The sequence below is a fragment of the Micromonospora sp. NPDC049359 genome (assembly GCF_044466585.1).
GTDB lineage: Bacteria > Actinomycetota > Actinomycetes > Mycobacteriales > Micromonosporaceae > Micromonospora.
The window spans coordinates 56,634-112,616 of record NZ_JBITMW010000013.1 but is presented as its reverse complement, the minus strand read 5'-3'; the positions used below and the strand labels follow the sequence as shown (position 1 = coordinate 112,616).

Here is a 55,983-nt window from a genome sequence, read left to right as displayed (position 1 = left end):
TCGCGGAGAACATCCTCACCCTCACCGTGCTGCCGACCCCCGTCGTCACGGTGATCACCGGCGAGGGCGGCAGCGGCGGCGCGCTGGCCCTCGGCGTCGCCGACCGGGTGCTGATGCTCCAACACGCCGTCTACTCGGTGATCAGCCCGGAGGGCTGCGCCGCCATCCTCTGGCCGGACCGCTCCGCCGCCCCACAGGCGGCCCGCGCGCTGCGGCTGACCGCGCCCGACCTGTGTCGCCTCGGCGTCGTCGACGAGATCGTCTCCGAGCCCGCGACGGCCGCCCACGACGACCCGGCGGAGACCGCCCGGCGGCTGCGCGCCGCCCTGCTGGCCAATCTGTTGCCGCTGCTGGACGTTCCGCCCGCGATGCTGGTCCGCCTGCGACGGCAGCGCTTCCGTCGGTTCGGCGCCACCCGCGCCGGCAACCAGGCGGGTGCCCGATGACGGCCGGCGCGACGGTGTCCACCGCCGACGGCCCGAACGGCCGGGCGGACGTCGACGGGCGCGTCCGGGCGGACGGATCCCAGGGATCCGACACGGACGGCGAGGAGGTGCTGGCCGGGCTACGCCGACAGGCCCGGCACCTGCTCGCCGAGCTGGCCGGGCCGGTACGCCGGATCCGGCTGCGCAGCGGGGCGACCGTGCTCGAGATCGAGTGGCATCCGGACGAGCCGGTCGGCGGCTCGGGCGTACCTGCGGCCCTGCCGGTGGCCGCCGCCACGCCGCCGCCGACCGCGGCCGCGCCCGGTCCGCCGGCCGCGCTGATCCGCCCCCCGGTTCCGGGCCGCGCCGCGATCCGGGCGCCGATCGTCGGCACGTTCTATCGCGCGCCGGAGCCGGGCGCTGGGCCGTTCGTCGCGGTCGGCGACCTGGTCCGTCCCGGTCAGCCGGTGGCGATCGTCGAGGCCATGAAGTTGATGAACGAGGTGAGCGCCGACCGGGCCGGCCGGGTGGTCGCGATCCTCGTCGAGGACGGTCAGCCGGTGGAGTACGACCAGCCACTGGTCGAGCTGGATCCGGCCTGACGGCGGGGGTGGCGATGTTCGAGACCGTTCTTATCGCCAACCGGGGCGAGATCGCCCTGCGGGTGCTGCGGGCCTGCCGGGAACTCGGCGTCCGCACGGCGGTGGTCTACTCCGCCGCCGACGCGGACTCCGCGGCCGTCCGCCTCGCCGACCAGGCCGTCCGGATCGGACCGGCGTCCAGCCGGCGCAGCTACCTCAACGCCGCCGCGATCGTGGAGGCCGCCCGCCAGGTGGGCGCGCAGGCCATCCACCCCGGATACGGGTTCCTCTCCGAGGACGCCGACTTCGCCGAGATCTGCGCGGACAACGGGCTGACGTTCATCGGGCCGCCGCCGGCGGTGATGGCGGCGCTGGCCGACAAGTCCTCGGCCCGGGCCCTGATGAGCCGGGCCGGACTGCCGCTGCCGGCGGGCAGCGTCGCGCCGGTGGCCACCGCCGCGGCGGCGGCCGAGGTCGCCGACGCCGTCGGCTACCCGGTGATCGTCAAGGCCGCCGCCGGGGGCGGCGGCCGGGGGATGACCGTGGTGCGCCGTCCGGCCGAGCTGGCCCGGGCGTACGCGCGGACGCGGGCCGCCGCCCAGGCCGCCTTCGGCGACGACCGGGTGTACGTCGAGCGCTACCTCACCGAGGCCCGGCACGTCGAGGTGCAGGTGCTCTGCGACGCCCACGGCAACGGCGTGCACCTGGGCACCCGGGACTGCTCGGTGCAGCGCCGACACCAGAAACTCGTCGAGGAGGCCCCCGCCCCCGCGCTGTCCGCCGCGACGCTCGACTCCATCGCCGAGACCGCGCTGCGGGGCGCGCTGGAGGTGGGCTTCGTCGGCGCCGGCACGCTGGAGTTCCTGGTCGACGCCGAGGAACGCTTCCACTTCCTGGAGATCAACTGTCGGATCCAGGTGGAGCACCCCGTCACCGAAATGGTCACCGGGATCGACCTGGTGCACGAGCAACTGCACATCGCGGCCGGCGTGCCGCTGCGGTGGCGGCAGGAGGAGATACACCTGCGCGGCGTCTCCGTGGAGTGCCGCGTGAACACCGAGGACCCGTCACGCGGCTTCGCCCCCACCCCCGGACGGCTCGAGCGGTTCACCCCGCCGGGCGGCCCGTTCACCCGGGTGGACACCCACGCCCGCGCCGGTTACCTGGTCGGCCCCTGGTACGACTCCCTGCTGGCCAAGGTCGTGGTCTGGGCGCCCGACCGGGAGTCGGCGCTCAACCGGCTGGAACGCGCGCTGTACGAGTTCGACATCGCCGGTCCGGGTGTGCACACCACCATCCCGTTCGTCCGGCGGGTGCTCGACGACGCCGGGTTCCGCAAGGGCCGTTACACCACCGGCCTCGTCGACCGCCTGCTCGCCGCGCCCGCGTCGCGGCCGGCGGCCACCCCAACACCCCGCGCCGCGCCCGCCGCGGAGCCCGACGTAACCCACAGGAGGACCCGATGACCGTCACCCATGGTCGCCCGATGACCGCCGAGATCACCGACATCCTGGTGGCGCACTGCGGCCTGAACGCCGAGGCCGCGGCCCGCACGCCCGCCGCGTCGCTGGAGGAACTCGGCATGGACTCGCTCGCCCTGCTGGAACTCTCGGCGGTCGTCGCCGACCGGTGGCAGGTGAGCATCCCCGAGCAGGCCGGGCAACTGAGCATCGCGGCGGTGGCCGACCTGGTCGCCCGCCGTACCGACCCGCCCGGGCACACCGAGAACACCGTGCTCATCGACGCGCCGCTCGCGCTGGTCTGGGACGTCACCAACGACGTGGCGAACTGGACCGAGCTGTTCACCGAGTACGCCGTGGTGGAGATCCTGCACCGCGACGGGCACACCGTACGGTTCCGGCTCACCATGTACCCCGACGAGAACGGGGTGGCGTGGAGCTGGGTCAGCGAACGCACCGCCGACCCGGTGAGCCGTCAGGTGCGGGCGCACCGGGTGGAGACCGGGCCGTTCGAGTACATGAGGATCCACTGGCGCTACACCGAGGAGGCCGGCGGCACCCGGATGACCTGGACGCAGGACTTCGCCATGAAGCCGACCGCGCCCGTCGACAACGCCGCCATGACCGAGCGGATCAACACCAACAGCGTCATCCAACTCGCCGTGATCAAGGACCGGGTGGAGCGGATCGCCCGGGAACGCGCCGGCCGGAGCGGCCCGGCCGGCGGCTCGGTTCCGGCGCAGGCCGGCTCCGTCGACGGCGACGCCTCGGCGCAGGCCGGCTCCGCCCCGGCGCAGGCCGGCTCTGCCGCGGGGGAGGCCGGCGATGAGTGACCTGGGCACCCGGCTGATAGCGGCCTCGGACGTACCGGCGGACCGGCGACGCGGCGGTGAGTTGCGGGTGCTGTTGGGCCCCCGCACCGTCGGCAGCACCTCCGGCTTCCTCGGGGTGGCGACCCTCGCGCCGGGGGAGCGGATCGCCGAGCACTACCACCCCTACAGCGAGGAGTTCCTGTACGTGGCTCGCGGCGCGATCACCGTGGACCTCGACGACCAGCCCACGCAGGTGGCCACCGGCGAGGCGCTGTTCGTACCGGTCAACGTGCGGCACCGGCTGCGCAACACCGGCACGGAGCCGGCCGAGGTGGTCTTCCACCTGGGCCCCCTGGCCCCGCGCCCCGAGCTGGGGCACGTCGACACCGAACTCGTCGAACAGGGGGTGGGTCGTGAGCGCGAGGAGTGAGCCGGGTTTGCGAGCCCCGCAGTCGCGAACAGAGGTGGCGCGGTGACCGGCCGTCGCACCGTGGTGACCGGCGTGGGCGTCGTGGCCCCCGGCGGCGCCAGCCGGGACCGGTTCTGGAAGACCATCACCGAGGGGCGTACGGCCACCCGGCGGATCAGCTTCTTCAACCCGTCGCCGTTCCGCTCGCAGATCGCCGCCGAGTGTGACTTCAACCCGGTCGCCGCCGGGCTCACCGACGCCGAGCGGCGTCGCGCCGACCGCTACGTTCAGTTCGCGCTGGCCTGCTCCACCGAGGCCATCGCCGACGCCGGCCTGGTGCTTACCGACGCCGAGCGGGACCGCGCCGGGGTGGTGCTCGGCACCGCCGTGGGCGGCACGATGGCCCTGGAAGAGGAGTACGTGCGGGTCAGCGAGCACGGCCGGCGGTGGCTGGTCGACGCGGCACTCGGCGGCCCATACCTGTACCAGGCGCTGGTGCCCAGCAGCCTGGCCGCCGACGTGGCCTGCCGGCACGGCCTGCACGGCCCGGCGCAGGTCGTCTCCACCGGCTGCACGTCCGGCATCGACGCCATCGGCTACGCCCACCAGATGATCGTGGACGGCGAGGCGGACATCGTGCTGGCCGGCGCGGCCGACTCGCCGATCTCACCGGTCACCGTCGCCTCGTTCGACGCGATCAAGGCGACCAGTCCCGACAACGACGACCCAGCGCACGCCTCCCGCCCGTTCGACGCCGACCGGCACGGATTCGTGCTGGCCGAGGGCGCGGCCGTGCTGGTGCTCGAGGAGGCCGAGCACGCCCGACGGCGGGGCGCCCACGTCTACTGCGAGGTCGCCGGCTACGCCAGCCGCAGCAACGGCTTCCACATGACCGGGCTGCGCCCCGACGGGCTGGAGATGGGCCTCGCCGTCAGCGACGCGCTGCGGCAGGGCCGGATCATCCCGGAGCAGGTCTCCTACATCAGCGCGCACGGTTCGGGCACCCGGCAGAACGACCGGCACGAGACGGCCGCGTTCAAGCGGGCGCTGGGCCAGGCCGCGTACCGGGTGCCGATCAGCTCCATCAAGTCGATGGTCGGGCACTCGCTCGGCGCGATCGGGTCGATCGAGATGGCCGCCTGCGCCCTCGCGATCGAGTTCGGGGTGGTGCCGCCGACGGCCAACTGGAGCACCCGTGACCCCGAGTGCGACCTGGACTACGTACCCAACGAGGCACGGGAGGTGCCGGTGAACGTGGCCCTGTCGGTGGGCAGCGGGTTCGGTGGCTTCCAGTCGGCGATGGTGTTCCGCCGACTTCCGGCGGCGGCGTGAGCACCGCCCGGGCGGTCGTCACCGGAATCGGTGTGGTCGCGCCCAGCGGCGTCGGCGCGGACGCGCACTGGCGTACCGTCCTGGCCGGCACCCGGCGCACCGGGCCGATCACGCTCTTCGACCCGGCCGGCTACCCCACCCGCCTCGGCGGCGAGGTGCCCGACTTCGCGGCCGAGTCCTACGCCGAGAGCCGGCAACTCGTGCAGACCGACCGATGGACACACCTCGGCTTCGCCGCCACCCGCCTCGCGCTGGCCGACGCCGGGCTGCCCGAGCGGGCACCCGACCCGTACGGCTACGCGGTCGCCCTGGCCAGCTCGTCCGGGGGCAACCTGTTCGGGCAGCGGGAACTGCAACGGCTCTGGGGTGGGCCGTCGCGCACCGTCGGCGCGTACCAGTCGATCGCCTGGTTCTACGCGGCGAGCGTCGGACAGCTCTCCATCCACCACCAGTTCAAGGGTCCGAGCGGCGTGCTGGTCGCGGAGGCGGCCGGCGGGCTGGACAGCCTCGCGCACGCCGCCCGCGCGGTGCGCCGGGGGACTCCGGTGGTCATCGCCGGGGCGACCGAGTGTCCACTGAGCCCGTACGCCCTGGCCTGCCAGTTGCGCTCCGGGCTGCTCAGCGACGTCGCCGACCCGGAGCGGGCGTACCGGCCGTTCGACGCGACGGCCAGCGGCTACCTGCCGGCCGAGGGCGGCGCGGTCTTCGTGGTGGAGGAGTTGGGCCACGCGTTGGCCCGGGGCGCCCGGATCTACGGCGAGGTCAGCGGCTGGGGGGCCACCCACGACGCCGCGCACACCACCGCCGACAGCGCCGGCGACCCGATCCAGTACGCGCGGGCGATGCGGCTGGCCCTGGACCGCGCCGGCGTCGCGGCGACCGCGATCGACGTGGTGCTGCCCGACGCCCTCGGCGTACTCCGCTACGACCGCAGCGAGGCGGCGGCGCTGCGCGCCGTCTTCGCCGACCGGCCGCCCCCGGTCACCACCCAGAAACCGCTGACCGGCCGGGCCCACCAGGGCGGCTCGGCACTGGACGTGGCCACCGCCCTGCTCGCGTTCGCGCACGACACGCTGCCCGCCTCGGCCGGCCCCGACGAGGTCGCCGACGGGTGCGAGCTGGACTTCCTGCGTGAGCACCGCCGGCCGCGCAGCCGGCTGGCGCTGGTCTGCGCGCGGGGCTTCGACGGATTCAACAGCGCGCTGGTCCTGCGGGGCGCCGCGCCGACGGAAGGAGAGACGCCGTGAGCGGACAGCGGGCCCGAGTGGTCTTCCTGGTCCGGGTGCCGGCGCCGCGTACGGAGGCGTTTCTGGCCGCGTACGAGCAGATCCGGCACCTGGTCGCCGACGGTGTGCCGGGGCACCTGGTGGACCAGGTGTGCCGCTCGTCGACCGACCCGGAGCAGTGGCTGATCACCAGCGAGTGGGCGAGCCTGGCCGACTTCGAGGCGTGGGAGCGCACCGAGGAGCACCGCGACCTGGTGCGACCGATGCGGGAGTGCTTCACCGACGCCCGGTCGCTGCGCTTCCACATCCACGCCCAGACCCCGGACGAGGCCCGTCTCGCCGCCGCCGCAGGGCTCTGATCCACTCCAGATCGCCGAGGTGGGGGTATCCGGAGCGGGTGGATGCCCCCACCTCGGCGACCTGCTGTCGATCAACCCGACCACTCTTGGCCCAGTGACCAACTCGTCAGTTTCAGCGGATTGAGCATCAGCCAGACATTCGTGACACGTTCAGCACTGACGTCAAAGGTGGCCATCCCATAACGACGCTCCCCGTCCGTCAGCATGTATCCGAGACCGTCGGCCGTGTCGCGTCGCTCAAAACGGAGGGCGGGTTGCTTGCGCATCACTCCCATGAGCCACCGCGCTACATGGTCCTCACCACGGATGACCCGAGGTGCGGCATTGACGAATCCGCCGCCGTCTACTCGCAGTTCTACATCTGGGGCCAATACGCGCAACAGCTCTTTGATGTTCCCGCCAACCGTTGCGTCGCGGAACGCCCGAACAGCTTCACCATGCTGTCGCGGGGAAACCTGCGCCCGCCTTTTCTCTCGAACGTGCCGACGTGCGGACGTCGCCAACTGCCGGACGGCGCCGGGTGAACGGCCTACCACGCCAGCAATCTCGCCAAACGGCACACCGAATACATCATGCAGTACGAACGTCACTCGCTCGGCTGGGGTCATGGACTCAAGGACCGTCAGCAGAGCCATGCTGACCGTTTCGTCGAGGGAAACGCGATCGAGCGGATCGGCGGCGATATGACTGGAGCTCGTTGGCCCCGTCGCCGCATCCGCAAAGAGGTCGAATGGGACCGGCTCCGGTAGCCATTGTCCGACATACGTCTCCCGTCGTGCCCGCGCGGAGCTCAGCATGTCGAGTGAGATCCGGCTCGCCACTCGCATCAACCACGCAGCGGGTGTGGCGATCGCTTCGCGTTCCTCGGCATCCAGGCGGTACCACCTGACATACGTCTCCTGCACGACATCTTCAGCGTCGGCCAGGGTGCCCATCATGCGAAACGCCAGCGACATCAAATGGCGTCGTTCGGCGGCGACGGAATCGAAGGCCCGCGATTCATCGCGCTCGGCTTTTTCAGACCCTGCGGATTCGATGGGAAAATCCTCCGACATTGGGTGCCTTTTCAGACGGTGGGGATCCCTGAAATGGGATACCGCACAGTGCCTACCCGGTAGGCGCCACGTGGAACCATGGCATCGGGTGCCCCTTCCGCGTCCACGGTCACCACCTCGCGGTTGTCTCCGCGATCAACCAGGGTGGCACGGAAGAGGTCATCGTGGTAGAAGCGGTCGGGCCCAGCGATCTCGACCTCACTTCCCGGCTCCCATCTCGTGGCGGCCTCGGCGAGCAGCTCGATGACCTCGTCCAGCTCGACGGGTTGGATCAACGATCTGGGAGCGACAACCTTGGCGTCCGTAGTGTGCTGGTCAATGAGGATGGGAATGTAGCTCTGGAATTGAGTGGCGCGGATGATGGTTGCGGGAATCGAACCGGATCGCGCGGCCTTCTCCTGCGCTACCTTGCCGAGGTAGTACCCAATCTCGGACGCGTCTCCCTGTCCGACGCCGACAATGGAGAGCAGGACGTGATGACGCACCCCGGCCCGCTTGCCCTCCGTATCCAGATTGTTGGTCGACCCCTCGAAGAACGAAATTGCCCCCTCCGCATCAAAGCGGGGGGTGTTCAGGACATTCACGACGGTGTCAACCCCGACGAGGGCCTCGGCGAGCCCTTCGCCAGAGATCACGTCGATCCCGTCATCGAGTCCTCCCGAGACCACCTCGACGCCCATGGCCTCCAGCTTGTCAGCAAGGGGGGTGCCGACACGGCCGCGCCCACCAGCGATGAAAACCTTCATTTCGCACTCCGTCCCGGGCCGCCGGTCGCCGCCCTCACCAATATGACGACGCAGGTCAGGGATATGTCAGGCTTTGCGGCGGATCTTCTCCCGGAGCCCCTCAGCCGAGTCGCGGTGACCGGCGAGACAACCGGGGCGGACCGCACCGACTGGCCCCTGCTGCCCGCCGAACACCGGGCGGCGCACCTCGTCGACGCCGCCCCGTGCCCAACTCGACAGCGGCGACGTCACCGGAGCGTGGCACGTGCTGGCTGACGCGCACACCGCCGTGACCCATCGGGAGCGCGTAGGCTCCCAGAGCCATGAAGGTACTGATCTCCGTCGACATGGAGGGCATCTCCGGGATCGTGCATCCCACCGAGACGAACCCCGATCGGTACGACTACGAGCGCGGTCGGACTGTGATGACCGCCGAGGCGAACGCGGTCATCGCTGGCGTTCTCGATGCCGCACCTGACGCCGTGGTGTGGGTTGCCGACGCGCACGGGTCGTTCCGCAACATCCTGCCGGAGGACCTCGACCGCCGTGCTCACCTCCTGCGCGGCAAGCCGCGCCCGCTGAGCATGCTGGCCGGGCTGGACGAGCACACGGATGCCGTCATGTTCATCGGTTATCACGCTCGGGCCGGTGCCGGCCCTGCCGTGCTGGCCCACACGATGAGTGACGCGATCCTCGACGTACGCGTGGCGGGTCGGTCACTAGGCGAGATCGGCCTCAACACCGCCATGGCAGGGCACCTGGACGTGCCGGTCGTCCTGCTCAGTGGAGATGACGCCGCCTGCGCCGAGTTCGGTGAGCTGGTGCCCTCGGCGGTCACCGTCGCTGTCAAGCAGACCCTGGGCCAGGCCGCCGCGGTGGCTCTGCATCCGCAGGAGGTGCGCGAGCGGCTGCGTCACGCTGCCGCCGATGCCATCACCCGCCGCGCCTCGATTCCCCCGTGGACGATGTCCGGGCCGTTGGACGTGGAGGTCGATCTATACGGTCCGTACATGGTCGACCTCGCCGTTCTGGTGCCGGGTGTGACCCGGGTCGGCGGCGGCCGGACGGTCGCCTTCCGCGCCGTCGACGCCGCCGAGGCATATCGGCTGATTCAACTTCTCGTCCAGCTCGCCAGCATCAAACCGGGCTAGCGCGACGCCCCGAGACGGGGCTACGGAGAGGGATTCATGTTGGGTAGTGTCTGCGTCGCTACTGCCCGTGCAGAACGCCGGTGCCCCTCGCCGTGCGATCGACCGGAAGGACGGCATGGCCAGCATCGAGCAAGTCAAAGCCGCGCTCGCCCAGGCAGCCGAGCAGAGCGTCACGACGACGAGCCAGATCCGCGCCGCCATCGACGGCACCGACCAGGTGCTCGCTCGGCTGCGCGCGGTATCCGCAGGCACTGGCCATCCGGCCATCGCTGAGGCGATCGCCCGAGCCGAGCAGAGCAAGCAACGTCTGACCGAGGCAGCCACGACCCTCCAGGGCAGCACCGCGGCGGCCCGGCAGTACATCAACATCCTTGGCTGACTATGAGCATCGGCGAGGTCAAGGCAGCCCTCGGAGAGGCGAGCCAACTGCTCGACCAGGGCAGAACGATTGTCGAGGAAGTCGGCGAGTCTCTGGATGAAGCCGCTGGCCTCATGCTCGTCACCTTGTATGACAGTCGGCGGGAAGAAGCCGAGAAGGCCCGCAAGGCCGTCGTCGATGCGGTACGTGAGGTGACGTTGACGATGCGAGTCATCACCTCTGCTCAGAAGAGCGCTGACGAGTTCGGCAGGGCGCTGGGATGAGCGACCTGCTCGGTCAGGTCGTGGCCCAACTCCGGTCCACGATCGACCGCCTGGACGCGATTGCGGTCCAGGCAGTCCGCGCCGCAACGGACGTCGCCGAGGGGCACGCCCGGTATTCCGCTGTGGGAAGGGGTACCGACCATCCCAAGCTACGTGCGGCGGTCAGCCAGAGCCGCACTGGCGCCGACAAGGCCCAGCGGATCGCTCGGTTGAGCAGCGACGCCGCCCGGAACGTGGCCGACTTTCTGAACGTCATCGCTCCCGGCTCGGCGCCGCGATCGGCGGAGGCCGCGTCCGGGCCACCAGGCGGGGAGGACCTGCTGACGGACAGCGACCGGCGAGCTCTTGCTCGCGCCAGGGCGCGGGGCTGGGTCAACCGCTCACTGCGGAAAGCGGACGATCTGCAGGAGCACGCAGCTAACGCCACCGACAAGACACAGAAGTTGATCAAGGTCTTCATCAACCCTAAAGGCCCTTCAGGGACACAATCGACAGGCACCGGCACCCCCGCCGCCCCGCCCCCGACGCCACGAGCGAAGATCGATGGTTCGGAGGCCGCAGGAAACCTCGTTGTAGTCGGCTTGTTGGCAGGTGTGGCGGCAAACCGGCTCGCAGCGGCGACCGGCAGACTGATTGCGAGGTTCTGGAGACGTGGACGTTAGTGCGCTCAGCGATCTGATCCGGGCGTTGGCCCGAGCTGACTGGGATGCCGCCGATACCTTGGTGGGAGAGATCGGCGCGAGTGGCTGGGTCGGCGGGCTCCAGGTCGTTGGGGCGGCGTTCGCCCTCGCCGTCCACCGGCGCTTCGCGCCCGACGCCACCCCGACCGAGGTGGCTGGCTGGGTCGCCGCGACCCGTGCTCAGTACGAGGACGGCGGCACTTTGCCGGCCCTCGAAATGGAGGGCCTCATCCGCGCCGCCCTGGGCGAGGAGGAGTTGGCCGACAACATCCCCGCGGAAACCGTGATCGCAGCTGAGGTCTTCGTTCTTGGACAGCTACTTCTAGAGGCGAAGTTGTCGCCGTCCGAACTCGACGAGTTCGTGAACGAAGCGGAAGAGATCGCAGCCGAGTACCTGTAGGCAGTGGGCGTCGTACCGCGCCGCGCGTCCGCGTCGCCGTCGGACGCGGGTACGCCGAACGCCGCCAACGTTGACGTTCATCGGGTCGTCTGCCTGCTGGTCAATCTCCCAGTATCAGATCGGGCTGGCGCGGGAAGTGTCCGGAATGAGGGACAAGGCTGCGGCCCGTTGGTCGAGTTGCCGAGCGAACGTGCGCAGTCGGGGGCCGAATCGGCCTCACCCATCCCTGATCGACTCGGCATCCCGGAGACTGCGGTGTCCGGTCCCGGGGGACAGCCCGACTTCCAGGAAGTCGAGTCGATCATGGTCGGCAGGTGGGAACGAGTGGTGGGCGGCGGTATGCGGCAATCGGTCCGGGCGCTCAAATTGATCTAGCCATTTGCATCTAGCGATGCTCAACGTGGCTGTCGTAGGGTTCCGGCAGCACCTCGAAAGATGCCAGAAATTGGCTCCTATGCCCTACTTTGCGCTGCGGGTCGAATGGTGGGGGCAATGAATCATGTCGCCGAAAACCTTACGGTAGATGACCCCGGCTGGGTGGATGAAGTCCTGTTCGCCGGCCGTCCAACCGATGTTTGTCTCCGCCTGCCGGAACCGATCGACCGGGCCACCCTGCACCGGTTGGTGACCGCCGCGCAGGACCGGCTGACCGCTGCCGGACTGCGTCCCGGTGGCGCCGCCGCGCTGCGGTTGCCGCCGTCGCTGGCGTACGTCGTCAACCTGCTCGCCGCCTGGCGGGCGGGAGCGCAGGCCATCCTGCTCGACCACCGGCTCACCGACCACGAGGTGGACCGGGCGCTTGCCCGGCTCACCCCGCAGGTGGTCGTCGCCCCGCTGCGGACCGGCGGGGGCGCGTTGAAGGTGTTCGTCGACGTCACCGAGAGCGTCACCCGGTACGCGGACGGCCCAGCGGTCAGCGGCCACGCCGTGATCCAGCTCAGCTCCGGCTCGACCGGCCCGTCCAAGGTGATCGGCCGTACGGCCGCCGACCTGGTCGCCGAGGTGCGCCGCTACACCCGTATCGACGGGGTGGCGCTGCCCGGCGAGCGGATCATCCTGCTGCCCTCCATGGTGCACGTGCTCGGCCTGGTCGGCGGCCTGCTCTACGGTCTGCACGCCGGTGTGGAGCTGGTGCCGCCGCAGCGGCTCAGCGGCGACGCGGTGCTGGCCGCCATCGCCGCCCAGGCCACGCCGGCCACGGTGCTGGGCGTGCCGTTCCACATCGGTCTGCTCGCCTCCAGCCGGCCGACCGGTCCGCTGCCGCAGTTCCGGCGGATGACCACCGGCGGCGAACTGGTCCCGGCCGCGGTGGCGCGGGCGTTCACCGACCGGTACGGGGTGCCGCTGGGCAACATGTACGGGATGACCGAGGTCGGGGTCATCGGCACCGACCTGCACGGCGCGCACCGCCCGTCGATCGCCCCCGCGCCCGGCATCGAGGTCCGCGAGTCCGGCGGTGAGCTGTGGGTGTCCTGCCCGGCATCGCCGTACGTCGGGCTGAGCGACCCCACCCGCTGGGCCGACGGCTGGCTGCACACCCGCGACGCCGGCACCGTCGACGCCGACACCGGCCTGGTCACCGTGCGCGGCCGCCTCGACTCGCAGGTCTCGGTGGGCGGGATGAAGGTCGACCTCACCGAGGTGGAGGCGACCGTCGCCCAGCTGCCCGGCGTGGCCGCCGCCGTGGTGGTGTGGGACGACGGCATCACCGCCTACGTCCAGCCCGACGGCCCGCTGTCCGAGGAGGTCCTGGACAAGCTCCTCGCCGAACGGCTGGCCGGCTACAAGCGACCCCGGGTGTTGCGCCTGCTCGACGCGTTGCCCCGTACCACCACCGGCAAGCTGGTCCGCTCGACGGACGCGCTGCGCTCGGCGGTGACGTCGTGACCGGCCCGCTGCGCCACCTCGACGCCGACACCCGCGCCGCCAAGCGCGCCGACACCCGCGCGCGGCGACCGTACGGCGGGATCCGGCCGACCGCCGGTGTCCCCACCGACCCAGACCAACGCGGTGTCCCGATCGGACACCGTCACCTGGCTTACGCAGAGAGGGTATCCATGAGAGCCGAGGTCCGCGCCTTCGTCGTCGAGCAGCTCGTCGACATGAACTACGACGTCGAGGGGCTCGACGACGACACCACGCTCGGCCCGTCCGGCGTCGACCTGGAATCGCTGGCCCTGTCCGATCTGGCCGTCCGCGTCGAGGACCAGTTCGGCCTGACGTTCGCCGACGACGAATCGGAGAAGCTCGCGCTGATGACGGTCGGCGAGTTCACCACGATGGTCGCCGACCGCGTCGCCGAGGCGAAGCGCGACGCCGCCTGATGACCGGTCAGCCCGACCTGGGGCGAGCTGACCTGCTGACCATGCTCGCCGAACTCACCGCGAAACCGGCCGACGAGGTCCCGGACCGGGTCGGCTCGATGGAGCTGGCCTGGCTCGTGCACCTCGTCGAGCAGCGCTACCAGCGTCAGCTCGACCTCACCGACGACGACCTGGCCGGCATCCGTACCGTCGACGACGCCCTGGCGGTCCTGCGGGCGTCGTTGGCCGCTCCCGCAGATGGCTGAGCCGCCCGTCGTCCAGCTCACCGGTGTGCACGCGGTCAGCGCCCTCGGGCGGGGCGCCGAGGCGCAGCTCGCCGCCACGCCGGCCTTCGGACCGATCCGTCGCTTCGACACGAGCGCACGCCGGGTCACCGTGGCGGCCACCCTGCCCGAGGTCGGAACCCTCGCCGACGAGCTGGCCGACGCGATCGACGCGGCCTGCCGGACGGCCGGCCTGGACCGCGCCCGGCGTGCCGGGTGTGCGCTGCTGCTCGCCGTGCACGGCGGCCCGGCCCCCGGCGTGGAGCCGGTCCCGTCCGCGCTCGCCGGCCAGCTCGCCGCCCGGTGTGGGCTGTCCGCTCACACCCGGGTCTACACCAGCGCGTGCGTGTCGGCGAGTACGGCGGTCGCCGACGCCGCCACCCTGATCAGCCGGGGTGATCTGGACCGGGTGGTGGTGGCCGCCGGTTATCTCGTCGAGCCGGACCAGTTCGCGCTCTTCGACGCCGGCCGCGCCCTCGCCGACGACGGCGCGGTCCGCCCGTTCAGCGCTGGCCGCCGTGGGCTGCTGCTCGGTGACGGCGTGGCCGCCGTGGTGGTCGAGTCCCGCGCCGAGGCGCGGCGGGGCGCGGAGCCGGTGGCGACCGTCGCGGGCTGGGGACGCGCCGGGGACGCGTACCACCCGTGCCAGCCGGACCCGACCGGCGCCGGGCTGGCCCGCGCGGCCAGCGCCGCGCTGCGCCGGGCCGGGCTGCCGCCGCGGGCGATCGGGTACGTCAACGCCAACGCCACCGGCACCGCCCAGAGCGACGCCGCCGAGGCCGCGGCGCTGCGGCGGGCCCTCGACGGGTACGCCAACGAGGTGCCGGTCAGCTCGACGAAGGGGTTGCACGGGCACGCGTTGGAGGCGTCCGGGCTGCTCGAACTGGTGGTCACGGCGATGGCGCTGCGGGCCGGCGAGTTGCCGGTCAACGCCGGCTGGCGGGGCCCCGACGAGGCGTGTCCGGTCAACGTCATCACGGCGGCGTCGCGCCGTGCGCCGGTGACCCACGCCCTGACCCTCAACTCCGCGTTCGGCGGCGCCAACACCGCGCTCCTGGTCGGCGCGCCATGACCACCCCCACCTCCCCGCGATCGTGCACTTTCTGCGCCGACGAATCCGGCGAAGAACGCGAATCCACAACAGAAACCGCAAGATCGCGGGAGGTGGGAGTGCGGGAGCTCGCGCGGGCGCGCTGGCCCGAGCCGGGGGACGGGGTCGTGCCGGGGGTGCCGGGGTTCGTGCACTCGGCGTTCGCGCCCACGGTCGTGGCGGTCGGCGAGCGGTGCCTGCGGCGGCGGTACGGGGACCAGCCGGTGCCGGAGGGGGTACGCACCGCGATCGTGCTGGTCAGCGCCAGCGGTGACCGGGCCAGCGCCGATCACGTCCGCGTGACGGTCGAGGCCGGCGGACGGATCGGGCCGCTGTTCTTCTACCAGTCCGTGCCCAACAGCGTCGCCGGGCACCTCGCGGCCCGCTGGGGACTGCGCGGCCCGGTGGTCTGCCTCAGCCCCACCGGCGACCCGTACGCCGAGGGCACCGCGCAGGCGGCACTACTGCACGACGACGGCGACGCCGACGAGGTGTTGCTGATCCTGATCGAACAGACGCCCGACCTGTCCACCGAGGCGGTCGCGGTGCTGCTGGGGGGAGGAGCACGACCATGAGGACACCGGGACTGCGCGGCCGGTTGGCCGCCGACACCGAGCTGGGCGCGGGCAACATGCTGGCCCGCGTGCTGGCGCACGGCGCCGACCCGGACGGGCCGGCGCTGACCTTCGACACCGCCGTCGACGGGCATCCGGCCGAGACGCCGCTCACGTTGGGTCAGCTCGACGAGCGGGTCGCCGCCCGCGCCGCGTGGCTGCACGAGCAGGGGGTACGCCCCCGCGACCCGGTTGCCGTCTGGGCCACCGCCGCCGCCGATATGGTGCTCAGCTTCCTGGCGCTGGCCCGGCTCGGCGCGATCCCGGCGCTGATGAACGGCAAGCTCCGCCCGGAGATCGCCGCCGAGTACATCCGTCGGCTGCGTGGTGTCGGGGTGCTCGCCGACGACGCGCACACCGCGTTGCTGGCCGGGCACGAGCTGGGCGTACCGGTGCTGGGCACGCCCGCGCGGGCCGGCACCGGCGACCCGGCGAAGGCCCCGCCGCACTACCGGCACCACCCGGACGACCCGATCGTGATCACCCACACCTCCGGGACGACCGGGGTGCCCAAGGCGGTGCTGCACTCCCACGCCAGCCTCTTCGCGGCCACCCGGCACCTGCTGAGCATGCCGCAGGCGCAGGGCACCAGCCGGATCCTCAACGCCCTTCCCGCACCGCACACCGCGACCGTGCTGATGGTCAACCAGGCGTTGGGTAACCGCGCCCAGATGTTCCTGCTCTCCGAGCAGGGCGGCGAGCGGGTCCTCGACGCGATCCAACGCTGGCGTCCCGACGGGGTGTTCGGTTTCTCGGTCACCTGGGCCGAGCTGGCCCGGTTCGACCTGTCCGGGTACGACCTGGACTCGGTGCGGCTGTGGTTCAACACCGGCGACTGCTCGCACGAGCCGCACATCCGCCGCCTCGTCGCAGTCGGTTGGCACGACACCGTCACCCGCGACGGGGTGGCGCGGGTGCCCGGCTCGCTGTTCATCGACGGGCTGGGCTCCAGCGAGATGGGGCACTCGATGTTCCACATCACCCACCGCGCCGACACCGACCGGTACGGCCGCTGCATCGGCCGGCCGTACCAGTTCACCAGGGTCGCGGTGCTGGACGCCGACGGCGAGCCGGTGCCGGTCGGCGAGGTGGGTTTCCTGGGTGTCGACTCGCCGTCGCTGTTCCGGGGCTACTGGAACGACTCGGCCACCACCTACCGGTTCCGCCAGCGTGGCTGGTACCTCACGGGCGACCTGGTCCGCGCCGACGCCGAGGGCCGGTACTACCACCTGGACCGCGCGGTCGACTCGGTCGACGCCGGGGACGGGCGGCGGTTCTTCACCGCGCTGTCGGAGGAGCGGATCCTCGCCACCTGCCCGGACGTCACCGACTGCACGGTGGTGATCGTCGCCGAGGGCGGGCGGGTGGTGACCGACGTGCTGCTGGAGTTGGCCGCCGGCGCCGACGAGGCCGAGGACCGCACCGAACGGGTGCGCGCCGCCCTCGGCGCGGACGTCGGCGCCACGCTGCGCCGGGTCGTGCCGGTACGCTCCGACGACATTCCGGTGACCGTGACCGGCAAGGTCCGCAAGGTGGCCCTGCGGGAGCGTTACCTCACCGAGGCCGCGTCGTGAGCGGGCGGGTCGGAGCGCCGGCGTGAGCGAGCGGAGCGAGCGAACCAAGCAGCTCAGCCGCTCGGAGTCTCGCGCCGGCGCGGAGCGAAGCGGAGCGCCGGCGTGAGCGCGCTGATCACCGGGATGGGCCTGTTCTCTCCGGTCGGGCGGGGCGTCGAGGAGACCTTCGAGGCGTTGACGACCGGGCGGTCCGGGCTGGCCCGCCCACCCGAGGGCCATCCGGCGTCGGGTTCGCTGGACGTCGCCGGTCTGCTGCCCGACATCGACCCGCGCAGCGTCCTGCCCGGCCCGGAGAGCCGGGTGTTGGACCGGACCGTGGTCCTGGCGCTGCTCACCGCCGCCGACGCGCTCGCGGACGCCGGCATCGAGGTGGGCCGCGACGTCGACCCCTCCCGGATCGGCGTGATCGTCGGCGGTGTCGGCGGGCTGGCCACCCTGGAGTCGCAGGTGCTGGCCCGTGCGGCGCGGGGACGGTCGGCGGTCAGCCCGTACCTGCTCACCGGCATCCTGCCGAACATGCCGGCGGCGCGGATCGCCATCGCGTACGGCATCCGGGGTTACAGCTCGTCGGTCGGCACGGCCTGCGCCTCGGGGGCCCAGGCGGTCGCCGACGCGGTCCGGCTGATCCGGTGCGGGGAGGCCGACGTGGTGGTCTGCGGGGCCAGTGAGGCGCCGCTCTTCCCGACCTTCACCGACACGTTCGGCAACGCGCGGGCACTGGCCCGCGCCGGCGGCGACCCGACCCGGGCGAGCCGGCCGTTCGACACCTCCCGCAGCGGGTTCGTGCTGGCCGAGGGGGCGGCGCTGCTGGTCCTCGAACGTGCCGAGCACGCCGCCGCGCGCGGCGCCCGGGGGTACGCCGAGGTGGCCGGTTACGGCGCGACCACCGACGCGTACCACCCGACCGCCCCGCGTCCGGACGGCGCGGGCGCGGCGGCGTGCATCCGGGGCGCGCTGCGCAGCTCGGGAGTGCCGGCGGCGGCGGTCGGCTACGTCAACGCGCACGGCACCGGCACGAAGCTCGGCGACATCGCGGAGACCACGGCCCTCGCGGACGTGTTCGGCGACGGTGGCGTGCCGGTCAGCTCCACCAAGGCGCTCACCGGTCACCTGCTCGGCGCGTCCGGGGTGTTGGAGACGGCGGCGACCGCGCTGGCGCTCGGTCGGGGGTTGCTGCCGCCGACGTACCACCTCGACGACCTGGACCCGGCCTGCCCGGGTGACCACATCCGGGGGACGCCCCGCCGGTCCGACGCGGAGTACGCGCTGACCAACTCGTTCGGGTTCGGCGGCCAGAACGTGAGCCTGGTGCTCGCGCGGGTCGCCGAGCCGAGGAGGTGAGCGACGCGCATCCCGGGCTGGGGGCGTCCGGACGGCAACACGGGCGAAGCATGGGGAAGGGCACGTGACGACATGGACATCCGTGGTATCGACCACATCGAACTCTACGTAGGCGACGCCCGACAGGCGGCGTTCTGGTTCAGCACCGCCGTCGGTTTCCAGCTCTGCGGGCAGGGCGGCCCGGAGACCGGGCTGACCGGGCAGCGCTCGCTGCTGCTCTGCCACGGCGACATCCGACTGCTGCTCACCTCGGGGCTGAGCGTCGACCATCCGGCGGCCCGGTACGTGCACCGGCACGGCGACGGCATCGCGGTCGTCGCCGTCGAGGTCGACGACGTCGTGGGCGCGTACGCCGAGCTGCTGGCCCGGGGTGCGACGGGCGTGACGCCACCGACCACCCGCACCGGCGCGGACGCCGAGGTGGTGACCGCCGAGGTGCAGGGCTTCGCCGACGTGCGGCACCGCCTGGTGCAGCGTCGGGGGAGTCGAAGCGAGTTCCTGCCCGGGGTGATCACGCCGACGCCGCCGGGGCCGGACGACGCCGAGGCGGTCCTCGCCGAGGTCGACCACCTGGCGGTGTGCGTGCCGCCCGGGGAACTCGACGGGACGGTCCGGCACTTCGAGGAGCTGTTCGGCTTCGCGCAGATCTTCGAGGAGCACGTCGAGGTCGCCGGCCAGGGGATGAACTCGAAGGTGGTGCAGAGCCCATCGGGCCGCGTCACCGTGGTCCTGCTGGAGCCGGACCGTACCCGCCGGCCTGGGCAGATCGACGCCTTCCTCGACCAGCATGCCGGTGGGGGCGTGCAGCACCTGGGGCTGCGCACCGACGACATCGTGGCGGCCGTGGAGTCCCTCGGACGGCGGGGGGTTCGCTTCGCCGGCACCCCCGGCGCCTACTACGACACCCTCCAGGCACGAGTGGGTCGGGTTGACGCTCCGCTGGACCGCCTGCGTGAGCTGGGGGTCCTGGTCGACTCCGACCACGGTGGACAGTTGTTGCAGATCTTCGCCGAGTCGATGCACGTGCGCCGCACGCTGTTCCTGGAGCTGATCGAGCGGCGGGGCGCGAGCGGCTTCGGCAGCGGCAACATCAAGGCGCTCTACGAGGCCAAGGAGCGGGAACTGGCCGCGCAGGGGGTGGGGGCGTGAGCGCGCTGACCGCCGCGGAGCAGGCGCTGCTGCCCTCCGACGAGGACGTGCGGCACTACGCCGAGCACGGCTGGTACCTGTCCAAGAAGATCTTCACCGATGACGAGGTGGAGGCGCTCGCCGCCGCCGCGCGGCGCTACTACGACGGCGAGCGGGATCGCCGGCTGCCGGTACGCCCACCGAAGCTCGCCTACTGGGAGCCGTCGAACGGGCCGGTACAGCGGCACAACGACTACGTCCACCACGAACACGACGGGCTCGGCGCGATCCTGCGCAAGCCGCTGCTCGGCGCGGTGGCCGCCCGCCTGGCCCAGGCCGACGAGATCCGTGTCTTCCAGTCCACCCTGATCCTCAAACCACCGATCGAGGGCGAGCCCAGCAACATCGTGCCCTGGCACTTCGACAAGCACTACTGGGCGTCCTCGTCGTCGGAGAAGATGCTCACCGCGTTCATCCCCCTGCACGACTGCGGGGAGGAGATGGGCACCATCACGATGGTCGACGGCTCGCACCTGTGGAAGGAGATCGGCGTCGACGACACCGTGGTGCGGCACTTCGCCGACCGGGAACGGAGCCAGCTCGAGGAGATGCTGGCCGAGAACGCCGCGCACAACGGCGCGGAGATCCGCAAGATCCCCATGGTGATCCCGAGGGGACACGTGAGCTTCCACCACTGCCGCACCTACCACGGCAGCGGCCCCAACGTCAGCGGTCGTCCCCGACAGGCGGTCTCGCTGCACCTGCAGGACGGCGACAACGCCTGGCGGGAGTATCCCCTCTCGGACGGCACGCTCGCCGCGTACAACCACGACGTGCTGGTCCGCCGCACCCACGAGGGGCGGCCGGACTACGCGGACCCCGACTACTGCCCGGTCATCTGGCGCGACCGCGCCCAGCAGGGAGGTTGACAATGTCACGGTACGACTGGGGTAGGACGCACCCGGGCATCGAGCGGCTGGAGGCGGCGGTGACCGAGCGCCGCGACGCCGTGGTCAAGCACCCGCTCTACGCCAACCTGGACACCCACCAGGCGCTGGTCACCTTCATGGAGCACCACGTCTTCGCGGTCTGGGACTTCATGTCCCTGTTGAAGTCGTTGCAGCGGCAGCTGACCTGTGTGAGCGTGCCGTGGATCCCCACCGGCCCGACCGGCAGTCGCCGGCTCATCAACGACATCGTCATGGTCGAGGAGAGCGACGAACTGGGCGAGGGCTACCTCAGCCACTTCGAGCTGTACGTGCGGGGCATGGCCGAGGCCGGCGCGGACACCACCGCCGTGAACGCCCTCGTCGACCTGCTGCGCGCGGGCCGGCCGGTGACCGACGCGCTCGCCGAGGCGGGGGCGCCGGCGGCGTCCGCCCGGTTCGCCGCGACCACCTGGCAGATCATCGAGTCGACCCCGGTGCACTGCCAGGCGGCGGCGTTCGCGTTCGGCCGCGAGGACCTGATCCCCGACATGTTCACCCAGGTCGTCACCGTCAACGAACGCAGCAACCGGCTGCACACGTTCGTCGACTACCTGGAACGGCACATCGAGGTCGACGGCGAGCAGCACACGCCGATGGCCATGCAGATGCTCGCCGACCTGTGCGGCGACGACGACGCCAGGTGGCAGGAGTGCGCCGACACGGTCAACACCGCCCTCGCCGCCCGCGCCCGGCTCTGGGACGACATCCTCGCCGCCATCAAGGGCCTGGCGTGAGCGACGCCGATCCGGTCCGGCTCTACCGCACGGTCCGGCTGATCCGCCGGTTCGAGGAGCGGGCGGTGGAGCTGGTCCACGGCGGGCAGATCGCCGGCGGCATCCACCCGTACCTCGGTCAGGAGGGGATCGCCGCCGGCGTCTGCGCCGCGCTGGGCGTCGACGACGTGCTCGCCGGCACCCACCGCGGGCACGGGCACGTGCTGGCCCGGGGCGCGGACCCGGCGCGGATGCTCGCCGAGCTGTGCGGCCGGGTCACCGGCCTCAACGCCGGCCGGGGCGGCTCGATGCACGCCGCCGACCTGCGCATCGGCGTGCTCGGCGCGAACGCGATCGTCGGCGCGTCCGGGGCGATCATCACCGGCGCGGTCTGGGCCCGCCGACGGCAGGGCCGGGACACCGTCGGCGTGAGCTTCTTCGGCGACGGCGCGGTCAACGAGGGGATGCTGCTGGAGGCGTTCAACCTGGCCGCGCTCTGGCGGGTGCCCGTGCTGTTCGTCTGCGAGAACAACGGCTACGCCACCACCATGCCGGTCGGCGGCGCGGTCGCCGGCAGCATCGCCGGCCGCGCCGCCGCCTTCGGCATCCCGGCCGTCCAGGTCGACGGCCAGGACCCCGAGACGGTACGCACCGCCGCGTCCGCCGCCGTCGCGCGGATGCGCGCCGGCGGCGGCCCGGAGCTGATCGAGGCCCGTACCTACCGCTTCGACGTCCACCACACCTTCGAACACGCGGTACGCCTCGACTACCGGCCGCCCGACGAGGTGACCCGGGGTCGGTCCCGGGACCCGGTGGACATCCAGGGCGCCCGGCTCACCGACGGCGACCGGGCAGCCGTGGACGCCGAGGTCGAGGCGACCCTCGACGAGGCGGTGCGGTTCGCCCTGGCCAGCGCGCACCCCGAGCCGGCCGACGCGCTCGCGTACCTGTACGCCAGCGGCCTGACCGTCCGCACCGGAGGTGGTTGAGGTGCCCCGACTGTCGTACCGGCGGGCGTTGACCCGGGCCCTCGCCGACGAGCTGGCCCGCGACGAGACGGTGTTCCTGCTCGGCGAGGACGTCCAGGTCGGCGCGTCGCTGGTGACGACCGGGCTCGCCAAGCGGTTCGGGACCGACCGGGTCCGCGACACACCGCTGTCCGAGCAGGCGTTCACCAGCTTCGCCACCGGGGCGGCGCTGGCCGGGCTCCGGCCGGTGATCGAGTTCCAGATCCCGTCGCTGCTGTTCCTCGTCTTCGAGCAGATCGTCAACCACGCGCACAAGTTCCCGCTGATGACCGGCGGGCAGTGCGCGGTGCCGGTCACCTACCTGGTGCCCGGTTCCGGGTCGCGCACCGGCTGGGCCGGGCAGCACTCCGACCACCCGTACAGCCTCTTCGCCCACGTCGGCGTGGTCACCGTCGTACCGTCCACCCCGGCCGACGCGTACGGCCTGTTGGTCACCGCGATCCGGCACGACGACCCGGTGGTCGTGTTCGCGCCGGCCGGCGCGATGGACGTCCGGGACGATGTCGCCGAGCTGGAACCGGTGCCGCTGGGGCGGGGCCGGGTGCACCGACCCGGCGACGACGTCACCGTGGTCGCGGTCGGGCACCTCGTGCACGACGCGCTCGCCGTCGCCGACGAGCTGGCCGACGAGGTGTCGGTGGAGGTCTTCGACCCGCGCACCCTCTATCCGTTCGACATCGACGGCGTCTGTGAGTCGGTGACGCGTACCGGCCGCCTCGTCGTCATCGACGACGCCAACCGCTCCTGCGGCTTCGCCGCCGAGGTCATCGCCTCGGTCGTCGAGCGGGTACGGCTGCTCGCCCCACCGCGCCGGGTGACCCGACCCGACGGCGCGGTGCTGCCGTTCGCCCCCGCCCTGGACCGGGCCGTGCAGCCCGGTCGGGAGCAGCTCGCCACCGCCATCCACCTGACCATGAAGGACGGCTCATGATCGACCCGAACTATCCCTGGCCGTCGGCTGACGGAGCGTGGACGGACCTGCCCGAGCCGGCCCGCCGGGCCATGGTGGCCACCGGCGCAGCCGCCTGGGAGCGCGTCTTTCACGGCCGGGCCACCTACAACAAGCAGTGGCGGCTGGCCCGCCCCCCGGTGCTGGCCGCCGACACCTGGCGGGAGCTGAACGACGTCTGCGACCGGCTGGCCCAACTGATCCTGGAAGCCTGCCGCCGCCGGGTGGACACCGCCGGCGAGCTGCGCCGGTTGCTCGGCGTTCCGGCGGGGGAGACCCGCCTGCTGGACGAGTCGGAGCCGCTGACCGAGGCGCTGCTGGCCGCGTACCGGCCGGATGTGATCTTCACCGACGGCGTGCCGAAGTTCGTGGAGTACAACATCGACAGCAGCCTCGGGGGAGGGTTCGACGCAGACACCGTCATCCAACGGTTCGCGCAGCTCTACACCGAGCACGGGCTCCTCGACGGCCTGCCGCTCCGGGCCGCGCCGTCCCTGCTGGACCAGCGGTTCGTGGCGATCCGCGACGAACTCGACCTGCCCGAGGGCGCCCGGCTGGCCCTGTTGATGGACTTCGACGCCGACTACCCGGGCCTGGACGATCCGGAGACGTTCATCCGGATCCTCAGCCCGCTCGCCGTCCGGGCCCGGGACTTCGGCCTCGACCTGGTCATCGCGCCCCTGTCCAGCGCCACCCTGGACGCCGACGACCGCCTGGTCGTGGACGGCGCGCCGGTCGACGCGCTGTTCCGGCTGTTCGTGCCCAACCGGGTCACCCCGACCGCCGGTCTGGACGCGGTGGCCGGCGCCCTCGCCGCCGGCACCCTGCCGATGTACGTGTCGTCGGCGGCCTGGCTGCTCGGCAACAAGACCACCTTCGCCTGGCTGTGGGAGGACGTCGACACCCTGCCCGCCGACGACCGGACGCTGATCCGCCGGCACGTGCCGTACACGGTGCCGTTGACCGTCGCGGTGCTCGACCGGGCGATCGCCGAGCAGGCCTCGCTGGTGGCGAAGCCGGCGGACGGCTCGGCTGGGCACGGCGTGCTGATCGGCCCCGAGCTGAGCCCGTCGGACTGGGTCGAGGGTCTGCGGGCGGCCGTCGACCGGGGCGGGGCGATCCTGCAGCAGTACCTGCCGGCCGACCGGGTGCCGATGGACTTCGTGCAGATCGAGACCGGCGAGACGGTCACGGCCGACGTCCCGTACAGCCTGGCCCCGTACCTGTTCGGCCGAACGGCCTCCGGCGGCCTGGCGCGGGTCGGCTACCCCGGTGGCGACGGCATCCTCAACCTGGCCCACGGAGTCCTCCTAACCGGAATCCTCCTGTACAACTAACCCGGTCCTTTCTGCGTCGATCATGAAGTTGTTGCCTCGACACGCCGATGACGGCGGCGATAACTTCATGATCAACGAGGTCGGGGTGAGCCTCGGAGGTGGCGGGACAGGGCACGGAGGGTTTCGGCCGTCGCTATCGCGTCGCTGCGGCCGCTGCCGTGGCGGCCATCGGTGCTGTAGAGGGTCGCGTCGGCCGTGAGCGGATGGTCGGTGAGGTGTACGTGGATTGTTCCGAGGTGTTCGGCCAACCGTCCCGTGTGGGCGGAGAGGCGGCGCATCCGCTCGCCTAGGCCGGCCCACATGTGCTCGGGGACGGCCGGGCTGTGCGACACGTCGAACATGCCAATCGTGATCACGTCCGCGCCCACGTCCCGCAACGCCTCGATCATCGCGGTCAGCTCGACGTCGACCGCGTCCGCGTCGTACGCCGGATGGAAGGCGTCGTTGCCGCCGCAGACCACCAGCGCCAGGTCCGGTTCGGCGACGAGCGCGGGAGCGAGCTGGGTGGCCCGTACCTGGTGTGCGCGCAGACCGCGCCGGCCCAGATTCACGTACGCCAGCTCGGGGCGTACGGCCCTCAGCTCGGCGGCGAGGCGGTCGACCCACTGCACGTCCGGGTAGCCCGGTGTCGGCTCGCACATGCCCTCCACGACGCTGTCGCCGAGTGCCACGAACCGTCGCCACGGGTGGTCGTGCAGCAGTTCGGCGGCCTCGCCGGGACGCAGGCAGTACGGGTCCGTCGATTCGCTCGGCGTCGATGGCATGCCGGCACGCTAGCCGACCACCGCCTCCTCGGCCAGGCTCACCTCGGCCAGGTACACGCAGGTTCGCTCCTCGTGCGAGGAGTAGTAGCTGACCCACAGCCGGTCGTCGTGCCACACCAGACCGGGGTAGCTGGTGTCGCCGCCGGAGGGCAACGCGACCAGCTCGGTCAGCTCACCGCGCTCCTCGTCGACGGCGCAGATCGCGGTGCGGACGTCGCCGTCGAGCAGGCGTACGCCGGCGATCAGCCGCCCGTCGGGCAGCCGCCGCAACGAAGGGCCGCCGACCCGGACGCCAAGGTCGGTCCAGGTCCACTCGCGGTACGGCGGGTGCGCCCGACCGAGCCGCGCGGTGGCGTCGTCGCCGTCGCGGCGTAGCAGACAGTGCGCGGTGCCGTCCGGGGCGAAGGCCAACCCGGACTCGTTGGGGTAGCCGCCCTCGAACAGCGTCGGCACCCACGGCCGCAGGTCGAGCCCGTCGACGCTGCGGTAGAGCCGGGCGAACCTCGGCCCCCGGGTGGCGTAACCCACGCCGTACATGGCGTCGTCGTGCCAGGCGGCCTGCCACACCCACACGTCCGGCTCACCGACCGGCGTGGGCTCACCCCAGGTGTGGCCGTCGTCGGACATCCAGGACAGTGTCGTGAACGTCCCGGTCCGGGTCGCGGCCAGCAGTTGCAGCCGCCCGTCGGGGCGTGCCACGAACCGTGGGTCGCGCAGGTCGCCGGCCGCCCGGATGACGGCAGCGGACCTCCACGCCCGTGCGTCCGTAGAGGTCAACACCCGGATCACGCCGTCGTCGGAGAGGTGGCCGTCGGCCTCGCGGAACGCGCAGAACCACGTACCGGCATGCCGGACGAGGTCGGTGAACGCGCTGTGCGGCGCGCTGTCGCCGATCCGGTGTACGGCGACGACCTCGGCGCTGGTGCGACGGGTGGATGACGACGTCATGCGCGACGGGCCTCCTGGCGCTGGTGGGCGGAACGTCCCGGTGACGACGGACGACGCTAGCCGCCGCCGTCGACGCCCGGACGGCCGTGCGGCGAACGCAGGACGAACGATGGCGTGTCGGAAAGGCGTCGTTGGCGGTGGCGTCGGCGCGCTGGGCCGGGGCCGGTGGCGGCGGCCGGTCACGATGACGGTGGGACGCGGCGGTCGGGAGGTGGCAGCGTGCTCACATCGTTGCTGCAGCAACTGGCCAGCAAAATCGTCGAGGAGATCCTCAAGAGGGTCGTCGAGTGGCTCGCGCCGAAGGCGCTGGGGTCGGTGCCGCACGCCGCCTCGCCGAACTGCCCGCGCTGCGGCGGGTACGGGGTGGCCCGCTGGACGCCCGGCGGGGTGTGGCCGCTCTTCGTGCCGTCCCTGCTCACCTTCACCTGGGGCTTCGCCGGTCTGCTGCTCGGCGTGCCGGTGCTGCTGTTGACGGTGGTCGGCGCGGTGGTGTCCGGCGCGGTGACGCCGGCCCTGGTGGTCCTGCTGGGACTGCCGGTCGTCGCCACCGTCATGCTCCTGGGCGCGTTCGGGCTGGCCCACTACCACAGCTACCCGCCGAAGCGTTGCCACCGCTGCCACGGGAGCTGGCCCCGGCGGACGCGCGAGGAGTACCTGCGGTCGGCCCAGCCGGTGTTCGCCTGCGCCTGCGGTCAACGGCTGCGGGTGCCCCGGACCGTCGCGTCGCGGCTGCGCTGCCCGCGCTGCCACGCCGAACACGCCACCCCGGCGGCGGCCGGCCGCTGACGCTCAGGGGCGCTCGGCGAGCAGTTCGTCGATCACGCGGCGGGAACCGGCGGGGTCGGGACCGTCCAGGGTGATCAGCGCCTTCCACAGGGCCCAGCCGCGCCCGCGCGCCCAGGTGCCCGCGTCGACGTCGAGCGCGTCGCGGAAGGCGGCCCGGCTGTCGCCGTGCAGCAGGGTCCAGGCGATCACCGTGTCGCAGGCGGGATCGCCGACGCCGCAGCAGCCGAAGTCGATGACGGCGGCGAGCCGGCCGTCGCGGACCAGCAGATTGGCGTACGCGACGTCGCCGTGGAACCACACCGTCGGGCCCGACCAGGTGGCATCGAGCGCGTCCTGCCAGATGGCGGTGACCGGGTCGACGTCGAGCCGGTCGCGGTGTGTCTCGATCGCCGCCCGGGTCTCGGCGTCGTAGGTGGACAGCGGTCCTCCCCGCCAGAAGCTGTGCGGGCCGGCCGCGGGGCCGTCGGCGGCGTCGACGGCGCGCAGGGCCCGCAGGAAGGCGGCGAGGTCCGTCGCGAACCGGGTCAGGTCGTCGATCCGCTCGGGGCGCGCGGTGTGCCCGTCGATCCAGCGGTACACCGACCAGGGGTACGGGTAGCCCGCTCCCGGCCGGCCCTGGGCCAGCGGCACGGGGATCTCCAACGGGAGGGCTGCGCGGAGCACCGGCAGCCACCGCTGCTCCTTGGCTACCTGAGCTACATACCCCTCGTCGCTGGGCAGCCGCACGGTCATCTCGTCGCCCAGGCGGAAGGTGCGGTTGTCCCAGCCGCCGACCTCGACGGGGCGTACGGGCAGGTCGGCCCAGCACGGGAACTGCTCGGCGACCAGGTGCCGTGCCAACGCGACGTCGATCAGTGGGGCGGCCGGCTCGTCGGTGTGCGGTGCGGGTGCGCTCATCCGCCCGAGCCTGCGGGCGCCGTTCCCCGTGCGCAACCCAGTTTCGCGGTCAGGACGTGGTGACCGGGGTGGGCCGCGACGGTGTGGTCATCCGGGCCAGTAGGGGCAGCGCGGTGACCGACAGGCAGGCCGCCGCCATCAGCAGCAGCGCCGGGGTGAGGCCGAACGCGTCCACCGACCAGCCACCGAGGAGCGCGCCGACCGGCAGGCCGACGAAGGCCAGCGAACCGGCGATGCCGAGCACCCGGGTCTGCAGGTCCGGTGGCACCCGCTCGTACAGCGCCACCCCGAGCAGCGGGTTGACCGCCGCGATGCCGATCCCGGACAGGAAGGTCACCACGAGGACGACCGGCAGTTCGTCGCTGATCGCCAGGGCGACCAGTCGGGGTGTGCCGGCGACCGTCGCCCCGATCAGGAACGTCAGCCGGCCGGGCAGCCGGGGCCCGAGCGCGGTGAACGCCACGTTGCCCAGCAGCGCGCCCGCCGAGAAGGCCGCGAGCACGAGCCCGAGCCCGCTCGGACCGTGTAGTTCGCGGGCGACCCAGAACGGGATGTAGACGGCCACGCTCGCGTTGGCCACCATGTTCAGCGCCGAGACGACCACCAGCATGCCCAGCAGCGGCCGGTCCCGACCGAGGTAGCCGAAGCCGTCCCGCAGCGCGCGGAGGTAGCCCACCGGCGCGGCGGGCGTCGCCGGGGCGGCCGGCGGGCGAACCAGGAGACCGATGAGCAGCGCGCAGATCGCGAAGCTGGCCGCGTCGATGAGGATCGCCTGGGTCACCCCGAACGCGGCGATCAGCACACCGCCCACGGCCGCGCCGAACAGCGTCACCACCCGGCTCAACCCGTCGTACGCCGAGGTGAGGCGGATCAGGGGCACCCCGGCGGCCTCGGCGACCGGCCGGAACATGACGTGCTTGACCCGGTCGCCGATGCCGCGCAGCGCCCCGGCAACCGCGACCAGCGCCACCAGGGGAGCGAAGCCCAGCCACGGGGTGAGCGCGACGACGACCATCGCCAGGGCGCTGCCGGCGTCGCAGAGGATCGACGTCCGGCGCAGGCCGATCCGGTCTGCCCAGGGCGTGCCGAGGGCACTGGACAACAGGTACGGAAGTGTCTCGGCGAACGCGACCAGACCCATCTTCGTCGGGCTGCCGGTGGTGACCAGCACCAGCCAGGGGATGGTCACCACCGAGATGCGGGTGCCCAGGTTGGAGATCAGGTCCGCGCCGACCAGGACGACCAACTGCCGGCGGGGGGTCACGCCCCGACCGCCGCCGCCCGCCGCGCGGCGTACTCGGCGCGCAACGCCCGCTTGTCCACCTTGACCGACCGGTTCACCGGTAACCGGTCGACGAACTGCACCCCGACCGGCGCCCACATCTCGTTCAGGTCGGCGGCCACCAGGTCGATCAACTCCGTCGCCGTGACCGTCGCGCCCGGCGCGGGCACCACGTACGCGTACGGCGCCTCGCCGACCTCGTCGTCCGGCACGCCGATCACGGCGGCCGCCCGCACCTGCGGGTGCCCCGCCAGCACGTCCTCGATGGGGCGGCAGAAGATGGCCCAGTTCCGCCGGTGCGTCACGATCATGTCGTGCGCCCGGTCGACCAGGTAGAGGTAGCCGTCCTCGTCGAGGTGGCCGATGTCGCGGGTGCGGACCCAGCCGTCGACGAGCGTCTGCGCGGTCAGCTCGGGCTGCCCGTGGTACCCGGCGAAGCTCAGCCGGCTCCGCACCCACACCTCGCCGTCCTGGCCCGGCGGCAACACCACGCCGTCGTCGTCGCGGATCTCGATCCGCACGTCGCCGTAGGGACGCCCGCAGGAGCGCAGCCGCTCCGGGTGCTCCGGGTCGTCGGTCAGGCCGGGCAGCGCGGTGATCACGACGGCCTCGCTGAGGCCGTACACGATGCGCAGCACCGGGCCGAACCGCGCGATGGCCTGGCGCAGCCGGGCGGGCGCGGCGGGCCCGGCGCCCACGTTGAACATGAACATGGCCGAGAAGTCGGCGTCCACCAGCGTCGGATGGTCCAGCAGCTCGTAGAGCATCGGCGGGGTCACGAAGGTGGAGTTGATCCGCTCCCGTTGCACGGTCGCCACGAACGCCGTCGGGTCCCAGTCGTCGCGCAGGAACAGCACGCCGCCGGTGAACAGGTTGAACAGGGTGGTGATCTGGCCGCTGGCCAACCACATGGGCGAGTGCGACAGATGCCGCAGCAGCGGGAAGCCGGCGGCGCGGAAGTCGGCCGCGAGGGTGAGGATCTGGGCGTAGAAGCTCTCGGTGTGGTGCACCAGCTTCGGGGCGCCGGTGGTGCCGCTGGTCTGGAGGAACGACTCCGGCGCGCGGACCTCCGTCGTCGGCGGCACGGAACCGCCCGGGTCGGCGGTGAGGTCCGGGCCCGCACCGCCGGGGCCCAGGCAGCACACCGGTACGCCGGGCAGCGCGGCGGCCAGCTCCGGCCCCAGGCTGGCCGGGTCGCGGGCGTCGTAGACCAGGGCGTCGGGGCGGGCCAGCCGGACGAACTCGTCGACCTCCCGGCGGGCGGTGACCGGGGCGACCCACATCGTCCGGCACCCGAGCAGGTGCAGCGCGAGCTGGAGCAGCGGCCCCTCCACGGCGTTGCCCATGGTCACCAGCACCGCCGCGCCCGGCCGTACGCCGTGCCCGGTCAGCGTCGCGGCCATCGCGCGTACCCGCGCGGCGGCCTCGGTGTAGGTCAGGCGGCGGCCACCGCCGACCAGCGCCTCCCGATCGCCGAAGTCGGCGAACAGGTCCAGCGCCCGGTCCACATAGGTCGCGTGTCCGGGTCCGTCAGTCATCCGGCAAACCCCCATCGCAGGAGAGCGGCGGTCTCCGGGTCGGTTTCCCGGTGACGTCGCGGGCGGTGGGCGCGCGTTCGGCGACCGCACCGCCGCCGCCTGCGAGCCTAGGCCGACGGAGACGTGCCGGGACCGGGCCGACGGGCGAAACCGCAGGCCCGGCGGACATTTGATCGCGTCGATCAGTTGATTGACGCCCGTCATCGGCGGCGGCTAGGTTTCTGGACCATCGTCCAGGCGGGAGCCGTCAGCGGACGGCCCTGGGCTGCCACACGATGGAGGTTCCATGTCGACCCCGAAGAGATGGCATGTCGTCACCGCCCTCGCGGCGCTACTGGTCACCGGAACACCCGCCGTCGTCGCCATCGCCGGCGGATCCTCCACCGTCGCCGATCGTCCGGACCGGGGCGAGTGGGCGGGCAGTTGGGCCGCGGCGGTCACCCGGGGCAACTCGGTCGGCCTGACCAACACCGGTCTGAACGACCAGAGCGTCCGGATGGTCGTGCACGTCTCGGTGGGCGGCCCGGCGCTGCGCGTACGACTGAGCAACCTCTACGGCGAACAGTCCGTTCGGGTGGGTCGCGCCACCGTCGCCCGACCGAACACCGCCACCGTCGACGACGTCTCCGACATCGACCCGGCCTCGCTGCGCCCGCTGACCTTCACCGGCGCCGCCTCGGCGACCATGAACCGGGGCGCCGAGCTGCTCAGCGACCCGCTGACCTTCGCCGTCGCCGACGACAGCGACCTGGTGATCACCCTGCACTTCCCGACGCCGACCGGGCCGACCACCTTCCACGGGCAGTCCCAGCAGACCAACTTCATCGGCGCCGGTGACCTGACCGGGGCGGCCGACGGAGCCGGTTTCACCATCCGGCCCACCTGTTGCTGGTTCTTCCTGTCCGGCGTCGACGTGCAGCGCAAGGGCACCCCCGGGGCGCTGGTCGTGCTCGGCGACTCCATCGGGGACAGCAACGGCAGCACCGTCAACGCCAACCGCCGCTGGCCCGACCTGCTCGCCGACCGGCTGCTCGCCGACCGGCCCGACCGTCGCACCCCGGGCGTGCTCAACCTGAGCCTGGCCGGCAACCGCCTCAACCACGAGGGCACCGAGCCGGGCGCGGGCGACTACCCCGGCTACTTCCAGCTCGGCCCGAACGCGGCGGCCCGCCTCAACGAGGACGTCTTCGCCCAGACCGGGGTGCGGACCGTCGTCACCCACCTCGGCATCAACGACATCTGGATGTCCAACGACTCGTCCGAGGCGATCATCGCCACCCTGCGGCAGATCAACCAGCAGCTCCAGCAGCGCGGCCTGACCAGCCTGGTGGCCACGCTGACGCCGTACGAGGGGCACGGCGCGCCAGGTGTGTGGACGCCGGAGAAGGAGGCCACCCGGCAGGCCGTGAACGCGTACCTGCGCGGCAGCCGGGAGTTCGACGGACTGCTCGACTTCGACCGGGTGCTGCGTGACCCGGCCAAGCCCAGCCAACTGCTGCCCGCGTACGACTCGGGTGACCACATCCACCCGAACGACGCCGGCAACAAGGCGATGGCCGACGCCGTGCCGATACGGCTGCTCGGTCTGTGACACCGCCGGGGGCGGCGGGCCACCCCGCCGCCCCCGGAGCACCGACATCCTGGGGAGGAGTACGTCGTGACGGTGCAGGACCTGCTCACCGGCCTCTACAGCGAAGAGGGCCGCCAAAATCCGTACCCGTGGTACGCCCGCCTGCACCGGCTCGGGCCGGTCAGCGCGGTGCCGCCGCGCGCCGAGCACCGCACCGTGGCGGCGGTGGCGGTCGGCTACGACCTGATCGACGCGATGCTGCGCGATCCACGGTGGACCAAACAGCCACCGCCGGGCTGGGAGGAGCACGAGATCCTGCGCACCTTCCAGACGTCGATGATGTTTATCAATCCGCCCGACCACACCCGGATGCGGCACGTCTTCTCGCGTACGTTCACGCCCCGTCGTCTCGGCGCGTTGGAGCCGGTGATCCTGCGCGTCGTCGACGAGCTGCTGGACCGGATGGCCGACGCCGGCGACAGTGTCGTCGACTTCGTGGCCGACTTCGCGTACCCCATTCCGGCGCTGGTCATGGCCGAGTTCATCGGCATCCCGGCGGGGGAGTTGACCTGGTACCGGGATCGGGTGGAGCGTATCGACGAGTTCCTGGACGTGGCCGGCAAGACCCCGCAGCGGCTGGCCGCCGCGAACACCGCAGCGCAGGAGCTGCGGGCGTTCTACCGGGAGCTGCTGGCGCACCGCCGCCGTACGCCCGGCGAGGACCTGATCAGCGCCCTGGTCGAGGCGGTCGGTTCGGGCGAGGTGGAGCTGACCGAGGAGGAGCTGATCAGTAACCTGATCGTGCTGTTCAACGCCAGCTTCGTCACCACCGTCTACATGTTCAGCAACGGCCTGCCGCTGCTGCTGGCCCACCCGGGGGCGGTCACCGCGCTGCCCACCGACGAGGCCCTCGCCGCCGGGTGCGTCGACGAGGTGCTGCGCCTGCAGAGCCCGGTGCACTTCCTCGCCCGGGCCGCGCCCGAGGACACCGTGCTGGCCGGCGTGCCGGTCGCCGAGGGGGACAACGTGCTCATCATCATCGGCGCGGCCAACCGGGACCCGGCGCGGTTCCCCGACCCGGACGTCTTCGACCCGACCCGCGCCGGACCGCCGTCACTGGCCTTCGGGGTGGGCCTGCACTTCTGCCTCGGCGCGGCGGTGTCCCGGCTGGAGGGACGCCTCGCGCTGCCCCGCCTGTTCGCCCGGTTCCCCCGGCTCGCGGTCACCGAGACCCCGACGTACAGCGGCAGCCTCTTCCTGCGCGGCATCGACAAGCTGCTGGTCAGCACCGGCGGATAGGAGATCAGCATGGCCCTGCACCCGGAGGTGGCGGCCTACCGCGCCGCCCGCGCCGCGGCGGGCACGCCGCCGCTGTACACGCAGACCCTCGCCGAGGCGCGCGCCGCGGACCTGGCCGCGATCCGCGCCGGCGGCGGCGCGGTCGAGCAGGTCGCCGAGGTACGCGACGAGCACATTCCCGGTCCGGGTGGTGACCTGCCCATCCGGGTGTACCGGCCGGCCGGGTCGGGTCCGCTGCCCACCCTGCTGTACTTCTTCGGCGGCGGCTGGACCCTCGGCAGCATTGACACCGCCGACGGGATCTGCCGTCGGCTGGCCAACGCGGTGCCCTGTCAGGTGGTGACCGTCGGCTACCGGCTCGCCCCGGAGCACCCCTTCCCGGCCGCCGTGCACGACTGCCACGCCGCGACCGTCTGGATCGCCGAGAACGCCGACCGGTTCGGTGTGGACCCGACGCGGCTGGCGGTGGGCGGGGACAGCGCCGGTGGCAACCTCGCCGCCGCCGTGACCCTGCTCTGCCGCACGGACGGGCCCGCGCTGGCCGCGCAACTGCTCGTCTACCCGAACACCGACATCGGCGGCGAGGCGTCCGGCCCGGTCGGCGACGACCCGACCCTGTTCAACCGTCACTCGGTGGCCTGGTACCGCACGCACTACCTCACCGACGCCGAGCAGTCGCGGGACCCGCTGGCGTCACCGCTGCGCGCCGACGACCTGTCCGGCCTGCCGGCGGCCCTGGTGATCACCGCCGAGCTGGACCCGCTGTGCGCCGAGGGGCAGCGCTACGCCGAGCGGTTGGACGCCGCCGGCGTGCCCGTCCGCGTCGACCACTACCCGGGCATGATCCACGGGTTCTTCGCCATGCCCGGCGTGTTCACCGACGGCCGGCACGCGCAGGACAGCGCCGCGGCGTTCCTGCGGGACCGGTTCGGTGTGTCGCCGAATCGGGAGGCGGCGCCGGCCCAGCCGGAGGGCACGGGGGTACGCGGTGGTTGAGCGGGTGCTGGCCGACCGGCCGGTGACGTTCGCCGACTACCAGGAACAGGCTCGGGCGGTGCTGGCCCCGGACGTGTGGGACTACGTCGCCGGCGGCGGCGCGGCCGAGGTGACCCTGGCCGCCAACCGCACCGCGCTGGACCGGGTCGCCGTGCTGCCCCGGGTGCTGCGCGGCAGGGATGCGGTGGACACCGGCGTACGGCTGCTCGGTGAGCCGTACGCGCTGCCGGTCGGGGTGGCGCCGATGGCCTACCAGCGGCTCGTACACCCGGACGGCGAGGCAGGCCTCGCGACGGCGGCCGGCGCGGCCGGCGTGCCGTTCGTGGCGAGCACGCTGAGCAGCACGCCGATCGAACAGATCACCGCGACCGGCGCCCACGTCTGGTTCCAGCTCTACTGGCTGCGGGACCGGGCCCTGGTCCGCGACCTGCTGGACCGGATCGTGGCAGCGGGCTGCCGTGCCCTGGTCGTCACCGTGGACGTCCCGGTGCTCGGCCGACGCCCCCGCGACCTGCGCAACGCGTTCCGGCTGCCGCCGGACGTGGTCGCCGCGAACCTGCCGTACGGCAGGGACACGCTCGCCCACGCGGGCGTCCCCGGCGTCTCGGCGATCGCCGCGCACACCGACGCGTCGTTCGAGGCGGCCCTGCGCTGGGCGGATCTGGCCTGGCTGCGCGAGCACGTCGACCTGCCGCTGGTCGTCAAGGGGGTGCTGGACCCCCGTGACGCGGTCGAGGCGGTACGGATCGGGGCGGACGCGGTGGTGGTGTCGAACCATGGAGGCCGGCAGTTGGACGGCGCCCCGGCCAGCGTCACCATGCTGCCGGAGGTCGTCGACGCGGTCGGCGACGGTGGTCAGGTGCTGCTGGACAGCGGCATCCGGGGCGGCACCGACGTGCTGCGGGCGCTGGCGCTGGGCGCGGCGGGCGTCCTGGTCGGCCGGCCGCTGCTCTGGGCGCTGGCCGTCGGGGGGCGGCGCGGCGCGCAGGACGCGTTGGCGCTGCTCGCCGCCGAGGTGCGGGACGCGCTCACCCTCGCCGGCTGCGCCGACCCGGCGGCGGCGGCCGGGCTACGGACCCTCCGGACGGGCTGAGCCGGTGGACGCCACCGAACCGGCCGACCTCACCGTCGCCGATCTGCACCCCGCGCTCGGCGACCCGGCGCTGACCTCGATGAACTTCCTCAACGAGGTGTCCGAACGGTATCCGGCGGCGGTGTCGCTCGCGGCCGGCCGCCCGTACGAGGAGTTCCTCGACGTCGCCGCGGTGCACCGGCACCTGGACACGTTCCACCGGCACCTCGTCGACGAGCGGGGGCACTCGCCCGAGCAGGCACGCCGGTTGCTGATGCAGTACGGCCGGACCAAGGGCATCGTGCACCACCTGGTCGCCCGGAACCTCGCCCTCGACGAGGGGATCACGGTCGACCCGGAGACCGTCGTGGTGACCGTCGGGTGTCAGGAGGCCATGTTCCTGGTGCTGCGGGCGTTGCGGACCGGCCCGACGGACGTGCTGCTGGCGGTCGCGCCGACCTATGTCGGGCTGACCGGGGCGGCCCGGCTGGTGGACCTGCCGGTGTGGCCGGTCGCCGGTGGACCGTCCGGGGTGGACCTGGGCGACCTGCGGGCCCAGGCCCGCCGCGCCCGCCAGGCGGGCCTACGGCCCCGCGCCTGCTACGTGATGCCGGACTTCGCCAACCCGTCCGGGACCAGCATCGACGTCGCCGACCGGCAGCGGCTGCTGGCGCTGGCCGCCGAGGAGGACCTGCTGCTGCTGGAGGACAACCCGTATGGGCTGTTCGCCGTCGCCGACGGGCCGCGCCCGCCCACGCTGAAGGCGCTGGACACCGACCGCCGGGTGGTCTACCTCGGCTCCTTCGCCAAGACGGTGCTGCCCGGGGCCCGGGTCGGTTACGTGGTCGCCGACCAGCGGGTGGCCGGACCGGACGGCCGCGTCGGGCCGCTCGCCGACCAACTCGCCATGATCAAGAGCATGGTCACCGTGAACACCTCACCGCTCGCGCAGGCGGTGATCGGTGGGCGGCTGTTGGAGCACGGGTGCAGCCTGGTGCCCGCGAACACCCGGGAGCGGGCCGCGTACGCCCGCAACCTGCGCCACCTGGTGGCCGGCCTGGCCCGGCGTTTCGCGGACCGGCCGGAGGTGCGCTGGACGGTGCCGGCCGGCGGGTTCTTCGTGGTGGTGACCGTGCCGTTCGTCGTCGACGACGCGTTGCTGGACATCTCGGGGCGGGACTACGGCGTGCTGTGGACGCCGATGGCGCACTTCTACGACGACACCGCGCCGGTGCGCGCGCTGCGGCTGTCGGTCAGCGCGGTGACGCCGGAGCAGATCGACGTCGGGTTGGACCGACTCGCCGCCCTCGTCACCGACGAGCTCCTGCGTGGACGGTCATAATGGGCCGCATGGTTGCCTGGGAGTACGCCCTGCTCGTTCGTCGCTATCAGGGACAGGGTCGCAATTTCACCGTCTCGTTCGTCTGGTACGGCCCGGACGGGTCCCGTAAGGACATCACCGCCTACGGCGACACGGCCATCGCGCACCTCAACCGCGCCGGCCGCGAGGGCTGGGAGCTGGTCTCAGCGGCCGAGGACGTCAACAACGTCCAGGGCAGCACCGAAGTCCACCGCTACCACCTAAAACGCCCCCTGAACTAACCCCCACCCTCGCCCCGCGCCCCCCCGCCCCGCCCCGCGCCCCGCCCCGCCCGCGCCCCCACGCCCCGCCCCACCCCCGTCCGCGTCGATCATGAAGTTGTGGTGGTGGACGAAGGTCGCCACTCGCCCTGATTCGGGCACCACGACTCCATGATCGACGCGGACGTCCGCGGCGGGGGTGGGGGTGGGGGGTGGGGAGGCCGTCAGGTTAGGTCTACGGCGGGGTAGAGGGGGTGGGGGGCCAGCAGGTCGGCGGCCTGGCGGGAGATCTTGTCGGCCAGGTCGGCGTCGAGCGTGTACTTCGCCTTGGACGGGGTGCCGTCGGCGTTCGCGCCGGCCGTGGTCTGGGTCAGCACGGTGTGGATCAGCTCCGCCGTCTGGTCCATCTCGGCGGTGCCCAGCCCGCGAGTGGTCAGCGCCGGGGTGCCGATCCGGATGCCGGAGGTGTACCAGGCGCCGTTCGGGTCCTGCGGGACCGAGTTGCGGTTGGTGACGATGCCCGAGTCGAGCAGGGCCTGCTCGGCCTGCCGGCCGGTGAGCCCGTAGCCGGACACGTCGATCAGCACCAGGTGGTTGTCGGTGCCACCGGTGACGAGCTTCGCGCCCCGACGCAGCAGCCCGTCGGCGAGGGCCTGCGAGTTGTCCACGATCCGCTGGGCGTAGTCGGCGAAGTCGGGGCGGCGGGCCTCGGCCAGGGCGACGGCCTTGGCGGCCATCACGTGCGGCAGCGGGCCGCCGAGCACCATCGGGCAGCCCCGGTCCACCTGGTCGGCCAGCTCCGGCTGGCAGAGCACCATGCCGCCGCGCGGGCCGCGCAGCGACTTGTGGGTGGTGGTGGTGACGATGTGCGCGTGCGGCACCGGGTCGAAGTCGCCGGTGAACACCTTGCCGGCCACCAGGCCCGCGAAGTGCGCCATGTCGACCATGAAGGTCGCGCCGACCGAGTCGGCGATCTCCCGCAGGATCCGGAAGTTCACCTTCCGGGGGTACGCCGAGTAGCCGCCGACCAGGATCAGCGGCTTGAACTCGCGGGCGGCCTCGGCCACCCGGTCGTAGTCGATCAGCCCGGTGGCCGGGTCGGTGCCGTAGCTGCGCTGGTCGAACATCTTGCCGGAGATGTTCGGCCGGAAACCGTGGGTGAGGTGGCCACCGGCGTCCAGGGACATGCCGAGCATCCGCTGGTTGCCCAGCTCGCGGCGCAGCTCGAACCAGTCCGCCTCGGTGAGGTCGTTGACCTGGCGTACCTGGGCCTTCTTCAGGGCGGGGGACTCCACCCGGTCGGCGAGCACCGCCCAGAAGGCGACCAGGTTGGCATCGATGCCCGAGTGCGGCTGCACGTACGCGTGCGCGGCCCCGAACAGCTCCCGGGCGTGCTCGGCGGCGAGCGCCTCGACGGTGTCGACGTTCTGGCAGCCGGCGTAGAAGCGGCGGCCGACGGTGCCCTCGGCGTACTTGTCGCTGAACCAGTTGCCCATCGCCAGCAGCGTCGCCGGGGAGGCGTAGTTCTCGCTGGCGATGAGCTTGAGCGACTCCCGCTGGTCGGTCAGCTCGGCGCCGATGGCGTCGGCCACCCGCGGCTCGACAGCCCGGATCACCTCGAGGGCGCTCCGGAATGCGGTGGACTCGGCGTTGCGCGACATGCGACCTCCTACGAATGTGCGGAAGGCCCAGGCGCACGGCAAACGTCCTCGTGACGGGGCCGCTCCCCGATGGTTCTCCATCCCAACGCGCCAGTAACGGCCCGCGCCGATCCTACCGGGCCGGCGCCGGCCGACCCGGCCGACCTCCCGACGCGAGTACGCCGAGGTGATGAGGGGTGACCAGGCCGTCACGGCGGGTTCACTGATCAGCAAGGTGCAGTCGGCCGCCGGGAAGATCATCCCGGACCAGCGCAGGTCCGAGCGGCACCGCCGGATGGCCGAGCCGGGCTCGGGCGACTGAGCAAACGAACCGACGAGGGGCCCGGCGATGTGCCGGGCCCCTCGGTGCGAACGCCTCGCCTCAGGCGGTCACCGCGTCGCGCGCCTTCTTGATCGCCTTCGGCTGGGTGGGGGTACGCGGCGCGTCCGCGCGCAGCGCGATCATCTTCTCGCCGATCTCCTGGAGCTGCTTACGGCCCACCGCCTCGCGGACCTTGGGGAACCACTCCTCCTCTTCCTCCTCGACGTGGTGCGTGACGTTCTCGATCAGCACCGTCGTCTTGGCGGTGAAGCGCTCGTCCTTGGCGTCCATGCTGGCCAGTTCCAGGCAGAGCAGGTCGGCCACGTGGTGCTCCTCGTACGACTCGAGGATGTCGTCCTCCAGGTCGGGCAGGAGCCGGCGGACCTCCGGGTACATCACCTCGTTCTCCAGGTAGGTGTGCACCGTCAGGGCCTCCAGGATCTGGTCCACCAGCTTCTGCCGCTGGCTCGCCGGTCCCTCCTCGGCGTCCTGGAAGGCCTTGAACAGACGGCGCATCTCCTTGTGGTCCTCTTTGAGCAGGACGATGGCATCGGTCGACACCGGTGTGCCCCCTTGTTCGGTAGCTCGGCTGGTGTCGATCCGGTACCCCGAGCCGGAGTGACGAAACAGGCGAACCCGGCTCACCTCGCCTGGTCAGACGGTGGCCAGGGTGCGCGGGATCTCGTCGAGCAGTTCCCGGGCCAGAAAACCGATCCGGCCGTACCGGGGAATCAGCCGCTGGCCGCTCACGGCGTGCGCGAACGCACCCCAGCAGGCGGCCTGCGCCGGGTCGGCGCCCCGGGACAGGAGCCCGGCGAGCAGGCCGGCGAGCACGTCCCCGCTGCCGGACGTGCCGAGGCCGGCGTCGCCGCTCTCCTCCCGCCATCCGCGGCCGTCCGGGGCGGCCACGTGACCGTAGAGCGAGACCACCGCGTCGTACCGTTGCGCCAACTCGGCGGCCTCGGCGCTCAGGTCGTCACCCGGGTCCCGGCCCAGCAGGTGGCCGGCCTCGGTGACGTTGGGGGTGAGCACCACCGGGCGGCCGGAGCCGACCAGCAGCTTCGGCTCGTGGCTGAGCGCGCCCAATGCGTACGCGTCCAGGACCAGCGGGGTGTCCGGACCGGCCGCCTCCAGGACGAGGTCCAGCAGTCGGGAGGTCTCGTCGATGCCGGTCAACCCCGGACCCAGGGCCACCACGTCGGCCGCGCCGGCCAACTCACCGAGCTGGCCGGCCCGGTCGGCGGCCACCGTGCCGTCGGGCGTCTCCGGCAGCCCCACCACCAGCGCCTCGGGCACCTGGATGCTCAGCGTCGCGGCGGTCGACTCGGCGAGGGCGAGCTGGAGCACCCCGGCGCCGGCGCGCAGCGCGGCCACTCCGGCGAGCAGGACCGCCCCGGGGGTGAAGCGGGAGCCGCCGATCACCAGCACGGTGCCCCGGCTCTCCTTGCCCCCGGCCGGCACCGGCAGCGCCCAGTCCCGCAGCAGCGCCGGCGTGATCACCTTTACCTCAGACCGGTTCGGCATGGATCTCGTCCTCCCTGGTCGCCTCGGCGCCCTGCCGGTGCAGGTGGCCGACCTCGTTGAAACCGCCCAGCCGCAGGCGGCCCTGCTCGTCGGCCGACCAGTCGGTGACCGAGCAGTTCGCGATCACGTGTTCGCGGGTCAACGCCATCAGCTCCGGCTCGGTCAATCCCTCGATGAGGTAGCGCAGCAGGAAGACCAGCGCGTCGTGGCCGAACAGCAGCACCCGCTGGCCCTCGTGGTCGCGGCGCAGGTCACCGAGGAGCGTCCGCAGACGCAGCGCCACATCGGTCCAGGCCTCACCGCCGGGCGGTCGGTAGTAGAACTTGCCCAGCCGTTCACGGCGCTTCGCCTCGTCGGGAAACCGCCGGCGCACCCCGTGCCCGGTCAGGCCGTCCAGGATGCCCAGCTCCCGGTCGCGCAGCCGCTCGTCGCGGCTCACCGGAATCCCGGTGCCGTGCAGCGCCAGCTTGGCCGTGGAGACCGCCCGCAGGTACGGCGACACCACCGCGACGTCGGGTCGCCGGTCCTCGGGCAGCCCCGCGAGCCAGCGGCCGGTCGCCCGCGCCTGCTCCTCGCCGGTGTCCGAGAGCGGTACGTCGGCGTCGCGGTGGCTCAGGGCGATCACGTCCGCGCCGGTCTCCTCGGCCCGGGTGGCCGCCACGTTCGCGGTGCTCTCCCCGTGCCGGATGATCCAGAGCGTCGACAGTTCCGCCATGCCGACCCCGGTACCCGGGCGCGGCACGGGGTAACCGTGCCGCGCCGGGCCGGGCGTCGACTCAGCCGCGCTGTTGCAGCAGGGCCACGGTCATCCCGGTCACGTGGTCGACCCGGACCACCTCGTAGCGCTCGGTGAGCACGGCGGACTGCTTCTTTGGCAGGCTGGCCAGCGGCGTGTCGGTGACCGCCGGCAGCAGCACCCACAGTCGCGGCTCGTCGTGCAGACAACGGGCGGGGTTGGTGCAGGCCGCGTTGAAGAGTTCATTGCGTTGGGCTGCGGAACGCTGCTCGAAGACGTTGCGCAGCTTCACGTCCTTGGGAAGGTAGTACCGAACCCCGTCCTCGGCCGCCCACCACCAGGCGCCACCGGCCACCAGCCCGTCGCCGGGTTGGTAACCGGACTCGACCACCCGCGCCGCCTCGGAGTACCCGAACGGCGCGAACGCCCGCTTCTGCGGATAGGTGTACCAGCTGTGCGAGTACTCGGCGCGCAGTGCGAGCTGGCCGGGCACGCTCAGGCCGGCGAGCACCACCAGACCCACCACGACCAGCGGGACGCGGCGCAACGCGGCGACGCCCGCGCCGGCGAGCACCGCCCAGGCCGGCAGGACGAAGAGCAGGTACTTGGAGAAGAAGTAGTTGATGTCGCCGGTGGAGGCCAGCAGGACAACCGGCAGCGGCACGGCGGCGATGAGCGCGAACATGACGGTCCGAGCGGCGGTGCCGCGGCGCAGGTGGGTCAGCACACCGACCACGGCCAGCGCGGTGACGGCGAAGGCCAGCAACACCGAGCCGAGGACCTGTTCCCAGACCGTCCAGGGCGCGCTGTCCGGGATCCAGCTGATCTGCCGGCCCGCCTGCTTCATGCCGCGCAGGATCACCGGGGCGGCGATGCCCACGCCGGCCAACGCGGCGAGCCCGAACCAGACCACCGACCACCAACGACGCTCCCGCCAGCAGTGGATCAGCACGGCCAGGCCGTGCCCGATCAGCAGGGTGAGCCCCACCACATTCACCAGGCCGATACCGGCCACGGCGAGCGTGTAGGGCGCCCACCGCAGCCACCCCGGCCGCTCCAAGGCCCGGAGCAGGAACAGCGTGGCCGCGGCGGCGGCGAGGACGACGAAGGCGTACGACCGGGTCTCCTGCCCGAAACGGGTGACCGTGGGCACGAGGGCGAAGGTGAACCCGCCGGCGATCCCGGCTGTCTGGCCGAAGATCCGTCGCCCGGCCAGCGCCACGCACGCGGTGGCCAGGATCATGGCCAGCGCCGACGGCACCCGCACGCTGGTCGGCCCGCTGCCGAAGACGGTTGCCCAGCCGTGCATGAACAGGTAGTACGCGCCGTGCACGGCGTCGACGTTCTTCAGCATGCTCAGGATCTGGCTGGTGGAGCGGTTCGCCAGGTCGATGCTGACCAGCTCGTCCTGCCACATCTCCGGGCTGCCGAGTCGCCAGCCGACCGCGAGGGCCGCGAATGCCGTCGGCCAGAACCAGACACTGAGCGCCAGCCGGCGGGCGAACGGAAGTCGCCGGCGGGCCGGCTCGGCGGCCGGCGGGGGCGAGCCCACGTCGTTCTGCGCCTGAGGCGCATCCGTGATGACGGCACGGTCTGGCATCTGCGTCCAATCCGGGGGCGTGCGGTTCGGGCGCGACGATGATAGCCCTCGGCGTAGACGTCGTCGGACCCGTCGGCCCGGCGTCCCGGGGCAATGTCGCGACGGCCCGGCAGGCCGGCTCGCCGGTACGGGATTCGCGTGGGATGACTGATAATGTGGCCCGCGCTCGTCGCGCACGTCCACCACGCACAGTAAGGTCCGGGGAGCAGATGATTGTCGACATCATGTTGCCGTACTACGGGAGCGTGCCCCTCATGCAGGCGGCGGTGCGCAGCGTGCTGGCACAGACCGACCCGGGCTGGCGGCTGACCGTGGTCGACGACGGCACCGAGCCGGGCGTGCCGGAGTGGTTCGCGCAGATCACCGACGAGCGGGTGCGCTACCAGCGCAACGAGCGCAACCTCGGCATCACCGGCAACTTCCGCAAGTGCGTCGGCCTCGCCGAACACGAGTACCTGGTGATGATGGGCACGGACGACATCATGCACCCCAACTACGTGGCGACCGTGCGGTCGGTGATCGAGCAGTACCCGGGCGTCGGCATGGTGCAGCCGGGAGTCGAGATCATCGACGCCGACGGCACGGTGGTCAACACCATCGTCGACGAGGCCAAGCGGCGGCTCTACGCACCGCGCGTCGAGTCCCGGACGCTGATGGGTGGCGAGGATCTGGCGGCCAGCCTGCTGCGCGGCTGCTGGTTATACTTCCCGTCGATCTGCTGGCGGACGGACGCGCTCAAGGCCGTCAACTTCCGCGAGGAGCTCCAGGTCATCCAGGACCTCGCGCTGGTGATCGATCTGATCCAGCGGGGCGAGCAGATGGCGATCGACACCACCCTGTGCTTCCAGTACCGGCGGCACGCGGTGAGCAAGTCTGCCGCCGACGCGATCGCCGGCACCCGGTTCACCGAGGCACGGGCGTTCTTCGTCGACGTCGCCCGGCGGATGGACGAGCAGGGCTGGCCGCGGGCGGCCCGGGCGGCCCGCCGCTACATGTCGTCCCGGCTGCACGCCATCACGCTGCTGCCGACGGCGATCCTCGCCGGCCGAATGACCGGTGTGAAGAGCCTGTCGCGGCACGCGTTCGGGCCAGGCCGATGAGCGACCACGACCGGGGGCGGTCATGATCGTCGCGCAGCGGCAGCCGGCGGCCGGCGGGTCGCGGCGGGTGGTGGTGCTGGGCGGCACCGGTTTCCTCGGCCGCCCCATCTGCCGGGCGCTGGCCAATGCCGGGCACACCGTCATCGCGGGGCGCCCGTACCCCGCGTGACATCGGGGCGGGCGTCACGGTCCGCGCCCTGGATCTGGCCGCCGCCGCCGACGTCGACGAGATCACCGCGCTGCTGCGTGACCTCGAACCGGACGTGGTGATCAACTCCGCCGGGCGGCAGGTGAAGGCTCAACGACGCGCAGTTGCTCGCCGGGCCCGCGGCGGGACTTCGTGGGCCTGAGCGACGTGGCCGCCGCCGTGCTGCTGGCCACGACCCGGCCCGCGGCGGCCGGCTACGTGATCAACATCGGTCGCGGGGTCGCCGCCAGCGTCCGTGACATGGCCCAGCTCCTCATCGACGTCAGTGGGGTGCCGACCGACCTGGTCGAGGCCGAGCAGACCGGCCCGGTCGAGTCGACCTGGCAGCGGCTGGACGTCGGGCTCGCCGCCGAGGTGCTCGGCTGCTCGCCGAGCAACGATCTGCACACCGAGACGAGCAGTTGTGGGAACACTCCGGCGCCGAGCTGTCCGCGACGCAGTCGGTCGGCGGCCCGTTGCCGCAGCAGCACGCCACGCTGGTCACCGGCCGGTAGCCCACCGGGTCCGCCCCCACGTCGTACCCTCGGGGGCGTGGCCACGGCGGCGGAGGAGATCCGGGTGGGGGAGCGGCTGGTCCGCGTCTCCAGCCCCGACAAGCCGTACTTTCCGGAACGTGGGCTGACCAAGCTGGACGTGGTCCGCTACTTCCTGGCGGTCGGCGACGGGATCCTACGGGCGCTGCGCGACCGGCCGACCATGCTGGAACGCTGGCCGCGCGGCGTCTTCGAGGGCGCGACGATCGCCACCCGGCAGACCAACCGCGGCGACGCGTTCTACCAGAAGCGGCTGCCGGCGGGCGCGCCCGAGTGGGTGCGCACCGCGCACATCACGTTCCCCAGCGGCCGGACTGCCGACGAGGTCGCGCCGAGCGAACTGGCCGTGGTGATCTGGGCGGCCAACCTGGGCACCCTGCGGTTTCATCCGTGGCCGGTGTCCGCCCGCGACGTGGAGCGCCCCGACCAGTTGCGCATCGACCTCGACCCGCTGCCGGGCGTCGGCTTCGAGCAGGTGGTGCCGGTGGCCCGGGAGGTGCGCGCGTTCCTCGCCGAGCTGGGCATGACCGGCTACCCGAAGACGACCGGCGGCCGGGGCCTGCACGTGTACCTGTCAATCGAGCCGCGGTGGAGTTTCGGCGAGTGCCGCCGGGCGGTGCTCGCGCTGGGGCGGGAGATGCAGCGTCGGCTGCCGGACCTGGTCACCACCACCTGGTGGCGGGACCAGCGGGACCGGCCGGTCTTCGTCGACTACAACCAGATGTCCCGCGACCACACCATGGCGTCGGCGTACTCGATCCGGCCGACGCCGCAAGCGTTGGTGTCGGCGCCGTTGGACTGGGCGGAGCTGGACGACGCCCGTCCGGAGGACTTCGACGTGCTCACCGTGCCGGCCCGGTTCGCCGAGCGCGGCGACCCGCACGCCGGCCTGGACGGCGACCGGCACTCGCTGGAGCCGCTGCTGGCCCTAGCCGACCGCGAGCGCCTGGAGGCTCCGCCCGAGGTGTAAGGAAGGGCCCCTTATTAGACACCAGGCGGTAATAGGGGGCCCTTCCTTACACCTCAGGCCCAGGGGCTCTGTGTGCCCTCGAACTCTTCGAAGACCAGCCACGACCTTGTCGACAGCACCCCGGAGATGCGCTGCACCCGGTCGAGTACGACGTCCCGCAGGGCGGCGTTGTCCGGCGCCCGGACCAGGGCCAGCACGTCGTGCTCGCCGCTGAGCAGCGCGACGTGCTCGACGTAGCGCACCTGGGCCAGCTCGGCCGACACCTCCCGCCAGGTGTTCTGCTCGATCGTCAACGCCATGTACGCCGAGGTGCCCAGCCCGGCCGCCTCGGGCGCGACCTGTGCCCGGAACCCCGTGATCACGCCGTCGCGCATCAGGCGCTCGACCCGCGCGTACGCGTTGGTGCGCGAGATGTGGATCCGTTCGGCCAACGTGCGCACCGACGTACGCCCGTCGCGGACCAGCTCGTCCACGATCCGCCGGTCGACCTCGTCCAAGGCTCGGACCGATCGTCCCGCTCCGGTCGCCTGGCCCACCCCGTCTCCGGTCTCCTGGCTCACCGATCTGCCTTCCGCATGCCAGACGTCCCGCCTTCGTCGTGGATCTTGAGTCAATCATCCGTCAGGCGGAAGCATAGGCTCACCACACGTCCCAGGAGGTCCCGCCGTGACGACCACACCCCAGGCGGTCCGCAGGGCATCCCCGCGCGCCCGTCGGACGGTCACCCCGCCCGACCCGGCGCGTCCGCTGCTGCCGGACGCCGAACCGGTCCGCCTGCTCGATGAGACCGGCACGCCGCTGCCGGCCCGCACCGACTACCCGGAGCCGCCCGTCGAGGCGCTGCGGGAGCTGTACCGCCGGATGGTGCTCGGCCGCCGGTTCGACACCCAGGCGACCGCGCTGACCAAGCAGGGTCGCCTCGCCGTCTACCCGTCGTCCCGGGGCCAGGAGGCGTGCCAGGTGGCCGCCACGCTCGCCGTCCGCGACACCGACTGGGTGTTCCCCACCTACCGCGAATCGATGGCGCTGGTTGCCCGAGGCATCGATCCGGTCGAGGTTCTCACCCTGCTGCGCGGCGACTGGCACTGCGGCTACGACCCGACCCGGGTGCACACCGCGCCGCAGTGCACCCCGCTCGCCACCCAGTGCGTGCACGCCGCCGGCCTCGCCCACGGTGAGGCGTACCAGGGGCGCGACACCGTGGCGCTGGCCTTCATCGGTGACGGGGCGACCAGCGAGGGCGACTTCCACGAGGGCATCAACTTCGCCGCCGTGTTCAAAGCCCCGGTCGTCTACTTCGTGCAGAACAACAGGTACGCCATCAGCGTGCCGCTGTCCCGGCAGACCGCCGCGCCGTCGCTGGCGTACAAGGGCATCGGCTACGGGGTGCCCAGTGAGCAGGTCGACGGCAACGACCCGGTCGCCGTGCTCGCCGTGCTGACCCGCGCGGTCGCGCACGCCCGCGCCGGCAACGGGCCGTTCCTGGTGGAGGCGCACACCTACCGGATGGAGCCGCACACCAACGCCGACGACGCCAGCCGCTACCGCGACGGCGCCGAGGTCGACGCCTGGCGGGACCGGGACCCCATCGCCCGCCTCCAGGCCTATCTGCGCGCCCGTGGGGTGCTCGACGACGCAGCGGTCACCGAGATCGCCGAGCAGGCCGAGGCGTACGCCGCGGACCTGCGTACCCGGATGAACAGCCAGCCCACGGTCGACCCGCTGAGCCTGTTCGACCACGTCTACGCCGAGCCCACCCCACAGCTCGTCGAGCAGCGCGAACTCGTCCGCGCCGAGCTGGCCGCCGCACGCGACGAGGAGGGTGACGCCTGATGGCCACCACCATGGCGAAGGCCCTCAACACCGCCCTCGCCGACGCGCTCGCCGCCGACGAGAAGGTCGTCGTCTTCGGCGAGGACGTCGGCGCGCTCGGCGGCGTCTTCCGGATCACCGACGGCCTGCAGGCACGCTTCGGCGAGAACCGCTGCTTCGACACGCCCCTGGCCGAGGCCGGCATCGTCGGCTTCGCCGTCGGCCTCGCCATGTCCGGGCTGCGGCCGGTCGTCGAGATGCAGTTCGACGCGTTCGCGTACCCGGCGTTCGAGCAGATCGCCTCGCACGTGGCGAAGCTGCGCAACCGCACCCGCGGGGCGCTCAGCGTGCCCATCGTCATCCGGGTGCCGTACGCGGGCGGGATCGGCGGGGTCGAGCACCACTGCGACTCGTCCGAGGCGTACTACGCGCACACGCCCGGCCTCAAGGTCGTCACCCCGGCGACCGTCGACGACGCGTACTCCCTGCTGCGGGAGGCGATCGACGACCCCGACCCGGTGGTCTTCATGGAGCCCAAGAAGCTCTACTTCGCCAGCGCCGACGCGGCCCTGCCGACGCGGACCGAGCCGTTCGGCCGGGCCGTCGTGCGCCGGCCCGGCCGCGACGCCACCCTGGTGGCGTACGGACCGGCGGTGCCGGTCGCCCTGGAGGCCGCCGAGGCCGCGCGCGAGGAGGGCTGGGACCTGGAGGTCGTCGACGTGCGCACCATCGTGCCGTTCGACGACGCCACCATCGCCGCCTCGGTCCGGCGCACCGGTCGCTGCGTGGTCATCCAGGAGGCGCCCGGCTTCGCGGGCGTCGGCGCGGAGATCGCCGCCCGGGTGCAGGAGCGCTGCTTCCACGCGCTGCACGCGCCGGTGCTGCGGGTGGCCGGGCTGGACATCCCGTACCCGGCGCCGATGCTGGAGCACACCCACCTGCCCGGCGTGGACCGCGTCCTCGACGCGGTCGCCCGCCTGCAGTGGGACGACCAGCCCGACGCGCGTTGGGCGGCGGCATGACCACCGTCGAGCGGACCCAGGTCTTCCTCCTGCCCGACCTGGGCGAGGGGCTGAGCGAGGCCGAGATCGTCGAGTGGCGGGTCGCCGTCGGTGACGTCGTCGAGGTGGACCAGAGCGTGGTCGAGGTGGAGACCGCCAAGGCGGTCGTCGACGTGCCCTGCCCGTACGCCGGACGGGTCGTGACCCTGCACGGCGCGGCCGGCGAGGTACGCCCGGTCGGCCAGCCGTTGATCACCATCGCGCCGCTGGACGGCGGCGGCGACGAGCCCGCCGGGCACGCCACCTACCGTGAGGAGGAGCGGGCCGGCTCCGGCAACGTTCTGATCGGGTACGGCACCGGGCACGGCGGCGCGACGCGCCGTCGCCGCCGGCCGCGCCTGACCCTCGCCCCCGACCCGACCGACGCCGCGCCGACCGCCACCGGCCCGACCGGCGTTGGCGCGAGCGAGGTTGGCGCGATCGGCGCTGGCTCGGCCGCCGCCGGTCCGGTCGGTGTCGGTCCGGCCGTCACTGGCTCGGCCGTCACTGGCTCGGCCGTCACTGGCTCGGCCGTCACTGGCCCGGCCGGTACCGGCACGGTCGGGGTTGACCGGCCCGGCGCGAGTCCGGCCTCCCACTCCGCTGCCGCCGACGGTGGCGCGACGGTTGGTGCCCAGTCGTCGAGTGCCCTGGTCATCTCGCCGATCGTGCGCCGGCTGGCCCGCGAGCGCGGCGTCGACCTCGCCACCGTGCGGGGCACCGGACCCGGCGGCGTGATCCGCCGCGCCGACGTGGAGGCGGCCTCGACCGCGCCCCGGCTCGCCGCCGTGCCGGAGCCCCACGTCGCCCTGGCCCCGACCGGGGACGGCGACGTGGTCATCCCGCTCACCGGCATCCGCAAGGTCATCGCCGACAAGCTCTCCCGCAGCCGGCGGGAGATCCCCGAGGTGACCATCTGGGTCGACGTGGACGCCACCGGGCTGCTGGAGACCCGTGCGGCGATCAACGCGGCGACGCCCGACGCCCCGGTGAGCATCCTGGCCCTGCTGGCCCGGATCTGCCTCAGCGGCCTGCGCCGGTACCCGCAGCTCAACGCCCGCGTCGACACCGAGGGCCAGCGGATCGTCCAGTCCGCCGGCGTGCACCTGGGTATCGCCGCGCAGACGGACCGGGGCCTGCTGGTGCCGGTGCTGCGGGACGCCCAGCGGCTCACCACCGCCGAACTGGCCGCCGCGCTGGCGGAGACCACCGCCGCGGCGCGGGCCGGGACGCTCGCGCCGGCCCGGCTCACCGGCGGCACCTTCACCCTCAACAACTACGGGGTGTTCGGCGTGGACGGCTCCACGCCGATCATCAACCACCCCGAAGCGGCGCTGCTCGGAGTGGGGCGGATCGTGGACAAGCCGTGGGTGGTCGACGGGCAGTTGGCCGTCCGCAAGGTCACCCAGTTGAGCCTCACGTTCGACCACCGGGTGTGCGACGGCGGGGTGGCCGGTGGCTTCCTGCGGCACGTCGCAGACTGCGTGGAGCGCCCGGCGCTGCTGATCGCCGCCGTCTGACGCGTACCCCCTGGGCCCCGACGTCGCCCGCGCGGCGTCGGGGCCGGCGCGTGCCCCGGGGTTTCCCGGCCGTGTCGCCGGGAAGTCGGCCCCGCCGGTACGCGCCGGACGCGTCGAAGGGAGCCGACCCGTGGCCGTGGCGAACGAGCTGCTACTCAACTCGATCCGCGTCCGCCGGCCCGCCGCGGCCGGCGCGCCGCTCTACTGCGACGCCCGGGAGTACGGCCTGACCGGTGACGGCGCGACCAACGACCAGCCGGCGTTGGCCGCCCTCGTGGACCGCCTCGGTGCGGGGTACGCCTCGGACGGTCGGGCCCGCGTCATCTACTGCCCGCCCGGCATCTACTCGATCCGCGACGCCGGAACGGTGTGGCGCAGCGGCGTCTCGCTGGTCGGGGCCGGCCCGGCGGCGACCCGATTCATGCTCAGCAACGAGGGCAACCGCGCCGACCCGACCCCACTGGCGTTCTGGACCACCGTGCAGCACGGCGCCGACCGGGACCGCCACATCGCCGACTGCACCTTCGCGGACTTCCAGATCGACGGCTCGGGCGTGGCGATGGCCGAGTACAACTACCTCGCCAAGGGGCTGGGCCTGCAGTACGTGGTGCGCGGCGTGTTCCGCAACCTCTACATCCACCACACCGCCGCCACCGGGCTGGGCTGCGACTTCCTGCAGGACTCGCTGATCGACGGCGTGGTCGTGGTCGGCTGCGGCCGACTGGACAACGGCGAGCAGATCGGCGGCGCCGGGATCGGCGTGGGCATCGGCGGGTGGGGCTCGGTGGAGCGCCTCACCATCGCGAACTGCACCACCCTCGCCAACGGCACCAACGGCATCTTCCTCGAACTGCAGAAGGACTACTGGACGCCGCCGCGTGGCTACCGCATCATCGGCTGCCACAGCCAGGGCAACCGGTTCGGCATCTCCGACTGGGGCGCCGACGGTCTCATCGTCTCCGCCTGCACCATGGCCGGCAACCTGGAGGCCGGCTTCGACATCTCCGCCCAGGGCACCGCCGGGGTGGCCGGGCGGGGTGGGTTGGTCGCCGACTGCGTCATCGACGGCAACATCCGCGACGGGGTCAGCGTCGGCAACACCCCGGGCCCGTACACCATCCGGGGCAACCGGATCAGCGGCAACGGCCAGCACGGCTACCACGCGTACGACCTCGGGCGGGGCTACCAGGGCCCGGTGCGGGACGTGGTGATCGAGAGCAACGACTTCTGGGGCAACGGGCTGGACGCCATCCGGATCGGCCACCAGATGACCGACGCGGTGCTGCTCAACAACCGGATCCGCAACAACGGCCGACAGTACGCGCAGGCCGCCAGCGGTAGCGGCGAGACCGTCCGCTACGCCGAACGGTCCGTGGTGGACCGGTCCGCGAACTGGCCGCACGACGGTCACCGCGGCAAGGTCCTGCGGGTGGGGCGGGCCGTGGCCATGGTCGCCGCGAACACCGGCGACGAACTCACCCTCGCCCCGGTGCGTCCCGACGGCATCAGCGCGTGGAGCGGGGACATCCCGCCTCCGGGGTGCGGGTACGAGCTGTCCGCCGCACCCGAGCGACGGGCCGGCATCACCATCGACGCGGCGTTCGACTCGGCCACCATCCGCGGTAACCGGATCTGGGACAACCACGAGGACCGGACCCAGACCCACGGCCTGTGGATCACCGGTCGGGGGAGCTGCGTGGACTGCCGGGTCGAGGACAACGACCTGGCCGGCAACGCCGACGACGGGATGTGCCTGGACACCCCGCCGGTGGGCGGACGCTGGCGCGACAACCACGTCGACAACGACTGGAGCTGACCGGCGCTCGCGTCGACCGGAGCGAGGTGCCCTCCGGCCGGCAGGCCCCGGGCCGCGACGCGAGGCGGCGGCGACCGGAAGTATCTCCGAACGCCGCCGCCGTCACTGTCGACAGGTCAGCCGGCCAGGCCGGCCACCGGCGTGGGATCGAGCACCACGGTCGCCGTGGCGCTCTGCGGCGGCACGCCCGGCTCCGTCGGCGCGTCGGTGTACTCCGCGACGAACACCGCGGTCAGGTTGTCCGCGCCGCTGTGCCCACCGTCGAGGAAGGTGGGGATGGTGCCCGAGCAGCCGGTCGCCGTGGAGAGCGGATGCCCGTGCTCATCGTGGCCGAGCACGTAGGTGACCTTCACCCGCGAGCAGTCCACCGGAAGGTCGTCGGTGACCTTGATCTCGTACGCGACCGTCTGCCCGAACTGGAAGGGCTGCCCGGCCACCGGGGCGACGAACTCGATGACCGGCGCGGTCGGCCCGACCACCAGCGGCAGGGTCGCCGAGGCCGAGCGTCCGGTGCGGTCGGTCACCTTCAGCGTCGGCGTGTACGAGCCGTTCTCCTGGAACGTCCACGACGGATTGGGGTCGGTGCTGTCCACCGAACCGTCCGCGTCGAAGTCCCACGCGTAGCTCAGCTTGTCGCCGTCCGGGTCGGTGGTGCCGGCGCTGGAGAACGCGACGGTCAGCGGGGCCTGCCCGACGGTCGGGGTACCGCTGATCTTCGGGATCGGCGTCCGGTTGCCCCGGACGAAGTCGATCCGCGACAACTGCGCGTCCGGGTTCTCGGCGAAGTAGCCGTCGCCGTACTCCAGGACGTAGAGCGCGCCGTCCGGACCGAACTCCATGTCCATCGGGTTGTCCACCACGATCGACGGCGCCACCGGCCGGATGTCCGTGACGTCGCCGTCGGCGTCGAGGCGGAACTCCTTGATGTAGTCCCGGGTCCACTCGTAGAACAGCGGCACCCCGTCGTAGTAGGCCGGCCACCGGGTACGCGACGTGCTGGTCCCGTCGTAGTCGTACGCCGGGCCACCCATCGGGGCGATGCCGCCGGTGCCCAGCTGCGGGAACTCGGCCGAGGCGGCCGCCGAGTACCAGACCTGCGGGGCCTCGACCGGCGGCAGCACGCGCTTGCCCGTGTTGTGCGGTGAGTCGTTCACCGGGCGCGTGCAGTTGAACTTCGGACCGGACACGCCGGTGGCGAAGTCGTAGTCGCGGTAGGCGATGGTCGGCGTCACGCAGTACGGCCAGCCGTAGTTCGCCGGCTTGTCGACCACCATCCACCGGCCGTGCCCGGCCGGCCCGCGCTGCGGGTTCGCCGTGGAGGCGTCGGGGGAGTAGTCGCCCACGTACACGTCGTCGGTGCGCCGGTCGACCGCGAAGCGGAACGCGTTGCGCAGCCCCATCGCGTAGATCTCCGGTCGGGTCTGCGCGGTGCCCGGCTTGAACAGGTTGCCCGCCGGCACCGTGTACCCGCCACCGGACTTCACCTTGATGCGCAGCAGCTTGCCGCGCAGGTCGTTGGTGTTGGCCGCGGTGCGCTGGGCGTCGTACGCCGGGTTCCGGTCGGCCCGCTCGTCGATCGGGACGTAGCCGTCGGAGGCGAACGGGTTGGTGTCGTCACCCGTCGACAGGTACAGGTTGCCCTTGCTGTCGAAGTCGATCTGGCCGCCGACGTGGCAGCAGATCCCCCGGTCGGTCGGCACGTCGATGATCTGCTGCTCGCTGGCGAGGTTGAGCTTCATCCCCTCCAGCTTGAACCGGGACAGCCGCAGCGCGCCCTTGAACCGCTGCCAGTCCGCCGCGGTGCCGACCTCCGGCGCGTCCCCCTCGTTGACGTCCGGCGTGGCCGGGTCGTCCACCGGGGTGTCCATGGGTGGTGAGTAGTACAGGTACACCCACTTGTTCTGGGCGAAGTTCGGGTCGATCGCGATGCCCTGCAACCCCTCCTCGTCGTGCTGGTACACGTCGATGTCGGCGGCGAGGGTGTTGAGCCCGGTGCGCGGGTCGTGGATGCGTACCTCGCCGGTCCGGGAGGTGTGCAGCACCCGCAGGTCGGGCAGGACGGCGAGGCTCATCGGCTCGCCCGGGAAGTCGTTGAGCGTCACCTTCTGGAAGCTGCTGTCCGGTGGCGGAGCCGGCGCGGCGGTCGCCGCCGTCGTCGGCGCGACCAGGCCGGCGGTCACCAGGAGCAGGGCGGACGCGAATGCGGTTCTGTTCATCAAATAGCCCTTCACGGTGCTCAGTACCGGAGCGAGGCGAGATAGTCGAAGCCGACCCGGGCGGTCTCGAGGGCGTCGGCCGGCACCCGCGGCGAGGTGCCCGCGTCGTCGCGCTCCACGATGTACTCCTCGATGCCCGCCTCGCGCTCGTGGGCGAAGATGCGACCGAAGTCGATGACGCCGTTGCCGAGATCGGCGAAGCCACCCTCGACGTCCAGGTCCTTGACGTGCACCTGACGGATCCGCCCGCGGTTCTCCCGGATGACGTCGACCGGGTCGTGCGCTCCCCGCCAGGTCCAGTAGAGGTCCAGCTCGAAGTGGACCAGCCGGGGATCGGTCTGCCCGGTGAGGATCTCGAAGCCGGTCGAGCCGTCGGTCAGCGGCACGAACTCCAGCTGGTGGTTGTGGTAGCCGAAGTCGAGGCCCGCGCGCTCGGCGAGCCGGCCGGCCTGGTTGAGGTCCCGGGCCAGGGCGCGGTAGATGGCCGGGTCCCGGTACGGGCGGCCCTCGGCGTCCCGACCGAAGTACGGGTGCACGATCTTCTTGGAGCCCAGCGTGTTGGCGTCGGCCAGGGCGCGTTCCCAGGTGGCGGCGTCGAACGGCTGCGGGATACCGGTGTGCCCGGAGGTGGCCCGCAACCCGGCGGCGTCGAGCGCGGCGCGGAACTCCGCGGCCGTACGCCCGACGAAGCCGGCGTGCTCCACCCGTCGGTAGCCGATGCGACGCAGGGCGGCGAGGGTGCCCGGCAGGTCGGCGGCGAGCTGGTCGCGCAGGGTGTAGAGCTGGATGCTGATGCGGTCCACCGGCACCCGACGCCGGCCGTGGGACTGACCTGCGGCGGCGGTGTCACCGGCGGGCGCCGCGTTGGCCGGGCCGGCGAAAAGCCCGGCAGCGCCGACAGCGGCGGCGGAGACGGTCGCGGCGCGGAGCAACCCTCGCCGACTGACCGACTCGGACGCCCCGGTCGACTCCGAGCGGTTGGCCTGGTGATCCATGGTGGTGGTTCCTTCCTGACGGATGGCGTGCCGTCGGCAGCGGTCAACCGGCTGCCCGTACCGGGACGCGCCGAACCGGCCGGAGACGTGCTCCGGCGTGGACGGTGTGGACGACGCGTTATTCCGCGGTCGGCGACCCTCTGGGCGGACCGCGGCCGACCCCGGCAGGGGCGGCAGGCAGGCTGATCGACGAATGGGCAACCCTCTATCTGGAAAGCGACCCTACCCTTGACCATGGACAAAGGCAAAGCTCCCTCACGATCAGCAGAAGTTTCGCTCCACCTGACAAAAGTCCGCCCACCAGGTGCGCGACCCCAGACTCCACGCACCGCACCCGCCGCGCCGATCTTGCACTTTCTGCGCCGACATACCGGACTTGCCTGCCGATAACGGCAACCGAAAGTGCAAGATCGGCGCGACGGGTGGGGTGGGACCCGGGACTTGCTCTCTCGGGCGGGCTCAGCTGCTGCTCATGAGTTGTGGGGCTGCCAAGATCCGCGCAACATCGGGGATCTTGCTGCCTCCCGCCGGCCGGAGGCAGCAACATCGGGGAAGTTGTGCGGATCTTGACCAGCCCAGCCCAGCCCAGCCCAGCCCAGCCCGGCCCAGCC

57 protein-coding genes and 1 riboswitch (1 of these 58 cut by a window edge) are annotated in these 55,983 nt (G+C 72.4%); of the genes, 42 read left to right on the top strand and 15 right to left on the bottom strand.

Annotated features, from left to right (window positions below):
* The 8 genes in view from ACIBTX_RS26595 to ACIBTX_RS26560 are tightly spaced (at most 42 nt apart) and all read left to right on the top strand, a layout consistent with a single transcriptional unit that may run on beyond the window.
* Positions 1-446 carry the 3' end of an acetyl-CoA carboxylase carboxyltransferase subunit alpha gene (locus tag ACIBTX_RS26595; RefSeq protein ID WP_363661246.1) on the top strand. Its footprint begins 1,312 nt before the window's first position, so the window shows 446 of its 1,758 coding nt (coding positions 1,313-1,758); its start codon lies off the left edge, out of view; the stop codon is at positions 444-446.
* The gene (gene accB / locus ACIBTX_RS26590) at positions 443-1,027 is read left to right on the top strand and encodes an acetyl-CoA carboxylase biotin carboxyl carrier protein (protein ID WP_357394218.1); all 585 of its coding nucleotides are present in this window, start codon (positions 443-445) and stop codon (positions 1,025-1,027) included. The genes ACIBTX_RS26595 and accB overlap by 4 nt, the downstream gene beginning before the upstream one ends.
* 14 nt (positions 1,028-1,041) lie before the next feature.
* Positions 1,042-2,472 (top strand): acetyl/propionyl/methylcrotonyl-CoA carboxylase subunit alpha, encoded by a 1,431-nt coding sequence (locus tag ACIBTX_RS26585; protein WP_396833143.1) that lies wholly within the window; start codon positions 1,042-1,044, stop codon positions 2,470-2,472.
* Positions 2,469-3,299: an SRPBCC family protein gene (locus tag ACIBTX_RS26580; RefSeq protein WP_396833142.1), complete on the top strand. Its 831-nt coding sequence runs from the start codon at positions 2,469-2,471 to the stop codon at positions 3,297-3,299. The genes ACIBTX_RS26585 and ACIBTX_RS26580 overlap by 4 nt, the downstream gene beginning before the upstream one ends.
* Positions 3,292-3,708, top strand: coding sequence for a cupin domain-containing protein (locus tag ACIBTX_RS26575; RefSeq protein WP_396833141.1), 417 nt, complete (start codon positions 3,292-3,294; stop codon positions 3,706-3,708). Before ACIBTX_RS26580 ends, ACIBTX_RS26575 begins: the two co-directional genes overlap by 8 nt.
* Positions 3,709-3,750: 42 nt before the next feature.
* Complete coding sequence (locus tag ACIBTX_RS26570) at positions 3,751-5,019, top strand: beta-ketoacyl-[acyl-carrier-protein] synthase family protein (protein ID WP_396833140.1); 1,269 nt, start codon at positions 3,751-3,753, stop codon at positions 5,017-5,019.
* A complete protein-coding gene (locus ACIBTX_RS26565; RefSeq protein ID WP_357119115.1) occupies positions 5,016-6,266 on the top strand; it encodes a beta-ketoacyl synthase N-terminal-like domain-containing protein in 1,251 nt (416 codons plus the stop codon). Before ACIBTX_RS26570 ends, ACIBTX_RS26565 begins: the two co-directional genes overlap by 4 nt.
* Positions 6,263-6,604: an antibiotic biosynthesis monooxygenase family protein gene (locus ACIBTX_RS26560; RefSeq protein WP_357119113.1), complete on the top strand. Its 342-nt coding sequence runs from the start codon at positions 6,263-6,265 to the stop codon at positions 6,602-6,604. Before ACIBTX_RS26565 ends, ACIBTX_RS26560 begins: the two co-directional genes overlap by 4 nt.
* A gap of 71 nt (positions 6,605-6,675) precedes the next feature.
* Here the strand turns inward: ACIBTX_RS26560 and sigJ are convergent, their stop codons facing one another.
* A complete protein-coding gene (gene sigJ / locus ACIBTX_RS26555; protein WP_396833139.1) occupies positions 6,676-7,659 on the bottom strand; it encodes an RNA polymerase sigma factor SigJ in 984 nt (327 codons plus the stop codon).
* A gap of 11 nt (positions 7,660-7,670) precedes the next feature.
* Entirely contained in the window at positions 7,671-8,405 is a 735-nt protein-coding gene (locus tag ACIBTX_RS26550) for an SDR family oxidoreductase (RefSeq protein ID WP_396833138.1), read from the bottom strand.
* Positions 8,406-8,707: 302 nt separating this feature from the next.
* Between ACIBTX_RS26550 and ACIBTX_RS26545 the strand changes: the two genes are divergently transcribed.
* The 18 genes from ACIBTX_RS26545 (at position 8,708) to ACIBTX_RS26460 (ending at position 24,607) form a co-directional block, all read left to right on the top strand.
* On the top strand, positions 8,708-9,535 hold the full coding sequence (locus tag ACIBTX_RS26545) for a M55 family metallopeptidase (protein ID WP_396833137.1): 828 nt from the start codon (positions 8,708-8,710) through the stop codon (positions 9,533-9,535).
* A 115-nt stretch (positions 9,536-9,650) separates the two neighbouring features.
* On the top strand, positions 9,651-9,914 hold the full coding sequence (locus tag ACIBTX_RS26540) for a hypothetical protein (protein WP_357119107.1): 264 nt from the start codon (positions 9,651-9,653) through the stop codon (positions 9,912-9,914).
* Positions 9,915-9,916: 2 nt separating this feature from the next.
* Entirely contained in the window at positions 9,917-10,177 is a 261-nt protein-coding gene (locus tag ACIBTX_RS26535; RefSeq protein ID WP_396833136.1) for a hypothetical protein, read from the top strand.
* Positions 10,174-10,839, top strand: a complete 666-nt coding sequence (locus tag ACIBTX_RS26530; protein ID WP_396833135.1) for a hypothetical protein — start codon at positions 10,174-10,176, stop codon at positions 10,837-10,839. Before ACIBTX_RS26535 ends, ACIBTX_RS26530 begins: the two co-directional genes overlap by 4 nt.
* A complete protein-coding gene (locus ACIBTX_RS26525) occupies positions 10,829-11,257 on the top strand; it encodes a hypothetical protein (protein WP_396833134.1) in 429 nt (142 codons plus the stop codon). The genes ACIBTX_RS26530 and ACIBTX_RS26525 overlap by 11 nt, the downstream gene beginning before the upstream one ends.
* Before the next feature lie 492 nt (positions 11,258-11,749).
* Positions 11,750-13,144: a class I adenylate-forming enzyme family protein gene (locus tag ACIBTX_RS26520; protein WP_357394222.1), complete on the top strand. Its 1,395-nt coding sequence runs from the start codon at positions 11,750-11,752 to the stop codon at positions 13,142-13,144.
* A gap of 170 nt (positions 13,145-13,314) precedes the next feature.
* Positions 13,315-13,581 carry an acyl carrier protein gene (locus ACIBTX_RS26515; protein WP_357119090.1) on the top strand — a complete coding sequence of 89 codons (267 nt, stop codon included), beginning with the start codon at positions 13,315-13,317 and terminating at the stop codon, positions 13,579-13,581.
* Positions 13,581-13,826: an acyl carrier protein gene (locus ACIBTX_RS26510; protein ID WP_357119087.1), complete on the top strand. Its 246-nt coding sequence runs from the start codon at positions 13,581-13,583 to the stop codon at positions 13,824-13,826. Before ACIBTX_RS26515 ends, ACIBTX_RS26510 begins: the two co-directional genes overlap by 1 nt.
* The gene (locus ACIBTX_RS26505; RefSeq protein ID WP_357394224.1) at positions 13,819-14,916 is read left to right on the top strand and encodes a beta-ketoacyl synthase N-terminal-like domain-containing protein; all 1,098 of its coding nucleotides are present in this window, start codon (positions 13,819-13,821) and stop codon (positions 14,914-14,916) included. Before ACIBTX_RS26510 ends, ACIBTX_RS26505 begins: the two co-directional genes overlap by 8 nt.
* 92 nt (positions 14,917-15,008) lie before the next feature.
* Positions 15,009-15,509, top strand: a complete 501-nt coding sequence (locus ACIBTX_RS26500; protein WP_396833133.1) for a beta-ketoacyl synthase chain length factor — start codon at positions 15,009-15,011, stop codon at positions 15,507-15,509.
* Complete coding sequence (locus ACIBTX_RS26495) at positions 15,506-17,122, top strand: class I adenylate-forming enzyme family protein (protein WP_357394227.1); 1,617 nt, start codon at positions 15,506-15,508, stop codon at positions 17,120-17,122. The genes ACIBTX_RS26500 and ACIBTX_RS26495 overlap by 4 nt, the downstream gene beginning before the upstream one ends.
* Before the next feature lie 102 nt (positions 17,123-17,224).
* Complete coding sequence (locus ACIBTX_RS26490; RefSeq protein WP_357394229.1) at positions 17,225-18,463, top strand: beta-ketoacyl-[acyl-carrier-protein] synthase family protein; 1,239 nt, start codon at positions 17,225-17,227, stop codon at positions 18,461-18,463.
* Positions 18,464-18,535: 72 nt separating this feature from the next.
* Positions 18,536-19,612 carry a 4-hydroxyphenylpyruvate dioxygenase gene (gene hppD / locus ACIBTX_RS26485; protein WP_357119072.1) on the top strand — a complete coding sequence of 359 codons (1,077 nt, stop codon included), beginning with the start codon at positions 18,536-18,538 and terminating at the stop codon, positions 19,610-19,612.
* Entirely contained in the window at positions 19,609-20,520 is a 912-nt protein-coding gene (locus tag ACIBTX_RS26480; RefSeq protein ID WP_357394232.1) for a phytanoyl-CoA dioxygenase family protein, read from the top strand. Before hppD ends, ACIBTX_RS26480 begins: the two co-directional genes overlap by 4 nt.
* Before the next feature lie 2 nt (positions 20,521-20,522).
* The gene (locus ACIBTX_RS26475) at positions 20,523-21,314 is read left to right on the top strand and encodes a DUF3050 domain-containing protein (RefSeq protein ID WP_357119066.1); all 792 of its coding nucleotides are present in this window, start codon (positions 20,523-20,525) and stop codon (positions 21,312-21,314) included.
* A complete protein-coding gene (locus ACIBTX_RS26470; protein WP_357394234.1) occupies positions 21,311-22,282 on the top strand; it encodes a thiamine pyrophosphate-dependent dehydrogenase E1 component subunit alpha in 972 nt (323 codons plus the stop codon). The genes ACIBTX_RS26475 and ACIBTX_RS26470 overlap by 4 nt, the downstream gene beginning before the upstream one ends.
* A 1-nt stretch (position 22,283) precedes the next feature.
* Entirely contained in the window at positions 22,284-23,252 is a 969-nt protein-coding gene (locus tag ACIBTX_RS26465; RefSeq protein WP_357170394.1) for a transketolase C-terminal domain-containing protein, read from the top strand.
* Entirely contained in the window at positions 23,249-24,607 is a 1,359-nt protein-coding gene (locus tag ACIBTX_RS26460) for a hypothetical protein (protein ID WP_357119057.1), read from the top strand. The genes ACIBTX_RS26465 and ACIBTX_RS26460 overlap by 4 nt, the downstream gene beginning before the upstream one ends.
* A 71-nt stretch (positions 24,608-24,678) precedes the next feature.
* Here ACIBTX_RS26460 and ACIBTX_RS26455 read toward each other — a convergent pair whose 3' ends face one another.
* Positions 24,679-25,371: an SGNH/GDSL hydrolase family protein gene (locus ACIBTX_RS26455; protein ID WP_357394236.1), complete on the bottom strand. Its 693-nt coding sequence runs from the start codon at positions 25,369-25,371 to the stop codon at positions 24,679-24,681.
* Positions 25,372-25,380: 9 nt separating this feature from the next.
* The gene (locus ACIBTX_RS26450) at positions 25,381-26,319 is read right to left on the bottom strand and encodes an exo-alpha-sialidase (RefSeq protein ID WP_357394238.1); all 939 of its coding nucleotides are present in this window, start codon (positions 26,317-26,319) and stop codon (positions 25,381-25,383) included.
* Between the two features lie 219 nt (positions 26,320-26,538).
* Between ACIBTX_RS26450 and ACIBTX_RS26445 the strand changes: the two genes are divergently transcribed.
* Positions 26,539-27,105, top strand: coding sequence for a hypothetical protein (locus ACIBTX_RS26445; protein ID WP_357394241.1), 567 nt, complete (start codon positions 26,539-26,541; stop codon positions 27,103-27,105).
* A gap of 3 nt (positions 27,106-27,108) precedes the next feature.
* Here the strand turns inward: ACIBTX_RS26445 and ACIBTX_RS26440 are convergent, their stop codons facing one another.
* The 3 genes from ACIBTX_RS26440 to ACIBTX_RS26430 are packed head-to-tail and all read right to left on the bottom strand — an operon-like array spanning position 27,109 to position 30,822.
* Positions 27,109-28,002 carry an aminoglycoside phosphotransferase family protein gene (locus ACIBTX_RS26440; RefSeq protein WP_357394243.1) on the bottom strand — a complete coding sequence of 298 codons (894 nt, stop codon included), beginning with the start codon at positions 28,000-28,002 and terminating at the stop codon, positions 27,109-27,111.
* Positions 28,003-28,051: 49 nt separating this feature from the next.
* Positions 28,052-29,266 (bottom strand): MFS transporter, encoded by a 1,215-nt coding sequence (locus ACIBTX_RS26435; protein WP_357394246.1) that lies wholly within the window; start codon positions 29,264-29,266, stop codon positions 28,052-28,054.
* Positions 29,263-30,822, bottom strand: coding sequence for an AMP-binding protein (locus ACIBTX_RS26430; RefSeq protein ID WP_357394248.1), 1,560 nt, complete (start codon positions 30,820-30,822; stop codon positions 29,263-29,265). The genes ACIBTX_RS26435 and ACIBTX_RS26430 overlap by 4 nt, the downstream gene beginning before the upstream one ends.
* A gap of 286 nt (positions 30,823-31,108) precedes the next feature.
* Here ACIBTX_RS26430 and ACIBTX_RS26425 point away from each other — a divergent pair, with 286 nt between their 5' ends.
* The 6 genes from ACIBTX_RS26425 to ACIBTX_RS26400 all read left to right on the top strand — a co-directional run bounded on the left by ACIBTX_RS26425 (position 31,109) and on the right by ACIBTX_RS26400 (position 37,361).
* Positions 31,109-32,413 (top strand): SGNH/GDSL hydrolase family protein, encoded by a 1,305-nt coding sequence (locus ACIBTX_RS26425; protein ID WP_357119036.1) that lies wholly within the window; start codon positions 31,109-31,111, stop codon positions 32,411-32,413.
* A gap of 66 nt (positions 32,414-32,479) precedes the next feature.
* Positions 32,480-33,691, top strand: a complete 1,212-nt coding sequence (locus tag ACIBTX_RS26420) for a cytochrome P450 (RefSeq protein ID WP_357170415.1) — start codon at positions 32,480-32,482, stop codon at positions 33,689-33,691.
* 9 nt (positions 33,692-33,700) lie between these two features.
* Positions 33,701-34,687, top strand: coding sequence for an alpha/beta hydrolase (locus tag ACIBTX_RS26415; RefSeq protein WP_357394251.1), 987 nt, complete (start codon positions 33,701-33,703; stop codon positions 34,685-34,687).
* Positions 34,680-35,780, top strand: coding sequence for an alpha-hydroxy acid oxidase (locus ACIBTX_RS26410; protein ID WP_396833132.1), 1,101 nt, complete (start codon positions 34,680-34,682; stop codon positions 35,778-35,780). The genes ACIBTX_RS26415 and ACIBTX_RS26410 overlap by 8 nt, the downstream gene beginning before the upstream one ends.
* A 4-nt stretch (positions 35,781-35,784) precedes the next feature.
* Positions 35,785-37,101, top strand: coding sequence for a PLP-dependent aminotransferase family protein (locus tag ACIBTX_RS26405; protein ID WP_357119024.1), 1,317 nt, complete (start codon positions 35,785-35,787; stop codon positions 37,099-37,101).
* On the top strand, positions 37,101-37,361 hold the full coding sequence (locus ACIBTX_RS26400) for a hypothetical protein (protein ID WP_007460594.1): 261 nt from the start codon (positions 37,101-37,103) through the stop codon (positions 37,359-37,361). The genes ACIBTX_RS26405 and ACIBTX_RS26400 overlap by 1 nt, the downstream gene beginning before the upstream one ends.
* 203 nt (positions 37,362-37,564) lie before the next feature.
* Here the strand turns inward: ACIBTX_RS26400 and ACIBTX_RS26395 are convergent, their stop codons facing one another.
* On the bottom strand, positions 37,565-39,001 hold the full coding sequence (locus ACIBTX_RS26395; RefSeq protein WP_357119020.1) for a glycine hydroxymethyltransferase: 1,437 nt from the start codon (positions 38,999-39,001) through the stop codon (positions 37,565-37,567).
* A gap of 18 nt (positions 39,002-39,019) precedes the next feature.
* Positions 39,020-39,109: riboswitch (ZMP/ZTP riboswitch) on the bottom strand.
* Between the two features lie 61 nt (positions 39,110-39,170).
* Between ACIBTX_RS26395 and ACIBTX_RS26390 the strand changes: the two genes are divergently transcribed.
* Positions 39,171-39,302 carry a hypothetical protein gene (locus ACIBTX_RS26390; RefSeq protein WP_396833131.1) on the top strand — a complete coding sequence of 44 codons (132 nt, stop codon included), beginning with the start codon at positions 39,171-39,173 and terminating at the stop codon, positions 39,300-39,302.
* Between the two features lie 60 nt (positions 39,303-39,362).
* On the opposite strand, the gene ACIBTX_RS26385 is transcribed toward ACIBTX_RS26390, so the two are convergent.
* The 4 genes from ACIBTX_RS26385 to ACIBTX_RS26370 all read right to left on the bottom strand — a co-directional run bounded on the left by ACIBTX_RS26385 (position 39,363) and on the right by ACIBTX_RS26370 (position 43,162).
* Positions 39,363-39,863: a hemerythrin domain-containing protein gene (locus tag ACIBTX_RS26385; protein ID WP_396833130.1), complete on the bottom strand. Its 501-nt coding sequence runs from the start codon at positions 39,861-39,863 to the stop codon at positions 39,363-39,365.
* Between the two features lie 93 nt (positions 39,864-39,956).
* Complete coding sequence (locus tag ACIBTX_RS26380) at positions 39,957-40,826, bottom strand: NAD(P)H-hydrate dehydratase (RefSeq protein WP_357170427.1); 870 nt, start codon at positions 40,824-40,826, stop codon at positions 39,957-39,959.
* The gene (locus tag ACIBTX_RS26375) at positions 40,810-41,541 is read right to left on the bottom strand and encodes a histidine phosphatase family protein (RefSeq protein ID WP_396833159.1); all 732 of its coding nucleotides are present in this window, start codon (positions 41,539-41,541) and stop codon (positions 40,810-40,812) included. The genes ACIBTX_RS26380 and ACIBTX_RS26375 overlap by 17 nt, the downstream gene beginning before the upstream one ends.
* A 61-nt stretch (positions 41,542-41,602) precedes the next feature.
* On the bottom strand, positions 41,603-43,162 hold the full coding sequence (locus ACIBTX_RS26370) for a glycosyltransferase family 39 protein (RefSeq protein ID WP_357119008.1): 1,560 nt from the start codon (positions 43,160-43,162) through the stop codon (positions 41,603-41,605).
* Between the two features lie 209 nt (positions 43,163-43,371).
* Between ACIBTX_RS26370 and ACIBTX_RS26365 the strand changes: the two genes are divergently transcribed.
* From ACIBTX_RS26365 to ACIBTX_RS26350, 4 genes are all read left to right on the top strand, one after another.
* Complete coding sequence (locus tag ACIBTX_RS26365; RefSeq protein WP_357119005.1) at positions 43,372-44,262, top strand: glycosyltransferase; 891 nt, start codon at positions 43,372-43,374, stop codon at positions 44,260-44,262.
* Positions 44,263-44,284: 22 nt separating this feature from the next.
* Positions 44,285-44,431 carry an NAD-dependent epimerase/dehydratase family protein gene (locus ACIBTX_RS26360; RefSeq protein ID WP_357119002.1) on the top strand — a complete coding sequence of 49 codons (147 nt, stop codon included), beginning with the start codon at positions 44,285-44,287 and terminating at the stop codon, positions 44,429-44,431.
* On the top strand, positions 44,388-44,612 hold the full coding sequence (locus tag ACIBTX_RS26355) for a hypothetical protein (protein ID WP_357119000.1): 225 nt from the start codon (positions 44,388-44,390) through the stop codon (positions 44,610-44,612). Before ACIBTX_RS26360 ends, ACIBTX_RS26355 begins: the two co-directional genes overlap by 44 nt.
* 389 nt (positions 44,613-45,001) lie before the next feature.
* Positions 45,002-45,973, top strand: coding sequence for a DNA primase small subunit domain-containing protein (locus tag ACIBTX_RS26350; protein WP_357170440.1), 972 nt, complete (start codon positions 45,002-45,004; stop codon positions 45,971-45,973).
* A 53-nt stretch (positions 45,974-46,026) separates the two neighbouring features.
* On the opposite strand, the gene ACIBTX_RS26345 is transcribed toward ACIBTX_RS26350, so the two are convergent.
* The gene (locus tag ACIBTX_RS26345; protein ID WP_357119474.1) at positions 46,027-46,509 is read right to left on the bottom strand and encodes an Lrp/AsnC family transcriptional regulator; all 483 of its coding nucleotides are present in this window, start codon (positions 46,507-46,509) and stop codon (positions 46,027-46,029) included.
* A 130-nt stretch (positions 46,510-46,639) separates the two neighbouring features.
* On the opposite strand from ACIBTX_RS26345, the gene pdhA reads away from it, so the two are divergent.
* The 4 genes from pdhA (at position 46,640) to ACIBTX_RS26325 (ending at position 52,161) form a co-directional block, all read left to right on the top strand.
* The gene (pdhA, locus tag ACIBTX_RS26340) at positions 46,640-47,806 is read left to right on the top strand and encodes a pyruvate dehydrogenase (acetyl-transferring) E1 component subunit alpha (RefSeq protein ID WP_396833129.1); all 1,167 of its coding nucleotides are present in this window, start codon (positions 46,640-46,642) and stop codon (positions 47,804-47,806) included.
* Entirely contained in the window at positions 47,803-48,807 is a 1,005-nt protein-coding gene (locus tag ACIBTX_RS26335) for an alpha-ketoacid dehydrogenase subunit beta (RefSeq protein WP_396833158.1), read from the top strand. Before pdhA ends, ACIBTX_RS26335 begins: the two co-directional genes overlap by 4 nt.
* Positions 48,804-50,345, top strand: coding sequence for a dihydrolipoamide acetyltransferase family protein (locus ACIBTX_RS26330; RefSeq protein ID WP_357118997.1), 1,542 nt, complete (start codon positions 48,804-48,806; stop codon positions 50,343-50,345). The genes ACIBTX_RS26335 and ACIBTX_RS26330 overlap by 4 nt, the downstream gene beginning before the upstream one ends.
* A 136-nt stretch (positions 50,346-50,481) precedes the next feature.
* Positions 50,482-52,161 (top strand): right-handed parallel beta-helix repeat-containing protein, encoded by a 1,680-nt coding sequence (locus ACIBTX_RS26325; RefSeq protein ID WP_357119465.1) that lies wholly within the window; start codon positions 50,482-50,484, stop codon positions 52,159-52,161.
* Positions 52,162-52,277: 116 nt separating this feature from the next.
* On the opposite strand, the gene ACIBTX_RS26320 is transcribed toward ACIBTX_RS26325, so the two are convergent.
* Together ACIBTX_RS26320 and ACIBTX_RS26315 are read right to left on the bottom strand one after the other, a co-directional pair.
* Entirely contained in the window at positions 52,278-54,377 is a 2,100-nt protein-coding gene (locus ACIBTX_RS26320) for a PQQ-dependent sugar dehydrogenase (RefSeq protein WP_357170443.1), read from the bottom strand.
* 20 nt (positions 54,378-54,397) lie between these two features.
* The gene (locus ACIBTX_RS26315; protein WP_357170445.1) at positions 54,398-55,372 is read right to left on the bottom strand and encodes a sugar phosphate isomerase/epimerase; all 975 of its coding nucleotides are present in this window, start codon (positions 55,370-55,372) and stop codon (positions 54,398-54,400) included.
* Positions 55,373-55,983 lie beyond the last annotated feature (611 nt).

Coding starts and splice junctions, on each gene's coding strand:
- accB (WP_357394218.1), top strand. CDS start 443: ATGACGGCCGGCGCGACGGTGTCCACCGCCGACGGCCCGAACGGCCGG.
- ACIBTX_RS26585 (WP_396833143.1), top strand. CDS start 1,042: ATGTTCGAGACCGTTCTTATCGCCAACCGGGGCGAGATCGCCCTGCGG.
- ACIBTX_RS26580 (WP_396833142.1), top strand. CDS start 2,469: ATGACCGTCACCCATGGTCGCCCGATGACCGCCGAGATCACCGACATC.
- ACIBTX_RS26575 (WP_396833141.1), top strand. CDS start 3,292: ATGAGTGACCTGGGCACCCGGCTGATAGCGGCCTCGGACGTACCGGCG.
- sigJ (WP_396833139.1), bottom strand. CDS start 7,659: ATGTCGGAGGATTTTCCCATCGAATCCGCAGGGTCTGAAAAAGCCGAG.
- ACIBTX_RS26550 (WP_396833138.1), bottom strand. CDS start 8,405: ATGAAGGTTTTCATCGCTGGTGGGCGCGGCCGTGTCGGCACCCCCCTT.
- ACIBTX_RS26545 (WP_396833137.1), top strand. CDS start 8,708: ATGAAGGTACTGATCTCCGTCGACATGGAGGGCATCTCCGGGATCGTG.
- ACIBTX_RS26540 (WP_357119107.1), top strand. CDS start 9,651: ATGGCCAGCATCGAGCAAGTCAAAGCCGCGCTCGCCCAGGCAGCCGAG.
- ACIBTX_RS26535 (WP_396833136.1), top strand. CDS start 9,917: ATGAGCATCGGCGAGGTCAAGGCAGCCCTCGGAGAGGCGAGCCAACTG.
- ACIBTX_RS26530 (WP_396833135.1), top strand. CDS start 10,174: ATGAGCGACCTGCTCGGTCAGGTCGTGGCCCAACTCCGGTCCACGATC.
- ACIBTX_RS26520 (WP_357394222.1), top strand. CDS start 11,750: ATGAATCATGTCGCCGAAAACCTTACGGTAGATGACCCCGGCTGGGTG.
- ACIBTX_RS26515 (WP_357119090.1), top strand. CDS start 13,315: ATGAGAGCCGAGGTCCGCGCCTTCGTCGTCGAGCAGCTCGTCGACATG.
- ACIBTX_RS26510 (WP_357119087.1), top strand. CDS start 13,581: ATGACCGGTCAGCCCGACCTGGGGCGAGCTGACCTGCTGACCATGCTC.
- ACIBTX_RS26505 (WP_357394224.1), top strand. CDS start 13,819: ATGGCTGAGCCGCCCGTCGTCCAGCTCACCGGTGTGCACGCGGTCAGC.
- ACIBTX_RS26495 (WP_357394227.1), top strand. CDS start 15,506: ATGAGGACACCGGGACTGCGCGGCCGGTTGGCCGCCGACACCGAGCTG.
- hppD (WP_357119072.1), top strand. CDS start 18,536: ATGGACATCCGTGGTATCGACCACATCGAACTCTACGTAGGCGACGCC.
- ACIBTX_RS26475 (WP_357119066.1), top strand. CDS start 20,523: ATGTCACGGTACGACTGGGGTAGGACGCACCCGGGCATCGAGCGGCTG.
- ACIBTX_RS26460 (WP_357119057.1), top strand. CDS start 23,249: ATGATCGACCCGAACTATCCCTGGCCGTCGGCTGACGGAGCGTGGACG.
- ACIBTX_RS26455 (WP_357394236.1), bottom strand. CDS start 25,371: ATGCCATCGACGCCGAGCGAATCGACGGACCCGTACTGCCTGCGTCCC.
- ACIBTX_RS26450 (WP_357394238.1), bottom strand. CDS start 26,319: ATGACGTCGTCATCCACCCGTCGCACCAGCGCCGAGGTCGTCGCCGTA.
- ACIBTX_RS26440 (WP_357394243.1), bottom strand. CDS start 28,002: ATGAGCGCACCCGCACCGCACACCGACGAGCCGGCCGCCCCACTGATC.
- ACIBTX_RS26430 (WP_357394248.1), bottom strand. CDS start 30,822: ATGACTGACGGACCCGGACACGCGACCTATGTGGACCGGGCGCTGGAC.
- ACIBTX_RS26425 (WP_357119036.1), top strand. CDS start 31,109: ATGTCGACCCCGAAGAGATGGCATGTCGTCACCGCCCTCGCGGCGCTA.
- ACIBTX_RS26415 (WP_357394251.1), top strand. CDS start 33,701: ATGGCCCTGCACCCGGAGGTGGCGGCCTACCGCGCCGCCCGCGCCGCG.
- ACIBTX_RS26400 (WP_007460594.1), top strand. CDS start 37,101: ATGGGCCGCATGGTTGCCTGGGAGTACGCCCTGCTCGTTCGTCGCTAT.
- ACIBTX_RS26395 (WP_357119020.1), bottom strand. CDS start 39,001: ATGTCGCGCAACGCCGAGTCCACCGCATTCCGGAGCGCCCTCGAGGTG.
- ACIBTX_RS26390 (WP_396833131.1), top strand. CDS start 39,171: ATGAGGGGTGACCAGGCCGTCACGGCGGGTTCACTGATCAGCAAGGTG.
- ACIBTX_RS26380 (WP_357170427.1), bottom strand. CDS start 40,826: ATGCCGAACCGGTCTGAGGTAAAGGTGATCACGCCGGCGCTGCTGCGG.
- ACIBTX_RS26375 (WP_396833159.1), bottom strand. CDS start 41,541: ATGGCGGAACTGTCGACGCTCTGGATCATCCGGCACGGGGAGAGCACC.
- ACIBTX_RS26370 (WP_357119008.1), bottom strand. CDS start 43,162: ATGCCAGACCGTGCCGTCATCACGGATGCGCCTCAGGCGCAGAACGAC.
- ACIBTX_RS26365 (WP_357119005.1), top strand. CDS start 43,372: ATGATTGTCGACATCATGTTGCCGTACTACGGGAGCGTGCCCCTCATG.
- ACIBTX_RS26360 (WP_357119002.1), top strand. CDS start 44,285: ATGATCGTCGCGCAGCGGCAGCCGGCGGCCGGCGGGTCGCGGCGGGTG.
- ACIBTX_RS26355 (WP_357119000.1), top strand. CDS start 44,388: ATGCCGGGCACACCGTCATCGCGGGGCGCCCGTACCCCGCGTGACATC.
- ACIBTX_RS26330 (WP_357118997.1), top strand. CDS start 48,804: ATGACCACCGTCGAGCGGACCCAGGTCTTCCTCCTGCCCGACCTGGGC.
- ACIBTX_RS26320 (WP_357170443.1), bottom strand. CDS start 54,377: ATGAACAGAACCGCATTCGCGTCCGCCCTGCTCCTGGTGACCGCCGGC.
- ACIBTX_RS26315 (WP_357170445.1), bottom strand. CDS start 55,372: ATGGATCACCAGGCCAACCGCTCGGAGTCGACCGGGGCGTCCGAGTCG.